The 57671-nt window shown below is 71.5% G+C and carries 49 protein-coding genes (2 of these 49 cut by a window edge); 28 read left to right on the top strand and 21 right to left on the bottom strand.

All coding sequences use genetic code 11. The features are described 5' to 3' along the window. Window positions 1-172, bottom strand: partial view of a hypothetical protein gene (locus tag ACSYGO_RS12740; RefSeq protein WP_460386704.1) — the 5' portion only. It extends 311 nt beyond the left edge of the window; only the first 172 of its 483 coding nucleotides appear in the window; its start codon is at window positions 170-172; its stop codon lies off the left edge, out of view. 121 nt (window positions 173-293) lie between these two features. Between ACSYGO_RS12740 and ACSYGO_RS12735 the strand changes: the two genes are divergently transcribed. The 4 genes from ACSYGO_RS12735 (at window position 294) to ACSYGO_RS12720 (ending at window position 3782) form a co-directional block, all read left to right on the top strand. Then, window positions 294-824, top strand: a complete 531-nt coding sequence (locus tag ACSYGO_RS12735) for a hypothetical protein (RefSeq protein ID WP_426680321.1) — start codon at window positions 294-296, stop codon at window positions 822-824. Further along, window positions 799-2085 (top strand): ABC transporter substrate-binding protein, encoded by a 1287-nt coding sequence (locus tag ACSYGO_RS12730; RefSeq protein WP_460386703.1) that lies wholly within the window; start codon window positions 799-801, stop codon window positions 2083-2085. The genes ACSYGO_RS12735 and ACSYGO_RS12730 overlap by 26 nt, the downstream gene beginning before the upstream one ends. 149 nt (window positions 2086-2234) lie before the next feature. Next, the gene (locus ACSYGO_RS12725) at window positions 2235-3215 is read left to right on the top strand and encodes a helix-turn-helix transcriptional regulator (protein WP_426680319.1); all 981 of its coding nucleotides are present in this window, start codon (window positions 2235-2237) and stop codon (window positions 3213-3215) included. Between the two features lie 351 nt (window positions 3216-3566). Then, window positions 3567-3782, top strand: coding sequence for an I78 family peptidase inhibitor (locus ACSYGO_RS12720; protein ID WP_426680318.1), 216 nt, complete (start codon window positions 3567-3569; stop codon window positions 3780-3782). Window positions 3783-3914: 132 nt separating this feature from the next. Here ACSYGO_RS12720 and ACSYGO_RS12715 read toward each other — a convergent pair whose 3' ends face one another. Together ACSYGO_RS12715 and ACSYGO_RS12710 are read right to left on the bottom strand one after the other, a co-directional pair. Then, entirely contained in the window at window positions 3915-4940 is a 1026-nt protein-coding gene (locus ACSYGO_RS12715) for a phosphatase PAP2 family protein (protein WP_426680317.1), read from the bottom strand. Between the two features lie 239 nt (window positions 4941-5179). After that, complete coding sequence (locus ACSYGO_RS12710; protein WP_460386702.1) at window positions 5180-6349, bottom strand: glycosyltransferase family 39 protein; 1170 nt, start codon at window positions 6347-6349, stop codon at window positions 5180-5182. A 259-nt stretch (window positions 6350-6608) separates the two neighbouring features. Between ACSYGO_RS12710 and ACSYGO_RS12705 the strand changes: the two genes are divergently transcribed. Next, entirely contained in the window at window positions 6609-8216 is a 1608-nt protein-coding gene (locus tag ACSYGO_RS12705; protein ID WP_426680315.1) for an MFS transporter, read from the top strand. A 239-nt stretch (window positions 8217-8455) separates the two neighbouring features. Continuing rightward, window positions 8456-9646: an acyl-CoA dehydrogenase family protein gene (locus ACSYGO_RS12700; protein WP_460386701.1), complete on the top strand. Its 1191-nt coding sequence runs from the start codon at window positions 8456-8458 to the stop codon at window positions 9644-9646. A gap of 44 nt (window positions 9647-9690) precedes the next feature. Here ACSYGO_RS12700 and ACSYGO_RS12695 read toward each other — a convergent pair whose 3' ends face one another. Next, a complete protein-coding gene (locus ACSYGO_RS12695) occupies window positions 9691-10128 on the bottom strand; it encodes a cell division protein SepF (RefSeq protein WP_028805261.1) in 438 nt (145 codons plus the stop codon). 290 nt (window positions 10129-10418) lie between these two features. Between ACSYGO_RS12695 and ACSYGO_RS12690 the strand changes: the two genes are divergently transcribed. After that, the gene (locus tag ACSYGO_RS12690; RefSeq protein WP_460386699.1) at window positions 10419-11729 is read left to right on the top strand and encodes a DUF5685 family protein; all 1311 of its coding nucleotides are present in this window, start codon (window positions 10419-10421) and stop codon (window positions 11727-11729) included. 129 nt (window positions 11730-11858) lie between these two features. Here the strand turns inward: ACSYGO_RS12690 and ACSYGO_RS12685 are convergent, their stop codons facing one another. After that, window positions 11859-12815 carry an ABC transporter substrate-binding protein gene (locus ACSYGO_RS12685; protein ID WP_432175478.1) on the bottom strand — a complete coding sequence of 319 codons (957 nt, stop codon included), beginning with the start codon at window positions 12813-12815 and terminating at the stop codon, window positions 11859-11861. A 442-nt stretch (window positions 12816-13257) separates the two neighbouring features. Between ACSYGO_RS12685 and ACSYGO_RS12680 the strand changes: the two genes are divergently transcribed. From ACSYGO_RS12680 to ACSYGO_RS12630, 11 genes are all read left to right on the top strand, one after another. Continuing rightward, on the top strand, window positions 13258-14109 hold the full coding sequence (locus ACSYGO_RS12680) for an amino acid ABC transporter permease (RefSeq protein ID WP_460386698.1): 852 nt from the start codon (window positions 13258-13260) through the stop codon (window positions 14107-14109). Beyond that, entirely contained in the window at window positions 14106-15860 is a 1755-nt protein-coding gene (locus ACSYGO_RS12675) for an FAD/NAD(P)-binding protein (protein WP_460386697.1), read from the top strand. Before ACSYGO_RS12680 ends, ACSYGO_RS12675 begins: the two co-directional genes overlap by 4 nt. Before the next feature lie 185 nt (window positions 15861-16045). After that, a complete protein-coding gene (locus ACSYGO_RS12670) occupies window positions 16046-16798 on the top strand; it encodes an amino acid ABC transporter ATP-binding protein (protein WP_432188215.1) in 753 nt (250 codons plus the stop codon). A gap of 76 nt (window positions 16799-16874) precedes the next feature. Further along, window positions 16875-17954: an LLM class flavin-dependent oxidoreductase gene (locus ACSYGO_RS12665; protein ID WP_460386696.1), complete on the top strand. Its 1080-nt coding sequence runs from the start codon at window positions 16875-16877 to the stop codon at window positions 17952-17954. After that, window positions 17951-19285: an NtaA/DmoA family FMN-dependent monooxygenase gene (locus tag ACSYGO_RS12660; RefSeq protein ID WP_426680308.1), complete on the top strand. Its 1335-nt coding sequence runs from the start codon at window positions 17951-17953 to the stop codon at window positions 19283-19285. The genes ACSYGO_RS12665 and ACSYGO_RS12660 overlap by 4 nt, the downstream gene beginning before the upstream one ends. Window positions 19286-19289: 4 nt before the next feature. Further along, a complete protein-coding gene (locus tag ACSYGO_RS12655) occupies window positions 19290-20072 on the top strand; it encodes a DUF1684 domain-containing protein (RefSeq protein WP_426680307.1) in 783 nt (260 codons plus the stop codon). A gap of 260 nt (window positions 20073-20332) precedes the next feature. Beyond that, on the top strand, window positions 20333-21232 hold the full coding sequence (locus ACSYGO_RS12650; RefSeq protein ID WP_426680306.1) for a S1 family peptidase: 900 nt from the start codon (window positions 20333-20335) through the stop codon (window positions 21230-21232). A 239-nt stretch (window positions 21233-21471) separates the two neighbouring features. Further along, a complete protein-coding gene (locus tag ACSYGO_RS12645; RefSeq protein WP_460389705.1) occupies window positions 21472-22491 on the top strand; it encodes a slipin family protein in 1020 nt (339 codons plus the stop codon). 289 nt (window positions 22492-22780) lie between these two features. Beyond that, window positions 22781-23863 (top strand): S1 family peptidase, encoded by a 1083-nt coding sequence (locus ACSYGO_RS12640; protein ID WP_460386695.1) that lies wholly within the window; start codon window positions 22781-22783, stop codon window positions 23861-23863. Window positions 23864-24091: 228 nt separating this feature from the next. Then, complete coding sequence (locus tag ACSYGO_RS12635) at window positions 24092-27604, top strand: DNA polymerase III subunit alpha (RefSeq protein WP_426680304.1); 3513 nt, start codon at window positions 24092-24094, stop codon at window positions 27602-27604. Continuing rightward, the gene (locus ACSYGO_RS12630; protein ID WP_426680303.1) at window positions 27601-28575 is read left to right on the top strand and encodes a DNA polymerase Y family protein; all 975 of its coding nucleotides are present in this window, start codon (window positions 27601-27603) and stop codon (window positions 28573-28575) included. Before ACSYGO_RS12635 ends, ACSYGO_RS12630 begins: the two co-directional genes overlap by 4 nt. Window positions 28576-28632: 57 nt before the next feature. Here the strand turns inward: ACSYGO_RS12630 and ACSYGO_RS12625 are convergent, their stop codons facing one another. Then, the gene (locus ACSYGO_RS12625; RefSeq protein WP_095933299.1) at window positions 28633-29007 is read right to left on the bottom strand and encodes a cupin domain-containing protein; all 375 of its coding nucleotides are present in this window, start codon (window positions 29005-29007) and stop codon (window positions 28633-28635) included. 105 nt (window positions 29008-29112) lie between these two features. On the opposite strand from ACSYGO_RS12625, the gene ACSYGO_RS12620 reads away from it, so the two are divergent. Then, window positions 29113-29556, top strand: coding sequence for a MarR family winged helix-turn-helix transcriptional regulator (locus tag ACSYGO_RS12620; RefSeq protein ID WP_432175471.1), 444 nt, complete (start codon window positions 29113-29115; stop codon window positions 29554-29556). 171 nt (window positions 29557-29727) lie between these two features. After that, window positions 29728-30588, top strand: a complete 861-nt coding sequence (locus ACSYGO_RS12615; RefSeq protein WP_426680301.1) for an esterase/lipase family protein — start codon at window positions 29728-29730, stop codon at window positions 30586-30588. A gap of 57 nt (window positions 30589-30645) precedes the next feature. On the opposite strand, the gene ACSYGO_RS12610 is transcribed toward ACSYGO_RS12615, so the two are convergent. Continuing rightward, window positions 30646-31683: a lytic polysaccharide monooxygenase auxiliary activity family 9 protein gene (locus tag ACSYGO_RS12610; RefSeq protein WP_460386694.1), complete on the bottom strand. Its 1038-nt coding sequence runs from the start codon at window positions 31681-31683 to the stop codon at window positions 30646-30648. Between the two features lie 592 nt (window positions 31684-32275). Between ACSYGO_RS12610 and ACSYGO_RS12605 the strand changes: the two genes are divergently transcribed. Further along, window positions 32276-33049 carry a hypothetical protein gene (locus tag ACSYGO_RS12605; protein WP_460386692.1) on the top strand — a complete coding sequence of 258 codons (774 nt, stop codon included), beginning with the start codon at window positions 32276-32278 and terminating at the stop codon, window positions 33047-33049. Window positions 33050-33262: 213 nt separating this feature from the next. On the opposite strand, the gene ACSYGO_RS12600 is transcribed toward ACSYGO_RS12605, so the two are convergent. Beyond that, entirely contained in the window at window positions 33263-33535 is a 273-nt protein-coding gene (locus tag ACSYGO_RS12600) for a hypothetical protein (RefSeq protein WP_460386691.1), read from the bottom strand. A gap of 296 nt (window positions 33536-33831) precedes the next feature. On the opposite strand from ACSYGO_RS12600, the gene ACSYGO_RS12595 reads away from it, so the two are divergent. From ACSYGO_RS12595 to ACSYGO_RS12585, 3 genes are all read left to right on the top strand, one after another. Continuing rightward, window positions 33832-34512 (top strand): DUF4328 domain-containing protein, encoded by a 681-nt coding sequence (locus ACSYGO_RS12595; RefSeq protein ID WP_460386690.1) that lies wholly within the window; start codon window positions 33832-33834, stop codon window positions 34510-34512. A 344-nt stretch (window positions 34513-34856) separates the two neighbouring features. Next, the gene (locus tag ACSYGO_RS12590; protein WP_460386689.1) at window positions 34857-36932 is read left to right on the top strand and encodes a hypothetical protein; all 2076 of its coding nucleotides are present in this window, start codon (window positions 34857-34859) and stop codon (window positions 36930-36932) included. Between the two features lie 145 nt (window positions 36933-37077). Next, window positions 37078-37527 carry a GNAT family N-acetyltransferase gene (locus ACSYGO_RS12585; protein ID WP_426680296.1) on the top strand — a complete coding sequence of 150 codons (450 nt, stop codon included), beginning with the start codon at window positions 37078-37080 and terminating at the stop codon, window positions 37525-37527. Between the two features lie 263 nt (window positions 37528-37790). On the opposite strand, the gene ACSYGO_RS12580 is transcribed toward ACSYGO_RS12585, so the two are convergent. Next, entirely contained in the window at window positions 37791-37925 is a 135-nt protein-coding gene (locus tag ACSYGO_RS12580) for a hypothetical protein (protein ID WP_426680295.1), read from the bottom strand. Between the two features lie 137 nt (window positions 37926-38062). Between ACSYGO_RS12580 and ACSYGO_RS12575 the strand changes: the two genes are divergently transcribed. Continuing rightward, complete coding sequence (locus ACSYGO_RS12575; protein WP_435222186.1) at window positions 38063-38677, top strand: class I SAM-dependent methyltransferase; 615 nt, start codon at window positions 38063-38065, stop codon at window positions 38675-38677. A 116-nt stretch (window positions 38678-38793) separates the two neighbouring features. Here ACSYGO_RS12575 and ACSYGO_RS12570 read toward each other — a convergent pair whose 3' ends face one another. Further along, on the bottom strand, window positions 38794-39294 hold the full coding sequence (locus ACSYGO_RS12570) for a ribonuclease FAU-1 family protein (RefSeq protein ID WP_435222184.1): 501 nt from the start codon (window positions 39292-39294) through the stop codon (window positions 38794-38796). Beyond that, window positions 39272-40204 carry a GNAT family N-acetyltransferase gene (locus ACSYGO_RS12565; RefSeq protein ID WP_460386688.1) on the bottom strand — a complete coding sequence of 311 codons (933 nt, stop codon included), beginning with the start codon at window positions 40202-40204 and terminating at the stop codon, window positions 39272-39274. Before ACSYGO_RS12565 ends, ACSYGO_RS12570 begins: the two co-directional genes overlap by 23 nt. Window positions 40205-40274: 70 nt before the next feature. Here ACSYGO_RS12565 and ACSYGO_RS12560 point away from each other — a divergent pair, with 70 nt between their 5' ends. Next, window positions 40275-40643, top strand: a complete 369-nt coding sequence (locus tag ACSYGO_RS12560; RefSeq protein WP_179332355.1) for a GntR family transcriptional regulator — start codon at window positions 40275-40277, stop codon at window positions 40641-40643. A 471-nt stretch (window positions 40644-41114) separates the two neighbouring features. Here ACSYGO_RS12560 and ACSYGO_RS12555 read toward each other — a convergent pair whose 3' ends face one another. Both ACSYGO_RS12555 and ACSYGO_RS12550 read right to left on the bottom strand, forming a co-directional pair. After that, entirely contained in the window at window positions 41115-41867 is a 753-nt protein-coding gene (locus tag ACSYGO_RS12555; RefSeq protein WP_435222179.1) for a DUF72 domain-containing protein, read from the bottom strand. A gap of 94 nt (window positions 41868-41961) precedes the next feature. Next, window positions 41962-43056 carry a DUF5925 domain-containing protein gene (locus ACSYGO_RS12550; protein WP_426680289.1) on the bottom strand — a complete coding sequence of 365 codons (1095 nt, stop codon included), beginning with the start codon at window positions 43054-43056 and terminating at the stop codon, window positions 41962-41964. Window positions 43057-43223: 167 nt separating this feature from the next. Here ACSYGO_RS12550 and ACSYGO_RS12545 point away from each other — a divergent pair, with 167 nt between their 5' ends. Continuing rightward, complete coding sequence (locus ACSYGO_RS12545; protein ID WP_432188218.1) at window positions 43224-44645, top strand: GH39 family glycosyl hydrolase; 1422 nt, start codon at window positions 43224-43226, stop codon at window positions 44643-44645. Between the two features lie 245 nt (window positions 44646-44890). Here ACSYGO_RS12545 and ACSYGO_RS12540 read toward each other — a convergent pair whose 3' ends face one another. The 5 genes from ACSYGO_RS12540 to ACSYGO_RS12520 all read right to left on the bottom strand — a co-directional run bounded on the left by ACSYGO_RS12540 (window position 44891) and on the right by ACSYGO_RS12520 (window position 52122). Beyond that, a complete protein-coding gene (locus ACSYGO_RS12540; RefSeq protein ID WP_460386687.1) occupies window positions 44891-48745 on the bottom strand; it encodes a lipopolysaccharide biosynthesis protein in 3855 nt (1284 codons plus the stop codon). Beyond that, window positions 48738-49511 carry a polysaccharide deacetylase family protein gene (locus ACSYGO_RS12535; RefSeq protein WP_432175487.1) on the bottom strand — a complete coding sequence of 258 codons (774 nt, stop codon included), beginning with the start codon at window positions 49509-49511 and terminating at the stop codon, window positions 48738-48740. The genes ACSYGO_RS12540 and ACSYGO_RS12535 overlap by 8 nt, the downstream gene beginning before the upstream one ends. 20 nt (window positions 49512-49531) lie before the next feature. Continuing rightward, the gene (locus ACSYGO_RS12530) at window positions 49532-50545 is read right to left on the bottom strand and encodes a glycosyltransferase family 2 protein (protein ID WP_435222175.1); all 1014 of its coding nucleotides are present in this window, start codon (window positions 50543-50545) and stop codon (window positions 49532-49534) included. Then, entirely contained in the window at window positions 50542-51360 is an 819-nt protein-coding gene (locus tag ACSYGO_RS12525) for a glycosyltransferase family 2 protein (RefSeq protein WP_426680286.1), read from the bottom strand. The genes ACSYGO_RS12530 and ACSYGO_RS12525 overlap by 4 nt, the downstream gene beginning before the upstream one ends. Window positions 51361-51777: 417 nt before the next feature. Then, complete coding sequence (locus ACSYGO_RS12520) at window positions 51778-52122, bottom strand: hypothetical protein (protein ID WP_426680285.1); 345 nt, start codon at window positions 52120-52122, stop codon at window positions 51778-51780. 628 nt (window positions 52123-52750) lie between these two features. Between ACSYGO_RS12520 and ACSYGO_RS12515 the strand changes: the two genes are divergently transcribed. Then, window positions 52751-53560 (top strand): SGNH/GDSL hydrolase family protein, encoded by an 810-nt coding sequence (locus tag ACSYGO_RS12515; RefSeq protein WP_426680284.1) that lies wholly within the window; start codon window positions 52751-52753, stop codon window positions 53558-53560. Between the two features lie 3 nt (window positions 53561-53563). On the opposite strand, the gene ACSYGO_RS12510 is transcribed toward ACSYGO_RS12515, so the two are convergent. The 3 genes in view from ACSYGO_RS12510 to ACSYGO_RS12500 are tightly spaced (at most 45 nt apart) and all read right to left on the bottom strand, a layout consistent with a single transcriptional unit that may run on beyond the window. After that, window positions 53564-55213: a serine/threonine-protein kinase gene (locus ACSYGO_RS12510; RefSeq protein WP_432188183.1), complete on the bottom strand. Its 1650-nt coding sequence runs from the start codon at window positions 55211-55213 to the stop codon at window positions 53564-53566. Window positions 55214-55258: 45 nt separating this feature from the next. Further along, window positions 55259-57202, bottom strand: a complete 1944-nt coding sequence (locus tag ACSYGO_RS12505; protein ID WP_460386686.1) for a nickel transporter — start codon at window positions 57200-57202, stop codon at window positions 55259-55261. Further along, window positions 57199-57671: the end of a tetratricopeptide repeat protein gene (locus tag ACSYGO_RS12500; RefSeq protein WP_460386685.1), read on the bottom strand. 1366 nt of this gene lie beyond the right edge of the window; the window shows 473 of its 1839 coding nt (coding positions 1367-1839); its start codon lies off the right edge, out of view; its stop codon occupies window positions 57199-57201. The genes ACSYGO_RS12505 and ACSYGO_RS12500 overlap by 4 nt, the downstream gene beginning before the upstream one ends.

Genomic DNA, 57671 nt, shown 5'->3' with positions numbered 1-57671 from the left:
TCAGCGCCGCGCCGGGCACCGTGCACGAGGCGAGGTACGGCAGTTGGCGCTCCGCGTAGCGCTCGCCCGAGATGCCGTACCAGCCGATGACGCCCAGCACCGCTCCGGCGGCGAGCGCGGCCCACCCGGCCCACAGGACGGGGTGCACGGTCCGCAGTCGAGATGTCCGCATCCGGGCTCCCACACGTCGTGTGTCTGTCCATGTCAGCCAATGGCTTGCACTATGCCTTCTGGAAGCTGACCCTGAAAGCACCGGGCGCACATGGCCCGGACTACACCCGGTGGTGAGCCAGATGGTTCTCGGGAGCGAACTCAGGCGGCCAAGTGGCCGGGCGGCGGCGGCGGTTCTCGTCCTCGCCGCCGCCCTCACGGCATGCGGCGACGACAGCGGCGGTGGAGGCGGCGCCCCGCCCGCGCCCTCCGTGGAGCGGTCCGCCGACCCGTCGCCCAGCGCCACCGCCCCGTCCGACCCGGCGGCGGCCGAGAAGGAGATCGAGCGGAACTGGGAGAAGTTCTTCGATCCCGCCGTCCCCCAGAAGGACAAGCAGAGCGTCCTGGAGAACGGCGACGCCATGACCGAGGTCCTGAAGAGCTTCAACGGCGACAAACGCGGCCAGGAGGTGCAGGCGCACGTCGAGAAGGTCGCGTTCACGTCACCGCGGGACGCGGACGTCACGTACTCGCTGACCCTGAAGGGCGCGACCGCGCTGCCGGGTGCCTCCGGGACGGCCGTCGAACAGGACGGCACTTGGAAGGTCTCCGTCAAGACCCTGTGCGCGCTGGTCCAGTTGAGCGGCAATGAGTCGCCCGGCCCCGGCTGCTGAGGCGCTCGCCCTCGCGCTGGTCCTCCTGCTGGGCACGGCCTGCGGCAGCCGCCTCCCCGAGAGCGACTTCGAGAACCGGTCCACTCCCACCCGGCAGGGAGGCACCGCCCCGATCCGGGTCGGCATCGTCACCAGTGCCACCAGCCCCGTCGGCGGTTCGGCCTTCACCGGCCCGCGCGACGGGGCGAAGGCCTACTTCGACCGCCTCAACGCCCGGGGCGGCATCGACGGGCGCCGCGTCGAGGTGCGGCTGTGCGACGACGGCGGCAGCGGTGTCGGCAACAACGAGTGCGTGCACCGGCTGATCGACGAGGACAAGGTCGTCGCCCTCGTCGCGACCACCGCCCTCGACTACGCCGGCGCCCCGCGCGTGTCGCACGCGCGCGTGCCCGACATCGGCGGCCAGCCCATCGGGCCGGCGTACGACACCTACCCGCACCTGTACGGGATCTACGGGAGTCTCGCGCCCCGGGACGGAACGCCGGGCTGGGGCGGGAAGCTGTACGGGGGCACCGAGGTCTACCGCTATTTCAAGCGCGTGCACGGCGCCCGCACGGCCGCCGTCGTCTCCTACAACCAGTCCGCGTCGGCCGCCTACGCCCGGCTCGTCACCCAGGGCCTGAAGGCCGAGGGCTACAAGGTGGTCACCGAACAGGTCGACTTCGCGCTGCCCAACTTCCGTGCCGCCGCCGCCGATCTGAAGGACCGGGGAGCCGACCTCGTCTTCGACGCCGTCGACACGCACGGCAACGCGCAGCTGTGCAAGGCGATGGACGACGTGGACGCCGAGGTCATCGCCAAGGTCACCAATGTGCAGAACTGGACGTCCACCGTGGCCGAGGACTACAAGGACTCCCCGCGGTGCCGCAACGCCCTGTGGGCCACCGGGTCCAGCCGCGACTACCAGGACACCGCGAACCCCGCCGTACGCGAGTTCCGGGACGCGACCAAGGGGTTCGGGTCGCACTCCCAGTGGCAGCTGGAGGGCTGGGCGGCCGCGCGGTGGTTCGCCGACGCGGCGAAGTCCTGTACGGCGGCCGGGGTCACCCGCGCCTGCGTCGACGCCTTCATGAACCGCGGCGAGCCCTACACCGCGGGCGGGCTGCTGCTCCCGGTCACGTACGAGCGGCTGGCCGAGCCTCCGACGACACGGCGGGCCTGCCTGTCGGTGGCCCGCTGGAAGGACGGCCGGGGCTGGGTCTCCCAGGGCGACATGAACTCCACCTGCTTCCAGGTCCCGCAACTGTCCTACCGGCCCTGAGCCCCCGGGCCGCCGCCAGGACTCCCCGACGCGGACCGGCAGCCGTGGGGGAGTCCCTGCCGACGCGGGACCGAGGGGCAGTCCCTGCCGACGCGGGACCGAGTCCTTGCGGACAGAAGATGTCCGCAAGGACTGACAGACTCGGGCCCATGTTGGACACCTCCGCACGGCTGCTCCGTCTGCTGTCACTGCTCCAGGCCCACCGGGAATGGTCGGGTGCCGATCTCGCGGAGCGTCTCGGCGTCACGCCGAGGACGGTCCGGCGCGATGTGGACCGGCTGCGCGAGCTGGGCTATCCGGTCAACGCCAGCCCCGGCACGGGCGGCGGCTACCAGCTCGGCGCGGGAGCCGAACTCCCGCCGCTGCTGCTGGACGACGACGAGGCCGTGGCCGTCGCGGTCGGCCTGCGCACGGCCGCCGGCCAGGGCATCGAGGGCATCGGGGAGACCTCCGTACGCGCCCTCGCCAAGCTGGAACAGGTGTTGCCGCACCGGCTGCGCCGCAGGATCGGCGCCCTGAACGCGTTCACCGTGCCGATGCTGCGCGGCCCGCGACCCTCGGCGGTCGACCCGGCCGTCCTCACCGAACTGGCCAACGCCTGCCGCGACGGGGAGCGGCTCCGCTTCGAGTACCGCGACCACGGCGGCTCCTCGACCCGCCGCACCGTCGAGCCGCACCGCCTGGTGTGCACCGAACGCCGCTGGTACCTGGTCGCCTGGGACGTCGACCGCGACGACTGGCGCACCTTCCGGGTGGACCGCGTCACGCCCAGACCGCCGCACGGACCGCGGTTCGCGCCCCGCACCCCACCGGCCGAGGACCTCGCCGCCTACGTCTCCAAAGGCGTCTCCACCGGCGCGTACGCCACGCACGCCGTCGTCCGGCTGCTGGTGCCCCTGGAGGAGGCGGCCGAGCGGATCTCGCCGTCCGCCGGCACGCTCGAAGCCGCCGGTCCGGACAGCTGTCTCCTGCGTACCGGGGCGGCCAGTCTCGACGTCATGGTCGTGCACGTGACGATGACGGGATTCGAGTTCGAGGTCCTCGAACCCGCCGGGCTCACCGACGCGCTCACCGCGGCCCGGGACCGGCTGTCCCGGGCTCTGGAACGGAGTTCACCGCCACGGCAGTGATGCGCACCGGGCGCCGTGGGCCGGCCCGCCGCGCGCGGGGTTCCCGTGCCGGAACGGGTATTTCCCATGGGGCGTCAGATTCCACGGCGGGCCCCGGAATCGGAATGAAAAGGCCGCGCCGAGGCATTGGATCCGCACATTCCATCGAGCTGTTCGGGACGGCGTCGGGTCGGCTCCGAATTACGTTCGAAGGAGTGCAGAACGCGTAGGGAACCCCTCGTGCGTGTGACGGAGTTCGGCCGAAACACGTGTCGTGATCCTGTGACAGAAGCGTGACCGGAGGGGTATGGGTGACGCTGGGTGGCGATCCGGACTTCCCCGGCCGGGGCGACGCCGCCTAACGTGGCCGTCATGGCACCCATTCCCCCTCATTCCGCAGAACCCCAGGACAGTCCGGAGAACTATGTAGGACTGGAGGCGAGCAGCGCCGAGCGCCGTGCCGAGGAGCACGGCTGGACCACGGTGCGCTCGCTGCCCCCGGGCGCGATCATCACCATGGAGTACCTCGTGGGGCGGCTGAACTTCGAGGTCACGGACGGCAGGGTCACGCGCTGCTGGAAGGGCTGACGGCACCGCGCCGACGGGACCCCGCGGTCCCGGCAGGACCGACCGACACGCGAAGGCCCCCGGCTGTCAGGAGCCGGGGGCCTTCGCGGTGCGGGGAGAGGTGTGCGTACCGGCCCCGCCGTTCGGTTGTCCTCAGCCGCCCGCCAGGGGGCGTGCCGAGGTGGTGGCCGAGCGCGCCACCCGGTCGGCGTGCGGCGGGCGGCGGCTGCCGACCGGGGTGACCGGGGTGCGCTCCGAGCGGCCCGTGTGCGGGCCGGGAGCCAGGTACACCGGCGCCCGGGGCGCGCGGACCGAGGCGGCCGGCTCCCGCGCGGGGACCTCGCCCTCCGCGGTGGCGGGGTGCGGCACCATGGCGGGCGCGCCGACCGGCGAGGCCGCGGGTGCGGGCACGACACGGCCGCGACGGGCGCGCCAGGAGTCGCGCAGCGAGAAGATCCCGGCCTCGGCGCGGGCGATCAGCGGCTCGCACCAGGGCAGCGCCAGCAGGATCAGCAGACCCGCGGCCCAGCCGAGGAGCACATCGCTCAGCCAGTGCGTGCCGAGGTACACGGTGGTCAGACCGACGCCGAGCGAGGTCACCGCGGACAGCGCGGACAGCCAGCGCCGGGCCCGCGGGGTCGAGGCCAGATAGGCCAGGATGCCCCAGGTCACAACGGCGTTGGCGGTGTGGCCCGAAGGAAATATATCGCCGCCCAGGCCCATCTCGTTCGAGCCGATGGTGATCGCGTAGTGCGGGCCGAGGCGGCCCATGCCCAACTTGGCGGCGCCGACGGTGATGTTGAGGAGCAGCAGCGAGGCACCCAGCGTGAGCAGCGGGCGCAGGGTGTGCTGCCGCCAGGAGCGCCAGCCCAGCCAGGCGGCGACCATCACGGCGGTGGGGCCGCGCTGGCCGAGCACCACGTAGTAGTCCAGGAACGCGTGGATCTCCGGCCATTGCTGGTAGGGCCGGAAGAACATGACCTGCCAGTCGAATCTGACCAGCCATGAAGTGATGGCGACGGCCCACACGATGGCCAGGTAGAAGGCCAGGGTCGCCGCGAACAGCACGACCCTGTGCCGGCTCATCCTCGGCACGTCGATGTGGGCCGGCCGTTCAGGTTCACGGTCGAGCCGGGCGAAGACCCGGTCCAGACGGGTCAGGTTTCGTTCGGTACGCACTCAATCGACGTTACAGCGAGTGAGCTGCGTTCCAGGCCGAATCACTCGCTTTGTGATGACGATGTGATGTGGGATTCCTCTCAGGTCCGTGTTTATTTTCTATGAATGTCTAATCCTCGGAGAGTGGACTCCGTAATTCCATTGATCCGTCCGTGGTTCGGTTTTATGACGCTTATATATTCGTTCACCGAATGCTGGGCTGGAATTCTCCGGCAGCTCACCGGGCGTCCGGGAGTCGATCATGGCGGACCGGAGCCGTTCAGCCAGAAGGCGCCGTAGACCGCGGAGGCCGCCGCCACGCCGCCCAGGACCGCCGCCGACCTGGGCGTACGCAGCCGGGACAGGGCGAGCGCGAGGGGCAGCAGAAGGGGGAAGGCGGGCAGCAGGAGGCGCGGTTTCGAGCCGAAATAGCTCGACGCGCACAGGGCGAGCGCGGTGACGATCCCCGAGTACACCAGGAGCGGCAGCGGCTGCCCCTGGCGCACGCATGTCACGTACAGCCAGACGACCAGCGCGACGCCCACGATCAGTCCGACGCCGGCCAGGGCCGACGGGAAGGACGTGAACTTGTCGGCCACGAAGCGCGCGAAGGCGTAGCCGCCGTCGAAACCGTTGCGCCAGCCCGCCTGCACATCGAGGTAGCCGAGCGGACCCTTGCCCGTGCGACGGCCGACCCAGAGCACGTAGCCGGTGGCGCCGAGCGGCGCGAGAAGCATGCCGACGGCGCGCCGCCACCGGGGTGCGCCGTCCGGGCCGGGCGCGCTTCGGTCCCGTACGAACGACATGACCGCTGTCACCCAGACGGCCGCGACCACCGCCACCCCCACCGGCCGGGTCAGCCCCGCGAGCGCGGCGAGCAGGCCCGCCGTGACCCAGCGGCCGGTCAGCACCGCGTACAGCGACCAGGCGGCGAGCGCCGTGAACAGTGACTCGCTGTACGCCATCGACTGCACGACACCGACCGGGAGCACCGCCCACACCAGCACGGCGCAGACGCCCGCCCGCCGCCCGTACACGTGCTCCGCGACGGCGAAGATCCCCCAGGCCGCGGCGAGCGACGCCGACGTGCTCACGAGCAGACCCGCGTCCGCGGACGACAGCGGCGTCAGGGCCGACCCCAGACGCTCCAGCCAGGGCAGCAGCGGGAAGAAGGCGAGGTTCGAGTGCAGGTCGCCGTTCGGCAGCCGCACCTCGTAGCCGTAGCCGAGGTCGGCGACCCGGGTGTACCAGAGCGCGTCCCAGCGGGCCGTGAGCAGGGTGTGCGCGCTCTTGCCGTTCGCCGCGCTCCACGCGGCGAGGACCACGAGCCCCAGCGCGCGGACGCCCGCGTACCCGAGGAGGGCGGGGGCCGCGCGGCGCAGGGCGCCCGCGCGGGGCGGCTTCGCGACAGGTGTCTCAAGATCGGTCACGGGCTCGATTATCGATGCGGCCCGGAACCGCCCGGCCCGGCGGGGCGTGGTGGTCCCGGGGGAGCGTGGCGTACGCCACACGCAATGCAGGAAGAACGTGAGAGGTCTGCCACGCGACATCGCCGGGAACTCGCGTACTGTGGGCCGCTCACTCGCCTTTGTTGCGTGGGCCGGGGCTCCGCTCCCCCAGGCCACAGCCCCAGGGAGTCCCCACCCTGAGGTTTCCGCCGAACGCGAGGGAACATCTGGGAGGTACGTAATGTCCGGGACGACCACGGCCGCTGCGCGATGCCGTCGGGAGACCGGGGCCGGTGCCAACCGCTGGGTCGTCCTCGTCGTCCTGTGCGTCAGTCTGCTGCTGGTGGCGCTCGACGCCACGGTGCTGCACGTCGCGGTGCCCGCCGTCACCGAGGACCTCAGGCCCGGCGCGATAGAGCTGCTCTGGATCGTCGACATCTATCCGCTGGTCTGCGCCTCGCTCCTCATACTGTTCGGCACGCTCGGTGACCGCGTCGGCCGCCGGCGCGTCCTCCTGCTCGGATACGCCCTCTTCGGCGTCGCCTCGGCCGTCGCGGCCTGCGCCGACAACGCGCAGGTCCTGATCTTCGCGCGAGCCCTGCTCGGCGTCGGCGGCGCGATGATCATGCCCGCCACCCTCTCGATCCTGCGCCAGGTCTTCCCCGACCGGCGGGAGCGGGCCCTGGCGATCGGCATCTGGAGCGCGGTCGCCGCCGTCGGCGCGGCAGTGGGGCCGCTGCTCGGCGGCTTCCTCCTCGAACACTTCTGGTGGGGGTCCGTCTTCCTGGTCAACATCCCGTTGATGCTGGTCAGCCTGCCGATCGGGCGGATGCTGCTGCCCGAGTCGAAGGGCGACCGCAACGGTCCCTGGGACATCGTCGGTGCCCTGATGGCCGCCGCCGGACTCTTCGGGCTCGTCCTCGGCGTGAAGCGGCTCGGCGGCGGGGAGGCCCCGTTCGGCCCGCTCACGCTGGGCCCCCTCCTCCTGGGCGGCGCGCTGCTGACCGGCTTCGTCCGGCGCCAGCGGCGGCGTGCGCACCCGCTGGTCGATCTGCGGATGTTCGCGCGGCCCGCGTTCAGCACCTCGGTGGGATGCATCGTCCTCGCCATGCTCGCCCTGGTCGGTCTGGAGCTGATCGCGGCGCAGTACCTCCAGCTCGTGCTCGGCCTCTCGCCGCTGGAGACGGGGCTGCGGCTGCTGCCGCTCACCGTCGCGGCGATGGCCGCCGGGCTCGCCGGGGCGAAGATGCTGCGCCGGTTCGGCCCGCGCACGATGGTCAGCCTCGGCTTCTGCCTGACCGCGGCCGCCGTCGTCACGCTGACCGCGATGGGCGGGAACGACAACACGGGGCTGCTGCTCTTCGGCTTCGTGCTGCTCGGTTTCGGCCTGGAGACCACGCTCTTCGGGGCGTACGAGTCGATGCTGAGCGAGGCGCCGCCCGCGCAGGCCGGTGGAGCCGCCGCCATCGGCGAGACCTCGTACCAGCTGGGTGCGGGCATCGGGATCGCGCTCCTGGGGAGTGTGATGAACGCCGCGTACAAGCCGGGGCTCTCGTCGGTTCCCGGGGTTTCGGCCGCCGACTCGACCGCGGCGGGGCACTCCCTCGGGGAGGCGTACGAGGTCGCCGGCCGGCTCGGCGGGGCGCCCGGTGCGGCCCTGCGGCATGCCGCGCGGGACTCCTTCGTGCACGGACTGCATGTGACCCTGCTGGTCAGCGCGGGCCTGCTGATGCTGGGCGCGGTGATGGCGCTGCGGCTGCCGCGGGTCATGGAGTGCCCGGCGCCGGCGGCGGGTCCGGCGGAGATCCCGGCACCCCGCGAGGTCGCCGAGTCCCGCGTGACCGCGTAGCTCTCCCCGCCCGTGCGCCCACCGGCTCCGCCCGCCGGCCCGCGCGGGTCTTCCGGCAGGGCGCGTGCCAGTGGCGGGTGGCCGTGTGTTCGTGGCCGTGAGTGTGTGGCCATGCGTTCGCGGCCGTGTGTTCGTGGTCGTGTGGGGGAGGGACCCTGGACGTGCGGGAGACTGCGTCGTAACGTCGGCCGCGACGTCGTAACTAACACCGCTAGTTTTAGCGTGCCGGAGGCTGCCCCATGTCCGCGTCCTCGAAGCTCCCGCCCTTCGACCCCGCCGACCCGCTCGGCATCGACGACCTGCTGGACCCGGAGGACCTCGCCGTCCGCGACACCGTGCGGACCTGGGCGGCCGACCGGGTGCTGCCGCACGTCGCCGAGTGGTACGAGAAGGGCGAACTGCCCGGCATCCGGGAGCTGGCGCGGGAGCTCGGCGCCATCGGGGCACTCGGCATGTCGCTCCAGGGGTACGGGTGTGCCGGGGCGTCCGCGGTGCAGTACGGCCTGGCCTGCCTGGAACTGGAGGCCGCCGACTCCGGCATCCGTTCCCTCGTCTCCGTGCAGGGCTCCCTCGCCATGTACGCCATCCATCGGTTCGGCAGCGAGGAGCAGAAGCAGACCTGGCTGCCGCGGATGGCGTCCGGCGAGATCATCGGGTGCTTCGGGCTCACCGAGCCCGACCACGGCTCCGACCCCGCCTCCATGCGCACCCACGCCAAGTGTGACGGCGGAGACTGGGTCCTCAACGGGCGGAAGATGTGGATCACCAACGGGTCCGTCGCCGGGGTCGCCGTGGTCTGGGCCCGGACGGACGACGGAATCCGCGGCTTCGTCGTCCCCACCGACGTGCCGGGCTTCTCCGCGCCCGAGATCAAGCACAAGTGGTCGCTGCGGGCGAGCGTCACCAGCGAGCTGGTCCTCGACGACGTACGGCTGCCCGCCGACGCCGTGCTGCCGGACGTCGTCGGGCTGAAGGGACCGCTCAGCTGTCTCTCGCACGCCCGGTACGGGATCGTGTGGGGAGCCATGGGCGCGGCGCGGGCCAGTTTCGAGGCCGCCGTGGAGTACGCGAAGACGCGCGAGCAGTTCGGCCGGCCCATCGGTGGCTTCCAGCTGACCCAGGCGAAGCTCGCCGACATGGCGGTCGAGCTGCACAAGGGAATTCTGCTCGCCCACCACCTCGGGCGGCGCATGGACGCGGGACGGCTCCGTCCCGAACAGGTCAGTTTCGGCAAACTCAACAACGTGCGGGAGGCGATCGAGATCTGCCGCACCGCGCGGACGATCCTCGGCGCCAACGGAATCTCGCTCGAATACCCGGTGATGCGGCACGCCACGAATCTGGAGTCGGTGCTCACCTACGAGGGCACCGTCGAGATGCATCAACTCGTGCTGGGCAAGGCGCTCACCGGACTCGACGCCTTCCGGTAGAGCCCTGGGGACCCCGTGGGGCAGGGCCGGTGAGCGGCCCTGCCTCAGCTCTGGTTGAAGAAACCGTCCGTCTGACGGCCCGCGGCCTCGCCGCTGACGATCTCCGTGTTGGCGGGGGTCAGCAGGAAGACCCGGGTGGCGACCCGCTCGATCGTGCCGCGCAGGCCGAAGGTCAGGCCGGCCGCGAAGTCCACCACGCGCTTGGCGTCGGCGGGCTCCATGGACGTGAGGTTGATGATCACCGGGACGCCGTCCCGGAAGAGCTCGCCGATGCCGCGCGCGTCCCGGAAGCTGTCCGGGGTGACCGTGCCGATCCGGCGGCCCTTCTCCTCCGCCGTCTCGGACGCGACCTTCACCCGCGGGTCGGTGACCCAGGCCTCGCCGGACTCCTGTCCCTCGGCGTAGTCGTCGTCGTAGTAACGCTCGTCATCGTTGTCGTCGACGAGGCCAAGCCAGGCACTCGCCTTGCGCACCGATCCCATGGACGCCTCCTCTCACAGCGGTCTTTCGTGCTTTCCGCATCCCCATGGTCGTCCATGATGCGGATGTCGCGCCAAGTGGATAGACGCCGCGCGGGGGTTTCGTGACGGTACTGGTGCACAGCGAATCCGTCGAGAGCCCCGGTATCCCAAGGGTCTTGCTGTGTACGGCTGCTGACTGAGAGTGAAATATGATTTCCCGCGGCGTTCGGGTGACGGTCGGTGCGTACGGGTGAACGGAGTGGTCGTTAGGATGCCGCCGCTCAACGTCGTACGTGTCACGGGGGAGTGTCGTGTTCGGAATCGTGAGGCCCTGCAGCCACCGTCTCGGTGAAGGGCTCAAGGCCCAGTGGATGGCCCACCTGTGCGGGCTGTGCCTCGCGCTGCGCGGTGACCACGGGCAGTTCGCGCGGATCGTCACGAACTATGACGGTCTGCTGATATCCGTTCTGACGGAGGCTCAGGCGGAGCGGGCGACGGGATGGCGCCGGACCGCCGGGCCCTGCCCGCTGCGCGGCATGCGCACCGCCTCCGTCGCTCAGGGCGAGGGAGCGCGCCTGGCCGCCGCCGTCTCGCTGGTGCTCGCCTCGGCGAAGGTCCGCGACCACGTGGCCGACGGGGACGGGCTGTTGGCGCGCAGGCCCGTGGCGCTCGCCGCCCGCCGGGTCGCCGCGAGCTGGGGCAGGGCCGGCGCGCGCACCGGTTCCGACGTCGGCTTCGACACCGCCGTGCTCGTCGACGCCGTGGACCGCCAGATCGGCATCGAGGCGCTGGCCGGCCCCGGGACGCCGCTGCTCACCGTCACCGAACCGACCGAGACCGCCACGGCCGCGGCCTTCGCGCACACCGCCGTACTCGCCGGCCGGCCCGGCAACGCGGAGCCGCTCGCGGAGGCGGGACGGCTCTTCGGACGGCTGGCGCATCTGCTGGACGCCGTCGAGGACAGGGAAACTGACGCCGCGTCGGGAGCGTGGAACCCGCTCACGGCCACCGGGACGTCGCTCACCGAGGCGCGGCGGCTCGCCGACGACGCCCTGCACGGGATCCGGCTCGCGCTGCGCGAGGTCGAGTTCACCGACGGCAAGCTGGCGCACCTGCTGCTGGCGCACGAGCTGGGCCGGTCGGTGGACCGCGCGTTCGGCTCGTCCGCGTGCGGGCACGCGGCGGACGGCGCGCACGGGAGCGCGGGCGCGCACGGGCCTGGAGGTGCCCTGGCGCCACCGACCGGGCGGGCCGTCGGCGCGCACCCGGCCGAGGGTGCGTTCGGACCGCCCCAGCAGGGTGGTCCGTACGGCCCGCAGAACCCCCACGCCCCGCACGGTCCCTACGATCCGCAGAACCCGTACGCCGGTGGCGGCAACCCCTTCGGCGGCGGACCCTCCTTCCAGCCGCCCGGTCCCGGCAAGCGCGGCTTCTGGGCCGGGTGCGCCGCCGCGATCGGCCTGTGCTGCACCTGCAAGGTCTGCTGCGCCGACGAGTACGAGGGCCCTTGGTCGCGCAAGAAGCGCGAGGGCTGCCTCAGCGACTGCGACTGCAACTGCTGCGAGGCATGCCAGTGCTGCGAGTGCTGTGAATGCTGCTCGTGCTGCGACTGCGGGCTGTGAGGGTCCGGGGGCAGGAGTGAGCCGCGTGCTCGTCAGGGGCCGGGGGCGTGCCCCGGCCCCTGACGCCGGGTTGTACATGCTCCCCGGCCCCCGGAGCGGCCAAGTGCTGCCCTACGGCGGTGAGTCGGCTCAGTCCTTCAGCTCCGGCGGCGAGATCCGCGACGTCTCGATGGCCGAGCCGGTCGTCCCCCACTTGTCGAGGATCTTCGCGTAGGTCCCGTCGGCGATGAGCTTGTTCACCGCGGCCCGGAAGGCGGGCGCCAGCTTCGTGCCCTTCTTGAAGGCGAAGCCGACGTCGAGGCGGTGGAACTCGTTGAGGAACTTCACGCCCTGCTGGTGGGCGACGGCGTAGCGCAGGCCGTTGATGGTGCTCATCACGATGTCGCTGCGGCCCTGTTGCAGCGACGACCAGATGGCGCCCTGCTCGCTGTAGGTCTGCACCTTGTACGGCTTCTTGCCGGCCTCGGCGCAGGCCTTCTTGTTCTCCTCCAGCGTCGCTTCGAAGGTCGTCCCCGCGGCGGTCGCGACGTTCAGGCCGCACAGCTGCGTCAGTTCGGTGATCTTCGAGAGCTTGCTGTCGGCGCGGGTGGCGAAGCCCTGGCCGTCGTTGATGTAGGTGACGAAGTCGATGGTCCTGCGGCGTTCGTCGGTGACGCCGAAGTTGCTGGCGCCGAAGTCGTACTTGCCGCTGTCCAGAGCCGGCAGGATCGCCTCGAAACTCGCCGGCTCCTGCTTCAGCTCGATGCCGAGCGTCTTCGCGACCGCGTTCGCGAAGTCGACGTCCTGGCCGGTCAGGGTCTTCCCGTCGGTCAGGTAGGTGGTGCCGGGCGGGGCGCCGGAGATGCTGACCCCGACGGTGAGCGAGGTGGTGCCGGCCGGGAGCAGCCGGGCCGCGGCCTCGTCCTTGCGGACGGCCGAGACGACGTCCGTGGTGGGGATCTTGTCGGCCTTGGCCGCGGCCTGGGCGGTACCCGCCCCGCCGGTGCCGTCCGAGCCGGAGCCGCAGGCGGTGAGCAGCAGTGTCGCGGAGGCGAGAAGGGTAAACGTCGCAAAATACCGATTTCGGGTACGCGTGAACGTACTCATCGTGTGCGGTCTCCTGAAGGCAGGCGGCGAGAAGCGAGAAGGCGTGACGCGAGGCGGCGCGAGGCCGGGAGGGGAGGGGGTGCGCGTGTGAAGGCGGGGAAGGCCGGGAGAACGGCGAAAGGCGAGGCGCGACAGCTGCCCGACGGGGCGTGCGCGCAGGGGGTCAGCTCAACAGGACGAGGACCACACTCGACCGAAGTCGATGTGGGAGCGCGTGACCAGCCACTGCTGCGGATGCATGGGCCAAGTGGAACAGGCATCCGTTTCCGCGTCAACTGGCCTGAGACGTACGGCTCACAGTGTGGACACGCTTGACAGTGAACGGAAACGGCACCGTACTCTCGATCGACGGCCCTGCTGAGGGGCTCGGCCGTCGGCGCCCCGAGGCGCTCCGTGTGAAGGCATCCACCGTGTTCGATCCGACGTATCACGGAGCCTTCGCATGTCCTCCGACACACTCACCAAGGCCGCCGCGGCCGCACCACAGGAAGCGGCGCCCCTGCGCATCGTCCCGCAACGCCGTCTCGGACTGTGGACCACCGCGGTCGCGGTCCTGGCCCTGCTCGGGCTCGCCCTCAACTCCCTTGCGCACAACGACGCCTTCCAGTGGGACGTCGTCGGCGAGTACTTCACCTCGGCCTCCGTACTGCGCGGCCTCTGGCTCACCCTCTGGCTGACCGCGGTCGTCATGGCGCTCGGCTTCACCCTCGGCACCCTGCTCGCCGCGTTCCGCCTCTCCGCCAACCCCGTGCTGCGTGCGGTCAGTTGGGGGTACGTCTGGCTCTTCCGGTCGATGCCGATCCTGGTGCAGCTGCTGTTCTGGTTCAACATCGGGGCGCTGTATCCGCAGATCCTCGGCGTGAAGACGGTGAACCTGCTGGGCCCGGTCACCGTCGCCGTCCTCGGACTGACCCTGCACGAGGCCGCGTACGCCGCCGAGGTGGTGCGCGGCGGCATCCTCTCCGTCGACCGCGGCCAGATCGAGGCGGCACAGGCGCTGGGCCTGAGCCGGTGGCGCCGCTGGCGCAGGATCGTGCTGCCGCAGGCGATGCGCTCCATCGTGCCGCCGGCCGGGAACATGCTGATCGGCACCCTCAAGGGCACGTCCATCGTCAGCGTCATCGCCGTACAGGACCTGCTCTACTCGGTGCAGCTCGTGTACCACCGCACCTACCAGGTCATGCCGCTGCTCATGGTGGCCACGCTCTGGTACGTCGTCGTCACCTCCGTGCTCAGCGTCGGCCAGTACTACGTCGAGAAGCACTATGCGCGTGGCTCGGAGCGCACGCGATGAGGCCCTCGCTGGTGATCGTCGGAGCCGGGCCGCGGGGGACCGGTCTGCTGGAGCGCATCGCCGCCAACGCCACGGAGCTGTACGGGGATCAGGACCTGGACATCCATCTCGTCGACCCCTATCCGCCCGGCGCCGGACGCATCTGGCGCGAAGCGCAGTCACCGCTGCTGTGGATGAACTCGCAGGCCCAGGACGTCACGATGTTCACCGACACGACGGTGGACATGGCGGGCCCGGTCCTCGAAGGCCCCACCCTGCACGAATGGGCCGGCCTGGACGGACGCACCTTCGCGGACAGGCCGCGGCAGGGCGCCTACATGCGCTGGGTGTACGAGCGTGCCGTGGCCGCACTGCCGCCGGGCATCCGGGTGCGCCACCACGCGCGGCGCGCCCTGCGGGTCGGCGGTCCCGCCGAGGGCCGCCAGCAGGTGTGGCTGGAGGGCCGGCCCCGGCCGCTCCTCGCCGACCTCGTCGTCCTGACCCTCGGCCACCTCGACGCCGAACTCGACGACGAGCAGCGGGCGTTGTCGGCCCATGCCCGTGAGCACGGCCTGGTCCATCTGCCGCCCGACTTCACCGCCGACAGCGACCTGTCCGTCCTCGCCCCCGGTGAACCCGTCCTCGTGCGCGGCTTCGGACTGGCCTTCGTCGACCTGTTGGTGCTGCTCACGGAGGGACGCGGCGGACGCCACGACGGAGAGACGTACCACCCGTCCGGCCGCGAGCCCATCCTGTACGTCGGGTCCCGGCGCGGCGTCCCCTACCACTCCAAGATCGGCTACGACTGGGAGGGCGAACGGCCCCCGCTGCCACGGTTCTTCGGGCCGGCCGAGGTCGACGCGCTCCTCGCGCGGCCCGACGGATTCGACTTCCGCGAGGACGTCTGGCCCCTCGTCGAGAAGGAACTGGGCTTCGCCCACTACCACCGGCTGTTCGCCGCACATCCCGAACGCACCCGCGCCGCGTGGACGGACTTCGAGGAGACGTACGCGGCCGCCGACGCCGCCGGGATCCGGGCCCTGGTGGCCGCCGCGGTGCCCGACCCCGCCGACCGGCTGGACCTGACCGTCCTCGACCATCCGCTGGAGGGAGTGCGGTACGCCTCGCCCGAGGAGCTGCAGAGCGGCCTGCGCGGGTACATCGAACGGGACCTGAGCCGACGTCACGACGCAACGTACAGCCCTGACTTGGCGGTCTTTCTCGGGCTGCTCTCGGTCTACGGCCAGCTGGTCCGGCTCGGTGACATCGGCTCGTGGTGGCACGGCTTCTTCAGCTATCTGGCGTCGGGCCCGCCCGGCCCGCGGCTGCGGCAGATGCTGGCCCTGTCCCGCGCCGGAATCCTCAGATTCGTGGGCGCCGGCATGACCGTCACCGCCGAGCACGGCGTCTTCCGGGCGAGCGGCGCCGGCGTGCCCGGCGCGACCGTCGAGGCCCGCGCACTCGTCGAGGCCCGCCTGCCCCACCCCACCGTCGCACGCAGCCGGGACCCCCTGCTGCGCGAGCTGCACGCCGACGGGGCCGCCACCACCCCCGAGGGACTGCTCGCCGTCGACCCCGCGGACGGCCGGATCCTGGACGCCTCCGGTACCCCGCACCCCCGGCGCTTCGCGCTCGGCCCGCACACCGACGCCCGGGGTTCCGGCGCCTTCACCCGGCCGCGCACCGGCGGCCCTGCCTTCCGGCAGAACGACGCGACGGCGCGGGCCGCGCTGGACTTCCTGCGCGCACTGCCCCGCCGCGCCGCCGCCTGACGCCGTACCCGTCTCCGTCTCCGTCCTCTGTCCTCCGTCCTCTGTCCTCCGTCCTCCGTCCTCCGTCCTCCGTCCTCTGTCCTCCGTGAAGGGAACCACCACCGATGAACGCGCCCGACGAGGCCACCGGCGAGAGGGCCGTCTCCGCCGCGGAGCCCGGCACGAACCAGGCCGGGGCCGCCGCCATGGTCGACATCAAGTCCGTCCGCAAGAGCTTCGGGTCGCTGGAGGTGCTCAAGGGCATCGACCTCCAGGTGCGTGCCGGGGAGGTCACCGTCGTCATCGGGCCCTCCGGCTCCGGCAAGTCGACGCTGTTGCGCACCATCAACCACCTGGAGAAGGTCGACCAGGGACGGATCAGCGTCGACGGCTCGCTCGTCGGCTACCGCCGCTCCGGCGACAAGCTGTACGAGCTGCCCGAACGCGAGATCCTCGGACAGCGCACCCGGATCGGCTTCGTCTTCCAGAACTTCAATCTCTTTCCGCACCTCACGGTGCTGGAGAACATCGTGGAGGCGCCGGTCCACGCCCTGAAGCGGGCGCGGGAAGACGCCGTCGCCGCGGCGCGCAGGCTGCTCGACCGGGTCGGGCTCGCCGACAAGGCGGACGCCTATCCGAAGCAGCTCTCCGGCGGCCAGCAGCAGCGCGTCGCCATCGCCCGTGCCCTCGCCCTCGAACCGAAGTTGCTCCTCTTCGACGAGCCGACCTCCGCCCTCGACCCCGAACTGGTCGGCGAAGTCCTCGACGTCATCAAGGACTTGGCCCGCCGGGGCACCACGATGATCGTCGTCACGCACGAGATCGGGTTCGCCCGCGAGGTCGCCGACACCGTGGTCTTCATGGACGACGGCCGCATCGTCGAACAGGGCGCCCCCGGCGACGTACTGGAGCGCCCCGCGCACGAACGCACCCGGGCGTTCCTCGCCAAGGTCCTGTGAACGGGCCCCGTGAGCACGGGCCCCGAGCGGTCCTGGCCCCATGGATCCCCCCACCCCCACCGAAAGGTTCCGCGTCATGACCGCACAGCCCGGCCGGGCGCTTCTGCATCTGGCCGCCGCCCTCGACCGGCAGGGGGTTCACGACGCCGCCGTTCTCGAGGAGTCGGTGCGGCTCGCGGAGATTGGCGCGCTCGACTTCGTCACGCTCGGCGACTCCTTCGCGCGGCCCGGACTCGACGCGCTCGCCGTCCTCGCCCGGCTCGCGCCCGCCACCCGGCGGATCGGTCTGGTGCCGACCGTGACCACCACCCACACCGTGCCCTTCCACGTCCAGGCCGCCGTCGCGACCCTCGACCGGGTCAGCCGGGGCCGCGCCGGATGGCACATCGACGTCTCGACCACCGAGGGCGAGGCCCGGCTGTTCGGCCGGCGCCACGCCGCGCCCGCCGACGCCCTGTGGCGGGAAGCGGGGGAGGCCGCCGATCTGGCCGCCAAGCTCTGGGACAGCTGGGAGGACGACGCGGTGATCCGCGACGAGGCCACCGGCCGCTTCGTCGACCGGGACAAGCTGCACCATGTCGACTTCGAGGGCAGCGCCTTCGCCGTCCGGGGCCCTTCGACCGCTCCGCGCCCCCCGCAGGGCCACCCCGTGCGGGTGGTCGACGCCACCGAGCGGCACGCCCGGGGGACGGCCGCCCGGTACGCGGACGTGGCGCTCGTCCGGTTCGCGGGCCCGGCGCAGGCGCGTGCCGTGCGCGACGAACTGCGGACGGCCGCGGCCGAGTCCGGACGCGACCCCGACGGCCTGCGCGTGCTCGCCGGCCTCTCGGTCGACCTCGGCGCCGGCGAGCGCGCCGCCGAGCCGGGCCACGGCGGCGGCGGACCACGGCAGACCGCGCAGGGCGCGCTGTACCGCGGCGGCCCCGTCGACCTCGCCGAACTGATCGCGGCCTGGCACCGGGCCGACGCCGTCGACGGTTTCCACCTCACGCCCGTCGAGCCGCACCGTGACCTGGAACGGCTCGTCAACGGAACGGTTCCGCTGCTCCAGCACCGCGGACTGTTCCGCACCTTCTATCCGGGCAGCACGCTCCGGGAACACCTGGGGCTGGCGCGGCCCGCCAACCAGTACGCCGTGACAGGGGGAGCGTCATGACCGTACGCAAGCAGATCCATCTCGCCGTGCACGTCCCCGGCACCGACGACACCGTCCGGTCCGACCCGCGCTCCGGATCTCCGGCCGAGTTCGCCTCCTTCGTCCACCTGGCGCGCACCGCCGAACGCGGACTCTTCGACTTCCTCCTCGTGGCGGAGGGGCTGCGGCTGCCCGAGCACAAGGGACGCATCCACGATCTCGACGTCGTGGGACGGCCGGAGCCCCTGACCCTGCTGAGCGCGCTCGCCGCGGTCACCGAGCGGCTCGGACTCGCCGCCGGAGCCTGTACGGCCTTCCACGAGCCGTACGAACTCGCCCGCCGGCTCGCCACGCTCGACCACCTCAGCGGGGGCCGGGCGGCCTGGAACGCGGTGACGTCGCCGGACGCCCGGACGGCCGAGAACTTCCGGCGCCTCGGCCACCCGGACCCGGCAGGCCCTCCGGAAGCTTTCGACTCCGCCGGGACGGTGCGCGACCCCCTCGCCCGTGCCACCGAATTCGTACAGGTCGCACGGGAATTGTGGGACTCCTGGACGCCCGACGGGACGCCCCGCCCGTTCGCGCACCAGGGCCGGCACTTCGACATCGCGGGCGAGTTCACCGTGCCGCGCGCGCCGCAGGGGCACCCCGTGGTCATCGGTTCCGCGGACTCGCCGCAGGAGCGTGAGTTCGCCGCGTCCGCCGCCGACGTCGTGCTCACGCGGCACGGAACGCTGGAGGAGAGCCGCGCGCTCCACGCCGATGTGAAGGGGCGCCTCGCCGCGTACGGCAGGGCGCCTCAGGACCTCAGGATCATGCCCGGGGTCAGCGTCGTCCTCGGTGACACGGCCGCCGAGGCACAGGAACGGGCCGCCACGGCCAGACGACAGCGGATCTCCCCGCGGCACGCGATCGTCGCCCTGGAACGGATCTGGGGCGTGGACCTCTCCGCGTACGACCCCGACGGCCCCCTTCCCGACATCGCCCCGGACCCCGGATCGACCCTCGTGCGGGACCGGGCACGGGCCGCCGAACTCCTCGCGGTCGCCGAGAAGTGGCGGACCCTGTCACGGGAGAAGGGCCTGTCCATCCGGCAGACCGTCATCGAGGCGTCCGCCCGGCAGTCCTTCGTCGGCACCCCGCAGGCCGTCGCCGACGAGCTCGGCGAGCTGGTCCGGACGGACGCCGCCGACGGGTTCGTCCTCTTACCGCATCCGACTCCCGGTGGACTCGACGAGTTCGTCGACCGGGTGGTGCCGCTGCTCCAGGAGCGCGGCACGTTCCGCACGGAATACACGGGCACCACGTTGCGCTCACACCTCGGGTTGCCGGAGCCCGTATGGAAGGGTTGATCACATGACGACGGACGCATCCGAGGACTGGAAGCACTGGCACGAACACCGCACCAGGACGGTGGCCGAACCCTACGGACCGCTCGCCCTCACGGGCACGCACTGGATCGAGGACTATCCGGAGGGTCGACTTCCGGACATCCCCGGACAATGGACGGCCAAGGACGACGGCGTCGTGCTGGAGGCGGTGGACGAGGACGGACTCACCCTCGACGGACAGCCCTTCACCGGTGAGGTCGTGCTCGACGCCGACCACGGGCCGGCCGCCGGGGCGCGAGTGGGACACGGTGAGCGCCGGTTCGTCGTCCTCGTGCGCGAGGGAGTCTGGGGCGTGCGCGACTACGACCCCGCCGCGGCCACGCGCCAGGCCTTCGAGGGCATCGAGGCGACCCCTTACGACCCGCGCTGGTCGGTGCCGGGGCACTTCACGCCGTACGGCGAGGACCGCACCGTGCGCGTCGAGAACGCGGACGGCGTCGCGCGCGGCCTCGGGCTCGGCGGAGTCCTCGCCTTCACCCTGGACGACCAGGATCTGACGCTCCAGGTGTCGGTGGAGAGCGACGGTTCGCTGTGGGCCGTCTTCGCCGACACGACCAGCGGGGACAGCAGTTACCGCTTCCGGTTCCTGCGCCCGGCGGCGCCCGACGACGAGGGGCGTACGACGGTGGACTTCAACCGTGCCGTGCTTCCGCCGTGCGCGTTCGCCGATCACTTCATCTGCCCGTTCCCGCCGCCCGGCAATACGCTGGACACGGCCGTCGAGGCGGGTGAGCGCCGGCTGCGCTGACCGCCGGAAATCCGAAGGCGGCCGGGGGGCCGCGCACGTGCCGGGGCCGGGCGCCGACAGCACGGGGACATACGCAAGTTGAACGCTGCACGGCCGAAAGGTGCCCTTGCGCCGGTCGGCCGTGCGGCCGAATACTCCCCCCAGCGCTTGTCAGGAGCACGGCTTGTCCGGAATCCGGATGAGCGGGCCCCCGGCTGCGCCTCACGGGCCCTCAACCCCACGAGACGAGGACCCCCGACTTCCCTTCGGAGGAACGAAACGTGAGGATCAAGCGCACCACCCCCCGCAGCGGCATAGCGAGACGGACCCGGCTGATCGCCGTGACCACCGGACTCGTGGCCGCGGCCGCGTTCGCGGTCCCCAACGCGAACGCATCCGACGCCCAGACCTTCAGCACCACTCAGCTGAGCAGTGTCAACAAGTCGGTACTCAAGTCCGATGTCGCGGGCACCGCATGGGCGGTCGACGCCAAGACGAACCGGGTGGTCGTCACCGTCGACAGCACGGTCTCCAAGGCCGAGATCGCCAAGATCAAGCAGGACGCGGGCGGCAACGCCGACGCGATCACCATCAAGCACACCCCGGGCAAGTTCAAGAGGCTGATCACCGGCGGCGACGCCATCTACGGCGGCTCCTACCGCTGTTCGCTCGGCTTCAACGTGCACAGCGGGAGCACCTACTACTTCCTGACCGCCGGCCACTGCGGTGAGGTCGCCTCCACCTGGTACTCCAACTCGGGCCACACCACGACGCTGGGCACGAACGTCAGCTACAGCTTCCCGACCAACGACTTCGCGCTGGTCCGCTACACCAACTCCTCGATCGCGCACCCGAGTGCGGTCGGCAGCCAGACCATCACCCGCGCCGCGACGCCCAGCGTCGGCACGACCGTCTACCGTCGTGGCTCGACCACCGGTACGCACAGCGGCCGGGTCACCGCGCTGAACGCCACGGTCAACTACGGTGGCGGCGACGTGGTCTACCAGATGATCCAGACCACCGTCTGCGCCGAGGGCGGCGACAGCGGCGGCCCGCTGTACTCCGGCTCCACGGCCTACGGCCTCACCTCCGGCGGCAGCGGCAACTGCACCTCCGGCGGCACGACCTTCTTCCAGCCGGTCGTCGAGGCGCTGAACTACTACGGCGTGAGCGTCGGCTGACCGACAGATCACCGACCGTCGGATCACCGGCCCTCGGACCACCGACCGACTGACCCATCGACCGGACCGGCAACCCCCCACGTCACCCGGCCGGACCAGCAGCCAGCAGCAGGCGAGCTCTCGCACCCAACCGGCGTGCGGGGGCTCGCCCTTGTTCAGGTGACGGAGTTACCTTCGAAGTGCGTGCCGTACGCGCTGTACGCACCTGATGCGCCCACTTCGGACCCTGGGGGGCCGTGATGGTCGAGGAGCTGGTGGCGGCGGGAGTCGCCGTCGCGTCCGCGGGGCTGGTCTATGCGCTGGCCGGTGCCCGAGTGGTCAAACAGTACGAACGGGGCGTGGTGCTGCGGCTCGGCCGCCTGCGCTCGGACGTGCGCGGCCCGGGATTCACCATGATCGTTCCGTTCGTGGACCGGATCCGCAAGGTCAACATGCAGATCGTGACGATGCCCGTGCCGGCGCAGGAGGGCATCACACGGGACAACGTGACCGTGCGGGTGGACGCGGTCGTCTACTTCAAGGTGGTCGACGCGGCCGATGCCGTCATCCAGGTCGAGGACTACCGGTTCGCGGTCTCGCAGATGGCGCAGACCTCGCTGCGGTCCATCATCGGCAAGAGCGACCTGGACGACCTGCTGTCCAACCGCGAGAAGCTCAACCAGGGGCTGGAGCTGATGATCGACAGCCCGGCCATGGGCTGGGGTGTGCAGATCGACCGCGTGGAGATCAAGGACGTGTCGCTGCCGGAGACGATGAAGCGGTCCATGGCCCGGCAGGCCGAGGCCGACCGCGAGCGCCGCGCCAGGGTCATCAACGCGGACGCGGAGCTCCAGGCATCGAAGAAGCTGGCGGAGGCGGCCGGGGTGATGTCCGAGCAACCTGCCGCGCTCCAGTTGCGGCTGCTGCAGACGGTGGTGGCCGTCGCGGCCGAGAAGAACTCGACGCTCGTGCTCCCGTTCCCGGTGGAGCTCCTCAGGTTCCTGGAGAAGGCGCAGCAGTCGGTCGGGGCGCAGCAGCCCGCCGTGACGCAACAGCCGGTCGAGGCAGGGCGGTCGGCAGGGTTCCAGGACGCACCGCAGTCGGCCGGAGCGCAGCAGTCGGTCGAGGCGCTGCGGCCGTCCGTCCCGGCCCCGGCATCGTCGTCGGCACCTTCACCGGCCGAGGTCCAGGAGTCCGGTCGACCGGTGCGGGAGCAACTTCCCTCCCCCGAAGTTCGCTTGAGCGAAGAGCCCGAGGGATCGAAAACAGGACAGGACTAGTCCTCACCGTCCGCACAACGGTCACCTGCACGCAGTGTTTGCACCGGAAACCCACGTGGCACTACCACGCTCAGTCAAGGCGCAGGGGGCGTACGCCCATTGGCGTACGCGCGTCCTGAAGTCGACCTTGTGTGCCCCCTGTGTGCCTGGGAATAGTGGGCCGGGAACAACCGGCACGGACGCGGTTCGACGCGGCTTTTTGTCGTGCGCCGGGCCCGTGCGCGTACGCCTTCCGGTCTCGGAGGTCCCCCTCGACCTTCGCGGCCAACCCCCCACAGGAGGACGTCAGTTGAAGCACCGACGCATACCCAGGCGGCGTGCCGTCATGACGGGTGCGGGCATCGCCGCGCTCGTCGCCGCGGGAGTCACCTTCCAGACTGCGAACGCGAGCGAGGCGCCGAAGACCGGCACGCCGCACACCCTCTCGGTCACGGCGGCCGGAAAGCTCGCCTCGACCCTCGGCAAGGACCTCGGCGCCGACGCGGCGGGAACGTACTACGACGCGAAGTCCCGGCACCTCGTCGTCAACGTGCTCGACGAGACGGCGGCCGAGGCCGTCACGAAGGCCGGCGCCAAGGCCAGAGTCGTCGAGAACTCCCTCGCCGAGCTGAAGAGCGCCCGCGCGACGCTCAGCAGCGACGCGACCATCCCCGGTACGTCGTGGGCGACCGACCCGGAGACCAACAAGGTCGTCGTCACCGCGGACCGCACGGTCTCCGCGGCCGAGTGGACCAAGCTCTCGAAGGTCGTGAAGGGGCTCGGCGCCAAGGCCGAACTCCAGCGCACCAAGGGAGAGTTCAAGCCCTTCATCGCCGGCGGTGACGCCATCACCGGCTCCGGCGGGCGCTGCTCGCTCGGCTTCAACGTGGTCAAGGACGGGCAGCCGTACTTCATCACCGCCGGGCACTGCACCGAGGCGATCTCGACCTGGTCGGACTCCAGCGGCAACGAGATCGGCAAGAACGAGCAGTCCAGCTTCCCGGACAACGACTTCGGTCTGGTCAAGTACACCGGGAACGTCGACCACCCGAGCGAGGTCGATCTCTACAACGGCTCCACGCAGGCCATCGCCAAGGCCGGCGACGCCACCGTGGGCATGAAGGTGACCCGCAGCGGCTCCACCACCCAGGTGCACGACGGCACGGTCAAGGGTCTGGACGCCACCGTGAACTACGGCAACGGCGACGTCGTCAACGGACTCATCCAGACCGACGTCTGCGCCGAGCCCGGTGACAGCGGCGGCTCGCTCTTCTCCGGCGACACCGCGATCGGACTCACCTCCGGCGGCAGCGGTGACTGCACCTCGGGCGGCGAGACCTTCTTCCAGCCGGTCACCGAGGCGCTCTCGGCCTTCGGCGCCCAGATCGGCTGACGGCTCACCGTCCCGGCAGAGTCCCGTCCCCGCGCAGGCTGCGGGGGCGGGACTCCGCCGTGTGTACCGGAGAGGTCCCCGCGGCCCAGGCCGGCCGGCGTTTGCGCAGGTGGGAAGGGCTCGGACGGATGTCGCACAGTAGTTCGAAAATTGGTCTATGGTGGGGGTGAGGTAATTGGGAACGAATGTTCGAGAGCCGGTGCGGGCTCACGGGTGCGGGAGGTGCGTGTGCCGGGATTCACGCATCTGCACACCGCGTCCGGGTTCTCCCTGCGGTACGGGGCCTCGCACCCGGAGCGGCTGGCCGAGCGTGCCGCCGAGCGGGGCATGGACGCCCTCGCCCTCACCGACCGGGACACCCTCGCGGGCTCGGTCCGGTTCGCCAAGGCGTGCGCCAGGGCGGGCGTCCGTCCGCTGTTCGGCACCGAGCTCGCGGTGGGGGAGCCCGAGCGCGGCGGGAAGCGGCGCGCCCCGGTCCGCGGCGGCGCCTTCGTCGACGAGTCGGCACCTCGGGCGACCTTCCTCGCCCGGGACGGCGCGGCGGGCTGGGCCGACCTCTGCAGAATCGTTACGGCCGCGCATGCGGGAGACCCGGGCGACCGGCCCCGGCTGTCCTGGCCGGACAATCACGCCGAAGGCCTGACCGTACTCCTCGGCCCCGCCTCCGACGTCGGCCGCGCGCTGGCCGCCGGACGCCCCGACCGGGCCGCGAAGCTGCTCGTGCCCTGGCGGGAGGTCTACGGCGACGCCCTGCGGCTGGAAGCGGTGTGGCACGGCCGCGAGGGGACCGGGCCGGGATCCCTGCGGCTGGCCGCCCGCACGGTCGGCTTCGCCGCCGAACAGCGGGTGCGCCCGGTGCTCAGCAACGCCGTCCGGTACGCCGACCCCGGCATGGGCCCGGTCGCCGACGTCCTGGACGCCGCCCGGCTGCTCGTCCCGGTCGACCCGCGCCGCGGGCTGGACTCGGGCGAGGCCTGGCTCAAGGACGAGGCGGCCATGCTGGGCGCGGCCGAACGGATCGTCGAGGCCGCGGGCTACCGCCGCGACACCGCGTACCACCTGCTCGAACAGACCCGGGCCACCGCCGCCGCCTGTCTCGTCGACCCGGAGGACGACCTGGGCATCGGCACCGTCCATTTCCCCGAAGCGCACCTCGTCGGCGCGGGCCGCCGCACCGCCCAGCGGGCCCTGGCCTCCCGTGCGGCGGCGGGCATGGTGCTGCGCGGCTACGACCGTGACCGGGCCTACTGGGAGCGGATGCACCAGGAACTGGACATCATCGCCCACCACGACTTCGCCTCCTACTTCCTGACGGTCGCCCAGGTCGTGGACGACGTACGGGACATGGGCATCAGGGTCGCCGCGCGCGGCTCCGGCGCGGGCTCCCTCGTCAACCACCTCCTCGGCATCGCGCACGCCGACCCCGTCGAGCACGGGCTGCTGATGGAACGCTTCCTGTCCAAGCGGCGCGCGGTACTGCCCGACATCGACATCGACGTCGAGTCCGCGCGCCGGCTGGAGGTCTACCGCGCGATCATCGCCCGGTTCGGCACCGAGCGGGTCGCCACGGTCTCGATGCCCGAGACCTACCGGGTCCGGCACGCCGTCCGCGACGTGGGCGCCGCCCTCTCCCTGGACCCGGCCGACATCGACCGGATCGCCAAGTCCTTCCCGCACATCCGTGCCCGCGACGCCCGCGCGGCGATGGAGGAACTGCCCGAACTGCGGGAGCTGGCACAGGAATGCCGGCGGGACGGGGAGAAGTACGGGAGGCTGTGGGAGCTGGTCGAGGCGCTCGACGCCCTCCCGCGCGGCATCGCCATGCACCCGTGCGGCGTGCTCCTCTCCGACGCCTCCCTGCTCGCCCGGACGCCGGTCGTGCCGACCAGCGGCGAGGGCCTGCCCATGTCGCAGTTCGACAAGGAGGACGTGGAGGACCTCGGGCTGCTCAAGCTCGACGTGCTGGGCGTGCGGATGCAGTCCGCGATGGCGCACGCGGTGGCCGAGGTGGAGCGGGCGACGGGCGACCGGCCGGACCTCGACTCGGTGCCGCCGGGCGACCCGGCGACGTACCGGCTGATCCAGTCGACCGAGACGCTGGGCTGCTTCCAGATCGAGTCCCCGGGCCAGCGCGACCTGGTCGGACGGCTGCAGCCCGCGACCTTCCACGACCTCGTGGTCGACATCTCGCTCTTCCGGCCGGGGCCGGTCGCCGCCGACATGGTCCGGCCGTTCATCGAGGCGCGGCACGGCCGGGCGCCGATCCGCTATCCGCACCCCGACCTGGAGCGGCCGTTGAAGGAGACGTACGGGGTCGTCGTCTTCCACGAGCAGATCATCGACATCGTCGACATCATGACCGGCTGCGGACGCGACGAGGCGGACCGGGTGCGGCGTGGGCTCTCCGACCCCGAGTCGCAGGGGCGGATCCGGTTCTGGTTCGCGCAGCACGCGGCGGCGAAGGGGTACGACGCCGACACCGTCGCGCGCACCTGGGAGATCGTCGAGGCCTTCGGGTCGTACGGCTTCTGCAAGGCGCACGCGGTCGCCTTCGCCGTGCCGACGTACCAGTCGGCCTGGCTGAAGGCCCATCACCCGGCCGCCTTCTACGCGGGGTTGCTCACCCATGACCCCGGGATGTACCCGAAGCGGCTGCTGCTGGCGGACGCGCGGCGGCGAGGGGTGCCGATCCTGCCGTTGGACGTGAACCGGTCCGCGGTCGCCCATCGTATCGAACTGGTGTCTGATTCGCAGGGGTCCGAGAGCTGGGGCCTCCGGCTGGCGCTCTCCGACGTGCACGGCATCAGCGAGGCCGAGGCCGCGCGGATCGCGGACGGGCAGCCGTACGGCTCGCTGCTCGACTTCTGGGAGCGGGCCCGACCGAGCCGCCCGCTCGCCCAGCGGCTGGCCCAGGTCGGCGCGCTGGACGCCTTCGGCGCCAACCGCCGTGATCTGCAACTGCACCTGACCGAACTGCACCGGGGCGCGCGGGGCGGGCGGGCGGATCAGCTCCCTCCCGCACTCCTCGGCATGGGGGAGGCACCCTCGGCCGGAGGGCGGACGACGGCACCGGCCGGGCTGCCCGATCTCTCCTCGGCGGAGCGGCTCAGCGCCGAGCTCGGTGTGCTCTCCATGGACGCCTCCCGCAACCTCATGGACGACCACCGCGGATTCCTGGAGGAGCTGGGCGTGGTCACGGCGCGCCGGCTGCGGGAGGCGCGGCACGGTGAGACCGTCCTGGTGGCCGGGGCCAAGGCGGCCACCCAGACCCCGCCGATCCGGTCCGGCAAGCGGGTCATCTTCACCACCCTGGACGACGGCACCGGCCTGGTCGACCTCGCCTTCTTCGACGACTCGCACGACACCTGCGCCCACACCGTCTTCCACTCCTGGCTGCTGCTGGTGCGCGGAGTGGTGCAGCGCCGCGGCCCGCGCAGCCTCAGCGTGGTGGGCGCGGCGGCCTGGAACCTCGCCGAACTGGTCGAACTGCGCGCCCGGGGCGGCCTCGACGTGGTCGCCTCGCATCTCGCCGAGCCCGTACCGCGCGAGCCGGAGCCGGAGCCGGGGGAGCGCGGGGAGGCTGCCGGGGCCGGGAAGTCCGGCGGCGGTCCGGCGAAGGGCCGCACGATCCGCATGTCCACGGGGTACGAGATGCACCCCTGGGCCGATCTGCGTCCCGCGGGCGAAGGGCCCGCGGGTGGAAAGAAGTTGTGGCACCAGAGTCCGGGGAGTGCGGGATGACCATCCTCTGCGTACGTTTCCAGCTGCCTCCGATGTACGAGGCGGCCCTGCCTCGACTCCTGGGGCTCCTGGAGGACTTCACCCCCGTCGTCGAGGCGCTGCCGCCCGACGGGGCGCTGCTGGATCTGCGGGGCGCCGAGCGGTACTTCGGGCGCGGCGCGGTGGAGCTGGCCTCGCTGATCCGGTTGCGGGCGCTCGCCCTGCACGGGATCGACTGCGTGATCGGTGCCGGGCCCGGTCCGATGCTCGCACGGATGGCCCTGCGGGACGCCGCGCCGGGCGTGACCCCCGTGGTGCCCGAGGAGCCGGACGCCGTCGCCGGGTTCCTCGCCGAGCGGCCCGTCGCCGCGCTGCCGGGAGTCGGCGGCGCCACCGCCCGCACCCTGTGCGAGTACGGCCTCGACACCATCGGCAAGGTCGCCGCCGCACCCCTGTCGACCCTGCAACGCCTCACCGGCGCCAGGGCCGGCCGCGAACTGCGCGAGAAGGCGTCCGGCGTCGACCGCGGCCGGGTCGTGCCGAACGCCGCCTCACGCTCCCTCGCCACCGAACACCCCTTCCGGAGGGACGAGTTGGACCCCTCCCGGCATCGCCGCGCGCTGCTCTGCGCGGCCGAGGACCTGGGTGCCCGGCTGCGCGCCCTGGAGAAGGTCTGCCGCACGCTGACCCTCACCGTCCGGTACGCCGACCGCTCCACGACCACACGCAGCCGCACCCTCGAGGAACCGACCGCCCGTTCGTCGGCGCTCACCGACACGGCGTACCGCATGTACGAGGCGCTCGGCCTCCAGCGGGCCCGGGTCCGGGGGATCGCCCTGCGCGCCGAGGGGCTCACCCCGGCCGAACAGGCCTCGTACCAGCTCACCTTCGACCCGGTGGACGAGAAGGTCCGCCGTATCGAGGAGGTCGCGGACAGGGCGCGGGCGAGGTTCGGACCGCATGTGATCGGGCCCGGGACGCTGGCCGCGTGACGTCCCGGGTCCGGCCGGGGGTTGCCAGGGGGTTTCGTTCGGATCAGCCGAAACCCCCTAGTTGGCCCACGGAGGCGTGAGGACCGAGCCGTCGGCCAGTTCCGCCCGGAGGCCGATCGACGTGGTCACCCAGGAGACGGCGGTCTCCCGGGTCGGGTTCTCGACGCCGAGGGTGGCCCCCGGATTGATGATCACGGTGTCGCCCGCGGTCACCCGCTCGGTGCGGCCGTCGAGCGTGATCAGCAGTTCGCCGGAGAGGAGATGGAAGATCTCCTCGTGGCTGACGGTGTGCTCCGGGGCCTTGAGCCCCGCGGGGATCTCTCCCCGCCAGGCGCACAACTCCTTGCTCCCGCTGCGGGGAGTGGCGTACGAGACGAATCGGGCGCCGTGGATCTCGTGGACGACGGCCTCGGACGAACGGACGACGGGCATGGGCGACTCCTGGATCGAGGGAAGATGGTCAAGCAGCTTGACCATCTCGACGGTCTCCATGGTCAAGCTGCTTGACCAATTCGTCAAGGGTGTTTCAATGCACCCGTGCAGAACTCCGAAGCCATGGCACTCGCGGTCGCCCTGCTCGCCGCCGCAGGTGACCTGACGCAGCGCATCAACGACGGTGTCGTGGAGCGCGGGTTCGAGGGGCGGCCCGCCTACGGCTTCGCCTTCGCCCGCCTCGCCGCCGGCGGTGCGACGGTCACCGACCTCGCCGCCCATCTCGGGGTCACCAAGCAGGCCGCCAGTCAGCTGGTCGACGAACTCGTCCGCAAGGGGTACGTCGAGCGGCACCCGCACCCCGCCGACGCGCGCGCCCGGCTGATCGTGCTGACCGAGCGGGGCCGGGCCTGTACGCGCGCCGCGGAGGAGGCCGCCGCCGACGTCGTGCGCGCGTGGGGTGACCTGCTGGGCGAGGGTGAAATGCGCGCGTTGCACGACCGTTTGGCGCGCATCGCGCCCTATGGTCCCATCAGGCCCGCCTGGTGACGGTTCATCGGGTGTAGCCGCCACCTTTAATTACCGCTGGAAGTTTTTACTCGCGCGTAACTTCACACCGGAGCTACTCGCCCGTAACTTGACGAGTGAACAGCATCCTCGTGATCCGGATCACAGGGCGTACGCCGTCGCAACTCCCTTGAGCCGCAAGGAGATCACCCGATGCTGCCCTGGAAACGAGTGCTCAGACCCCTCGCCGCGCTGCTGCTGACCGCCGCGGTCGCCGTCGTCCCCGCCGCCACCGCCCAGGCGGAATCCGCCCCCAGCCACGGCTGGAACGACTACTCCTGCAAGCCGTCCGCCGCCCACCCCCGCCCCGTCGTCCTCGTCCACGGAACCTTCGGGAACTCCGTCGACAACTGGCTGGCCCTCGCTCCCTACCTCGAGGTCCGCGGCTACTGCGTCTTCTCCCTCGACTACGGGCAGTTGCCCGGAGTGCCCTTCTTCAACGGCCTCGGCCCCATCGACAAGTCGGCAGGACAGCTCCAGGTCTTCGTCGACAAGGTGCTCGCCGCGACCGGCGCCGCCAAGGCCGATCTCGTCGGCCACTCGCAGGGCGGCATGATGCCCCGCTACTACCTCAAGTTCCTCGGCGGGGCCGCCAAGGTGAACGCCCTCGTCGGCATCGCGCCCGACAACCACGGCACCACACTCAGCGGCCTCACCAACCTGCTGCCGTACTTCCCGGGCGCCGAGGACCTGCTGAAGGCGACCACTCCCGGACTTGCGGACCAGATCGCCGGCTCCGACTTCCTGACCAAGCTCAACGCCGGCGGCGACACCGTCGCGGGCGTCCACTACACGGTCATCGCCACCAAGTACGACGAGGTGGCGACGCCGTACCGCTCGCAGTTCCTCAGCGGGCCCGACGTGAACAACGTCCTGCTGCAGGACCTGTGCGGGCTCGACCTCTCCGAGCACGTGGCGATCGGTCTCTTCGACCGCATCGCCTTCCACGAGGTGGCGAACGCCCTCGACCCGGCGCACGCCAAGGCCACCACCTGCGCCTCCGCGTTCAGCTAGCACGCCGACGGGGGCTGTCCGGCCTGAGCCGCCGGACAGCCCCCGGATTCCCCGTGCCTAGCGAACGCGGCGGCCCCCCGTGACCGCGCGGCGCCGGACCGAGGCGAACAGGGCCGCGGCGCCGAGCGCCAGGGCGGCGGCTCCGCCGATCGCGATGTAGGGCGTGCCCGCGTCGCCGCCCGTCTCGGCGAGGTTCCCGGAGGAGCCGGCCGCTTCCGGCCGGTTCGAGCCGTCCGTGCCCGCTCCGGAGGGCTCGGCCGAGGTGTCCGCGCCGGCCGCGTCCGTGGCCGCCTTCGGCTCCGCGGACGTACGGGCGTCGTTGTCGCCGTGGCCGTGGTGCTCGACCGTCGACTTGTCGGTGCCGTCCTCGATCTGCTCCTCGGAGGGCGCCGAGGCGGTCGGCGCCGGAGCGGTGCCGCCCGACGAGCCGCTGCCGCCGTTGTCGCCGCTGCCGCTCTTGCCGCCGAAGGTGACGTCGGAGCAGGAGTAGAAGGCCTCCGGGCTGTCCGAGCGCTGCCACACCGCGTACAGCAGCTGCTTGCCGGAACGCTCCGGGAGCGTGCCGGAGAAGGTGTAGAAGCCGCCCGAGGCGACCGGGTCGGTGGCCGTCGCGACCGGGTGCGCCAGATCCAGGTCGTCCCAGGCGAGCGGCTTCGACGGGTCGTAGCCGGCCTTGGTCACGTACACCTTGAACGTGCCCTTGTGCGGCGCGGTCACGCGGTACTTGAAGGTGTACGCGCCGCTGCTCACGGAGGTCGCCGGCCAGTCGGCGCGGGCCAGGTCGAGCCCCTTGAACTCGTCGTTGTTCGCGCTGCACAGCTTCCCGTCGGGTATCAGCTGCTGGTGCCGCCCGTTCGCGTCGCCGATCCGGATGCCGTTCCAGTCGTACAGCGCCTGCGTCCCGCCCGCGGCGACGGCCGCCTTGCAGGCGTCCGACTTCGGGCTCTCGGGGCCCTCCGCGTAGCACTGGGACACCCGGCTGACCGGGTCGCCCATCGAGCCGTGCGCGGACGCGGGGGCGGCGGCCAGCGCCGAGAGCGTGAGCGGGGCGATGCCGACGGTGACGACGGCGGCGGCCTTGCGGCGTGCAGACATGAGGGAACTCCTCGGAAACGGTCCTCGGTGCGTGGGGTGGATCCCGTGGGGGCGATCAGCAAACTAGCCCCAAGAAACCGGGAAATCGCCTGCTGGAGCGGGGTGGAGGAGATCCTTATGGCGCTGTTAAGGCGGGGCTAACGGGGGGCTGAGGAAGGGGGGTGTGGCAGCCGGTCTGCCTGCGCCGGACTCGCTGCACCGTCCGTGGTCGTCCATATCTGTCTGCGGTGAGATGCCTGGATCGGCTCCCGGATTGGCTCCCCACGGGGCGACCAACCGGTGTGTGACCACTGCCCTCTGAGTTCGCTCCAACCCGTCCTTGGCTGATGGTCCGCTGACGTCCACGGTTGTTCGTGGTTGTGCGTCGAGGTTGTCCCGCAGTTGGACACTCACCGCTACTGCTGTCCGTGTGAGGCCCTCAAGGTTGTCCCGTAAATGATCTTCGACCGGTGTCGACCGCCTCGTGCGAGGCGAAGATCGCCTGATGCCCGATCGTGATCCAGGGGTGTACAACCCCGTGTGGATCCCGACTGTCTGAAAGGCGCCGGAAGATGAGTCGCCGGCGCCTTTCGGTGCAGAGATCGGGGATCAGGTGGGGAAGAACGTCTGGAGAGCTGTCGTGGCCGGTGGCGCGGCGGTGGTGTTCACGGGCGTGGTCGCGGTGCCGGCCGGGGCGGCCGAGGGCGGGGTCTCGTTCACCCGTGTCCAGGTGAATGGCGGCAAGCCCATTGTGATCGGGGTGTCGAACGAGGTCGCGGCGCCCACCTCCTTCCGGATGGCGACCACCCACGAGTGGAAGTATCCGGCGGTGTTCCTGTACCGCGGCAATGCGGATCCGACGGGTGATCGGCTGTGGCACGCCATCGAGACGAGCGACTGCATCAAGGTGAGCACCGGCGTGTGCGACTTCAAGGAGACGATGTACTTCGACCCGAGCGTGTGGGATATGCACAACAGCGAGGCCGGAGCCTGGAAGGTCGCGGCCGAGGTGTCCTTCCAGGGCGGCGGCGGTGACACTGACGATGAGGGCCTCACTGTCTACGTCAAGCGCAACTCCCGCCTGACGGTGAATGCCTCGCCCGAGCCGGTGGCCAAGGGCAGGACCATCACCGTGACCGGAAAGGTCACGCGGGCCAACTGGGAGACCAGGAAGTACGCCTCCTACGGAGGCCGCCTGGTGAGCCTGCAGTTCAAGCCCACCGGAGCCACCTCCTACACCACGGTGAAGAAGGTGTACGCGAACGGCTCGGGTGATCTCAGGACGACCGTGAAGGCATCCCAGACCGGTACCTGGCGCTGGGCGTACTACGGCAATACCACCACCGGGCCGTCGACTTCGGCCGGCGACAACGTCGTAGTGAAGTGAGTTCCCTGGACTGCCTCGCGATCTACTCGGCACAGCTCCAGGACAACCTTTAGGGTCGGCGTCGCGCGGTCGGCGGCGAGGTATCCAGCTCTGAAGTGCAACGCCCCTGACCAGGTAGATCGGTCAGGGGCCGTTCTCATGCCCGCTGTCCGCCACCGACTGTGACTCCCCGCTGTGTCCCGACCGAACGGGCAGGGGAGGGGCACGGACTATTCATTCATCATCCTGATCTTCGAGGCCGAGGTGGTCCGGCGTTTCGAGGAGTGCCGTCTGTCTCTGGGCATCGGGCTCCCGGTCGGCCACCTCTCGGATCACCTGGGCAAGTCTGTGCCGGTCATCGGCGGAGAGCCGGCTGAGCTTGTGTGCGACGTCTTCGAACCACGGCACGCAGACGTCCGGGTCAACGTCATCGTCATCAGTCATGTCGATGGAGACCATGAGGTTCGCCAGAGCATCGGCCAGCGTGATCAGCAAGGGGTCCGTCATGGTGTCCTCCAGCCGGTCGAGAGAGCTGCGCCGGACACTACGTGAGGTCGGCGGAACTGCCTTGGGCCGGAGCTGCCTTGGAGCGAGTGATCACGGCCCCCAAGGAGAAGCCGCACGTGAACGTGTGGCGCTCCGTGCGTCGACATAGCGACACGGCGACACGAAGACGCGGCGTGGCGGCCCGGTCCGCCTGTGCCCGACTGGCTGCACCGTCCGTGGTCCATCCGCTCCCCGAGGGTTAAGATCCGCTGCCGACCTGCGAGGAGTCCGGACGGGCGGCCTCCAGGAGGTGGGAAGTGGTCGGAACGGTCAGGGTGCCGCGCGCGCAGGCCTGGTTCGCCGGCGTCGCGCTCGCCGCGTTCGCGCTGGTGACCGTCGCGGCCGGGCTGGCGGCATGGCACAAGTACCGACTGCTGGCGGGGCCGATGACGCCCGGGCCGTACGTCGACAACCCGCTGGTCGAGGTCGACACGTATTTCAGGAACCTGACGGGCTGGCGAACGGGGCTGCTCCTCGTGGCCCTGCTGCAGTTCAGCATCTGGCTCGCCACCATGCGCGACGTCGCGGATGTGCTCTGGCGTCAGGGGCAGCGTCGGCACCGGGCGTGGCTGGTCTTCGGCTGGGTGATACCGGTTGCGCAGCTCTTCGTGCCCAAGATGTTCGTCAACGATCTGTGGGCCGCCGGCCAGCCGGAATCGCCGCGTAGACGCGGACATCCCCTGCTCACGGTGTGGTGGCTGTCCGTCCTGGTGGCGGCGAATTCGTATGCGTTCGACGACGTCTCCAAGGACTTGAAGAAGGCTGTCACCACGGACCAGGCTCGTCATGCCCTGCGGCAGATCATCATTGGCGACGGTCTGTACATCTGCGCGGCCGTGCTGTCGATCATCGTCCTCTGGCAGCTCGTTCGCCGGTTGGAGCGCGCCGCTTCGACCGCGCCCGCCGAGGTCGGGGAGACAGACCGAACAGCGTCCTGAAGGCTCCTGGGCGTATGCATGCCCGCGCGGTCGGTGGAGCGGCTCTGGGCGGTGGCTGCCAGGGGGGCGCGATGTCGCCTTCCGTGTTCTGGCACACACCGGAAGTGGCGGATCCCGTGTGAGCTGGTGGGTTGAGGACCGGCGGGACGGCGCTGGAGGTGACGTCGGACACCGCCAGGTAAATTTCAGCCCAGCAGCAGGTAGATTCCCGCCACCCAGCAGATAAAGTCCGACCACCTTTTTGAAGAGAGAACATCCGCCCACAGCTCCGTCCGGCCGCGGTCGTCCGATCGTGCCGGTCGGCGAGCGCGCGCGAGGATGTTGAGTTGCCTGGAGCCCCCCAAGTGTCAGCATCGCCCCTGCCCGCCCGGTTGCGCACCGCAGCGGCACGTTTCTTCCTGCCCACGGTGCTCGCGGTGTCGTTCGCCGTTCAGGCGGTGGGCGCCTTCCTGCCCTCCGTCCCCCTCCTCGTGGCCTCCGCCGCTGTCGGACTCGCGGCGGACATCGCCCTGCACCGGTGGCAGCGGAGCATGGCCGCCGCCCTCGGCAAGCTGCACGCGACCGTCTTCGTGCGCCAAGTGGTCCGGGACCTTCTGATGGTGGCCGGCCTGATACGCATCGAGGATCAGGACTACGAGAAGAAGTACCTGGCTCTCGTCTGCGGCCTGCTGCTCTTCTACGCCCTGCACTCCGCCTGCCAGGCGCTCGCGATCCTCGTGCGCCGCACCCGCACCCTGCCCGTGGTGACCCGGAACATCGACGCCTCGGCGCTGCGGCTGAGCGCCGCTCCGCCCGCGCTGCTGATGAGCCGCCCCGGGCAGCGGCTCCTCCTGTTCGGCCTGCCCTCGGCGGCCGGCCTCGTGATCACCGCGGCGGGCGGCTCCGCCTGGTGGGCCGCCGCGGGAATCGCCCTGTCCGTCGCCTGCGCGACGGTGGGCGTCGGCGTGCTGGTGGTGCGGCTGAGCCCGGGACGCAGGCCGGCGACGAGCGAGCAGGCGCTGGAGTGGTTCGAGGCATGGCTCGCCGAGTACCGGCCGACCGTGGGCATGTACTTCTCCGGCGGGACGAGCTCGGCCTACCAGGCGAACATGTGGCTGGAGCCGCTGGCCCGGCTGGAGGGCCGCCCGCTGATCGTGCTGCGTGAGCGCTTCATGGTGAAGCACATCGCGTCCACCGACATCCCGATCGTGTGCCTGCCGAAGGTCGCCGACCTGATGAGGCTGGAGCACTCCTCGCTGGAGACGCTGATCCACCCGTCGAACTCGGGGAAGACCTCGCAGGTGCTGCGGATCCCCACCATCAAGCACGCGTTCGTCAATCACGGCGAGAGCGACAAGCTGTCCAGCTGCAACCCGTACGCGAAGGCCTACGACGAGGTGTGGGTGGCCGGTCCCGCGGCGCGCGAACGGTACGCCCTGGCGGCCGTGGGGGTCGACGACCGGGACGTCGTGGAGATCGGACGTCCGCAGCTGGACGCGATCGAGCCGTACTCCGGTGCGCCCGCGGGCCCGTACACCACCGTCCTCTACGCCCCCACGTGGGAGGGCTGGGACGGCAACCCGGGCAACACCTCGGTCGTCGAGGCCGGCGAGAACATCGTCCGCGCCCTCCTCGCCGATCCCCGGGTCCGTCTCCTGTACAAGCCGCACCCGCTGACCGGATCGGTCGATCCCCGGGCGGGAGCCGCGAACACCCGCATCCTGGAGATGATCCGCGCCGCGAACGCCGTGCGTGCCACGGAGCACGCCGACGAGCGGCCCGCACCCACCGCGGCGGCGGAACTGGCCCGGCGGACCGCCGAACTCGACGGGCTGACCACGTCCTCGTTCCGGGCGAGCGCGGACGACGCGGAACGGATGCTCGTCCAGACGGTGCCCGCACCCGGCCGGGCCGCGGCCGTGGCCGCCGCGACCGCAGCCTGGGAGGCCGCGTACTGGGCCTCGTTCCCGGCGTGGGAGCACCAGATCGTCGTCGGGGCGCGGCCGACCGTCTACGCCTGCTTCAACGTGGCCGACCTGCTGATCAGCGACGTCTCCAGCGTCATATCCGACTATCTGGCGAGCGAGAAGCCCTACGCGGTCGCCAACACCAGCGGGCTCTTCGAGCAGGACTTCCGCGACGCCTTCCCGACGGTCCGGGCCGGTGCCGTCCTCACCCCGGACGCCTCGGGCATACCGGCTCTGCTGGAGTCCGTGCGCGATCCGGAGAAGGACACCTACGCCGAGGCCCGTGGCGAGCTCAAGCAGCACCTGCTGGGCCCCTCCGACCCGCCGTCCGTCGTCCGCTTCGACGAGGCCGCCCGTGCGCTGTGCGCGGCGGCCGACGGACACCGGGCGGGCATGGCACTGCGCGCGCTCCCGGTCATCCCGGCACAGCGGGAGGCGGCGACGACACCGGACGCCGAGCACGCCAGGGGCTGAGTACCACCCGGTACCGCGGATCTCGCGGACGGCGCCGGCAGGGGAGTCGGCCGGCGCCGGCAGAGTACGGACGCCGGCGCCGGCGGGGACGTGGGCGGCGCCGGGGGTGTACTGGCGCGACGATCAAGTGGGTAGCGTTCGCGGCATGACAGAAGAGGAGATCCGGCCGGCCGTCGCCACCGACGTGCCGGCCGTGAAGGCCGTGATCGACACGGCGTTCCATCCGTACATCGAGCGCATCGGGCTGGTTCCGGCGCCCATGGAGGCGGATCACGAGGCGAACGTGGCCGCGGGCCACGTGTTCGTCACGGGGGAGCCGCTGACGGGGCTCGTCGTGGTCGAGGCGCGCGCGGACCATCTGTACCTCGACATCATCGCCGTCCGCCCCGACGCGCACGGCACGGGCGTGGGGCGCAGGCTTCTGCACTTCGTGGAGGCACACGCGCGCGAGCTCCGGCTCCCCGAGATCCGGCTGCTGACGAACGCGAAGATGTGGGAGAACCAGAAGATCTACCCGAAGTACGGGTACGAGGTCGTGGAGCGCCGCGTGGACGGCCCGTACGACCGCATCCACTACCGCAAGCGGCTGGACTGAGCGGGCGGGCGAAGGCGAGCCACTGCGGCGCGGACGGACCGAGCAGCCGGGCATCGGGCGGCTCACCGCGGCACCGACGGGCCGACGGGCCGACGGGGCGACGGCAGTTCCTGTCACCGAGCGAGGCCGGACCGGCGGCCGGAGTGCGGCGCGGGGCGCATCGGGAGTGACGGCCGGTGTCCGGCGCGGCGCGCGGCCGGAGTGACGGCCCGGCCCGTTGACACGGGCGGCCGGCACGATCCCTGGGTTGTCGGGCCGCCGGATCAGCCGTCCGGCCACCACGTTCGTGCGATGTCCTTCCGGACTTCGGGGCGCCCGGCGGGGCGCTCGTCGATCTCCTCCCGCACGCGGCGGGAGTCCGACTTCCTCTGGGGCTTCTGCACGGTCACACGGCGCATCGCTGCCTCCTTGTGCCTACCGATTTCCGCGGTCGTACGGAGGTAGACCCTTTCCGGGAGAGTTACTCATCGGCCGGGATCTGTCTGTGGCGCCTGTCACGAATCGACTGTCAGTGGTGGCTGTCACCCTGGGGCCCATGACGCATCACACTGACACGAATCCGGGAGCGGGCGTCGACTGGGACGCGGAGTCCGTCACCTTCGACGACGAGCCCGACCACGGCCTGCGCGACCCGGTCGTACGCGAGGCGTGGGCGGCCAGGATGGCGGCGTGGCTGCCGCGTCCCGCGTCCGACGTCCTCGACGTCGGCTGCGGCACCGGCAGCCTGTCACTGCTCGCGTCCGAGCGCGGGCACCGGGTCACCGGGATCGACGCCTCGCCCCGCATGGTCGAGCTCGCCCGCGCCAAACTGGCCGGTCGTGACGCGGTGTTCCTCCTCGGTGACGCGGCGGCACCGCCCGTCGGCGAGGAGCGGTTCGACGTGCTGATCTGCCGCCATGTGCTGTGGGCGCTGCCGGAGCCCGGGCGCGTCCTGCGGCACTGGCACGGGCTGCTGCGCCCGGGCGGGCGGCTCGTGCTCGTCGAGGGCCGGTGGGGGACCCTGAGCCCGGTCGGCCTGCCCGCCGAGCGACTGGCCGCCCTGGTGGAGCCCCTGGTGGCGGGCCTGACCGTGGAGCCGCTGTCGGGCGACGCGCGACTGTGGGGTCGCGAGGTCGACGACGAGCGGTACGCGGTGGTCGCCACCGTGTGACCCGGGTCGAGCCCCGCCCGGCGGGTGCCGGGCCGGTGCCGGGAGGCGTCGTTCGGGTCAGGTCGGATCGGGCCGTGCCAGGCGTCACGGACCCGAGCCGACCCGAACGGCACCCCCTACGCCAGCAGGGACTCGAAGTCACCTTCGCGCGCCAGGAGCTCGAGCTCGTCCAGGGCGTGCTCCGCGGCGGTGGCGGCCCCCGGATCGGTGGTCGCCAGACCGCTGGCCGCGAACTCGTCCTCGTCCAGGCGCAGTACGGTCCTGCCGTCGGCCGAGCGCCACAGGTCGAGGTCGAGGTCCTCGACGATCAGTTCGTCGCCGGAGACCGTCGCCGGGCGCGTGATGTCGCAGTACCAGCCCTTGAGCACGCCCTCGGCGTCGCGGACCTCCTTCACCGAGTACCAGCGGTCCCGCCAGTAGTGCTCGGTGAAGACATCGCCCCGCTCGAACCGCACGAAGCCGAAGTCGCGGGCGTCGTCGCCCGCCCAGGGAGCGCGCACGGTCACCCGGTTGCCGTCGTCCCGCAGCAGCTCGGCCGGGTAACTGATCTTCGTACGCCCGTACTTGACGAGCACGACCCTCAACGATCGCCGCTCATCGGACGAGTTCGCGGGCATACGTCACCTCCGTCGCGCAGATCTTGTAGCCCAGCCATTGGTTGATCGCGAGCATCGGGCCGTTCCCCGAGTCGTTGCCCGTGAAGGCCTGTGTGAAGCCGGCGGCGCGGGCGCGGTGCAGGGAGTGGTTCTTCGCGAGCTTGGCCAGGCCGCGGCCACGGAAGGCGCGGGCGGTGCCCGTCATCACCGTGCCGTAGCGCGTGCCGCCGTCGGTGCGGGCCGCACTGAACGCGGCGGGCCGGCCGTCGACCACGGCCACCGACGTCAGCTCATGGCTGAGGAGCGGGTGGTGCCAGGTCTCCTTCAGCCATGCTTCATAGTCCGTGAACTCGCGGTCGAGATCACTCGGTTCGTCCAGCAGCGTCTCCGCGTCCAGCTCGAACAGAACGCGTGGGTCGTCCGCGAAGTCGGCGGCGGTGCGCAGTTCGACGCCCGCGGGCGTCTCCTGGAGCGGCGGCAGGGGGGTGTTCGCCAGATCGAAGCGGAGGAAGTGCGCGGAGCGGCCGGCGCGGTAGCCGCGCTTCTCGGCGAACGCGCGGTCCGCGGGCCTGTCGAGCACCCATGTGTGCAGCTTCTTCGCACCCAGGGCGCCGAGCCGCTCCTCGGCGGTGCTCACCAGCAGCGCGCCCGCGCCGCGTCCGGTCCGCTCCGGGTGCACGTACACGGTGAGGGAGCCCTGACCCGGCTCGGGGCTGTCGTACACCATGCCCACCTGCGCGGTGCCGATCAGTTCGCCGTCCTCCTCGGCCAGCAACAGCCGGTAGTGGGAGTCCGGATGAGCGTGCTCCACGTCATGGGCGATGGACTCGGGCGTGAAGAGCATGAAGGGGAGCGCCAGGTGACGGATGCGGGCGAAGCCCTCGGCGTCCGCAGGGTCTCCGAGGAGCAGCTCACGGACGATCACTGTCATGGGGCCGCACGCTACGCGTGCGTCACGGCGGATGCCTCTCATTTTCGGGCGCGTACGGGACAATCGCTGCGTGACTTTGAAGATCCACATTCATGAGGGGGCCGCTCCTTACGAACAGGTGCGCGCCCAGATCTCCGAGCAGGCCCGTTCCGGTGCGCTGCCGGTCGGCTACAAACTGCCCACGGTGCGGGGGCTCGCCGAGTCGCTCGGCCTGGCCGCCAACACCGTCGCCAAGGCGTACCGGGCCCTGGAGGCGGACGGGGTGATCGAGACGCGGGGCCGCAACGGCACGTTCGTGGCCGCCGCGGGCGACGCCGCCTCGCGCGAGGCCGCCACCGCGGCCCAGGGGTACGCCGAACGCGTGCGCCGTCTCGGGCTGAGCGAGGCGGCGGCCCTCGACGCCGCACGGGACGCCCTGCGGGCGGCGTACGGCGCCTGAGGGCTGTCCCGTGATCCCCGGCGGGCGCACGACGACCGCTACGGCACCTCGCCGCGTTGGAGGGTCGCCCGGATACGTCCGGTACGGGGACGGCCCTCCGCCTTGCGATGCACCGCATCCGACGCCGCGTGCCGATCCACCGGGGATCAGCCGATCCACCGGGGATCACGGGACAGCCCTCAGGTGAGCCGGACGGCACCTCCTGGCGCCGACCTCGCCGGCGGCTGCGGTCCCGGACGCAAGCACAAGCGCAAGGGCCGTGGGCCCTGCCCCGTGACGCCCTCGCGCCGGGTCCACGGGGACCGCGGCCGGGGCCGACGGACGACACGCGGCCGGGTCCGGAGGGCGGCACGTGGCCGGGTCCGGAGGGCGGCACGTGGCCGGGTCCGGAGGGCGGCGCGCGGCCGGGTCCGGAGGGCGGCACGTGGCCGGGTCCGGAGGGCCGCGGCCCCGGTCCGCCGACGGGCGGCGCTACGGAGTCCGCGTGACGGTCAGACCCGCCGCGCGTGCCACGCGGGCGAAGGCGACCGCGTCGTGGACCGCCGCCCCGTTCGGATCGTTGTTGAAGTACGCGTACACCTCGTGCCCCTCGGGCCAGGCGTCCGCGATGCGCCCCGCCCACGAGGCCAGGGACCGCCGGCCGTAGCGCGGCCACTGCCGGGCGCGTCCCTCGTGGAAGCGGACATAGCCCCACGCGGCGGTCCGCCACAGCGGGGTCACCGGCCGGGCCAGCACGTCGGCCCAGCACAGCGCCGCGCCCCGCGCCTCCAGGACCTCGCGCACCCGGGGCGTCCACCACGAGTCGTGACGCGGTTCCACGGCGATCCGCGTGCCCGACGGGAAGCGGGCGAGGCAGTCGTCGAGGAGCCCGGGGTCGGCGTGCAGCGTGGGCGGCAGCTGGAGCAGGACCGGTCCGAGACGGTCGCCGAGTCCTGCGGCGTGCTCCATCAGCCGGTGCACCGGCTCCTCCGGGTCGCGCAGCCGCTTGATGTGGGTCAGATAGCGGCTCGCCTTGACGGCCACGACGAAGCCGTCAGGAGTGCGCTCGCGCCAGCTCTCGAACGTCTCGCGCGACGGCAGCCGGTAGAACGCGTTGTTGATCTCGACCGTCGCGAAGCGCGCCGCGTACTCCTCCAGCCAGAGCCGCAGGGGCAGTCCGTCCGGGTAGAGGACGCCGCGCCAGTCCTTGTACTGCCACCCCGACGTGCCGACGTACAGGGTCATGCCTCCATGAAAGCACCGGACCGTCCGCCCCACCCGGGCGCGGTACGCACCACCCGGGTGCGGCCTCCAGGTACGCACCGCACCCGGCGTCGGCCTACAGGTACAGCCCCGCGTCCGCGCCGTCGCGCTGGTCCGGCACCGACGTCGGGCTGGTGCCCCGGCGCAGCGCGTACAGCTCCGCGAGGGTCGCGCCGTCGCGCGGGACGCCCTCCTCCGTGCCGAGCCAGCCGACGGCCTCGGAGCGGGTCAGCGGCCCTACCTCGATACGGGCGAGGCAGCGGCCGGGACGGACCACGGCGGGGTGCAGACGTTCCAGGTCCTCGTTCGTCGTGACGCCCACGAGGACGTTGCGGCCCTGGCCGAGCAGCCCGTCCGTGAGGTTGAGCAGACGGGACAGCGCCTGGCCCGCCGTGTGCTTCGCCTCGCCGCGGATCAGTTCGTCGCAGTCCTCCAGCAGGAGCAGCCGCCAGCGGCCCTTGCCCGTGGAGTCCTCCTCGCCGATCGCGATGTCCATCAGATAGCCGACGTCGGAGAAGAGCCGCTCGGGGTCGAGGACGCAGTCGACCTGGCACCAGTCACGCCACGAGCGGGCCAGTGTGCGCAGCGCCGAGGTCTTGCCGGTGCCGGGCGGGCCGTGCAGGAGCAGCAGCCGGCCGGCGATGTCCTCGGGGGTCGTCTTCATCAGGCGGTCCATCGCGTCGGCCACCGGCTCGGTGTAGTTGGCGCGGACCTCCTCCCACGTACCGGCCGAGATCTGACGCGTCGTGCGGTACGGGCCGCGACGCGGCGACACGTACCAGAACCCCATCGTCACGTTCTCCGGCTGCGGCTCGGGTTCGTCCGTGGCGCCGTCCGTCGCCTGGCCGAGCACCTTCTCGGCCAGCTCCGCGCTGGTGGCGGTCACGGTCACGTCGGCGCCGCGGTTCCAGCGGGAGACCAGGAGGGTCCAGCCGTCGCCCTCGGCGAGGGTCGCGCTGCGGTCGTCGTCACGCGCGGAGCGCAGTACGCGGGCGCCCGGCGGGAGCAGGGTCGCCCCGGACCGTACGCGGTCGATGTTCGCCGCGTGCGAGTGCGGCTGCTCGCCCGTCGCGAAGCGGCCGAGGAACAGCGCGTCGACGACGTCCGACGGTGAGTCGCTGTCGTCGACGTTGAGCCGGATCGGCAGAGCGTCGTGCGGGTTGGCAGACATGCCGCCATGATCCGTCACGCGGGCTTCGCATGCACCCGGTTTCCGTAGTGCGCCGCGCGTGTCACCCGAGGTCCGGTGCTTCCGGTGTGTCCCTTCCATCCTGTTACAGGGCTGTGCACTCACGGGATCTGTCCGACGGCGGAGGCCCGCGGTTACTGTTGCCCATGATGGGACGTCATGGGTGGAATTCGGGGGCACGGCGGTGGCGGCTCACCGCGCTGCTCGGCGTCGGTGTGGCCGCTCTGGCCCTGGTGGTGACCCTGCTCAACACGCTTCCGGGGGACGGCGGGAGCACGGCCGGCACCACCCGCGACGGGGACAAGGTGCACGGCACGCCCGTCACGCCGCCCGGATCGCCGCGGCCGGACGTGGGCTGGGGCTTCACGCACACCCAGTTCAGTGCCGACGAGGGCAGCGACGCGGCCGTCGAGCGGGCCGAGGGGCTGCTGGAGAAGCAGTCGGTGCCGCAGAACCAGCACATCATGGGCTGGGGCGCGGACAATCCCGAGCCGTCCAAGGGGCGTTACGACTTCTCCGCGATGGACCGGCGCATCGACTTCGTCCGCAAGACGGGCGGCACCCCGGTCGTCACCCTGTGCTGCGCACCGGACTGGATGAAGGGCGGCAAGGCGGGCGCCGGCAACACCGACTGGAGCCAGTCCTCCCTGGAGACGGCCCCGGAGCGGTCCCACTACAAGGACTTCGCCGCGCTCGCCGCGACCGTCGCCAAGCGCTATCCGGACGTACGCCACTTCATCGTCTGGAACGAGTTCAAGGGCTTCTGGAACAACGGCGAGGGCCGCTGGGACTACGAGGGCTACACCGAGCTCTACAACCTCGTCTACAAGGCGCTGAAGAAGGTCGACAAGGACATCATGGTCGGCGGGCCCTACCTGGTCATGGACAGTCTCGACCCGCGGCAGGAGGACGGCGCGTCCACGACGGTGAAGGGCACCTGGGGAGCCATGGACCAGCGGGTCCTCGACGCCTTCGACTACTGGAACAAGAACAAGGCGGGAGCGGATTTCGTCGTCGTCGACGGTTCCAGCTACACCAATGACGACGAGATGCTGCCCGACGAGTTCGCGGCCACCGACAAACTCACCGCGGTGGGGGAGTGGGTACGGGCGCGCACCCACGACCTGCCGCTGTGGTGGGCCGAGTACTACGTCGAACCGGCCGACGGCAAGGACGAGCGCAACGGCTGGTCCGAGACCCACCGGGTGGCGGTCCAGGCCGCCGGCATGATCGCGATGGTCAAGGGCGGCGCGTCGTCCGGCTTCTACTGGAACCCGGAGGACGAGAAGGGCACCGACTGTCCGGGCTGCCTGTGGACACCGACGGACACCGCCGCCGGCGGCGGGAAGCTCCCCATGTACGACCTGGTGACCCGCTTCGGCAAGGAGTTCGCACCGGGCACGGCGTACAGGTCCGTGTCCGTCGCCGCGGACGACGTGCCCAACGTCCGTGTCCTCGCCACCGCCAGGACCGTGCTCGTGGTCAACACGCTCGACCGCTCGATCAGCGCGAAGGTCGACGGCAAACGGTTCGAGATGGGCGCGTACGAGGTGAAGTGGCTGACGCGCTGAGCCCCCGGGTAAGCGGTGCGGGCGCCGACGTGCCGAGCCCCCGGTACGTGGTGCGCTGAGCCGCCGGTACGTGGTGCGCTGAGCCGCCGGTACGTGGTGCAAGCGTTGCCGTGCTGAACCGGTACGAGGTGCGGGCGCCGACGTGCTGAGCCCCGTACGCGGTGCAGGCGCCGCCGCGCTGACCCGCACGGGCGAGGGGGCTCGCGCGGAGAACCGCGCGAGCCCCCTCGTCCTCGGTACGGGCGCTACTTCATGGTCAGGAACCGCTGCACCATCGAGGCCAGCAGCACCGCGAGCAGCGGCAGCGAGAACCAGAAACTGCTCTGCAGCCACCGCAGTTGCCGCACGCTCGGCCGTGCCGCGACACGGACGACCTCCCGGGCGGCCAGCAGCACGATGAGCGCGACCGCCGCCAGGCCGCCCACGACCGACCACGGCGTCCAGGTGATCTGCGGCCCGATCGGTCCGGGATCGGCCTTCTCGACCTTGCCCGAGGGCTGTTTGCGCAGCGCGTACATGGTGACGTCGTCGTTGGCCAGGACCTTCTTCAGCTCCTGGCGGTCGTCGAGGTTGGTGATCAGCCGCGACTCCCATGTCGCCGAATAGCCCACGTCCAGTTCGAGGTAGACCACCTGACTGCGGTTGATCATCAGGTACGAGTTCGGGCCCGCGTCCTTGAGGGCCTTCACGAGCCCGGAGACCAGCACCGGGTCGGCGGGCGCCAGCGTGGGCACGTACTGCACCTTCTCCATGTCCTTCGCGCCCCACGGCATCGCCGGCGTCACGTTGTCGACCGTGTCGTTGCTCAGCCACAGCAGCCGTACCGTCGGATCGTCGTGCTCGTACACGTAGTTCATGGCCGCGACCTCGCCCGACCTGATCCGCTCGAAGGGCTCGTTGCCCCAACGGGCCACCAGGAAGCCGCCCATGAGCAGCAGTCCCGCCATCAGGGCGGCGACCGGTGCGAGGCTCACTCGGTCCCGCTCGCGCTCCTTAGCGGTGACGCCCGTACGGGGGAAGAACGCGAGTCCGGCCAGCAGGGCCGCGCCCGGCAGCGCGAACATGAAGACCCGCAGGGCCATCTCGCCGCCGTACGACTGCATGCCGAAGCCGAGGAACGGCACGAAGGTGAGGACGAGCAGGGACCGCTCGCGGTATTTGTGGTCGCGCCGCCGCCACCAGCCCCAGCAGGCGAAGGCCATCACGCCGCCCGCGAGCAGGACGCGGGTGTACAGGACGAGCTTGTGCGAGGAACTGCCGCCCTGGATGCGCCCGGAGACCGACGTCGACACATTGCTGCCCACGCCGCCGACGCCGCCGAACAGATCGTCGAAGTGCCCCGACCAATAGGGCTCGGCCATGAAGCTCAGCCAGACCGCGACCAGCACGGCGAACAGGATGGGCAGGCCGCGCAGTTCGCAGCGGCCGATGAGCACGAGGACCGCGAGGACGCCCAGCATCACGAACGGGGTCAGCTGGTGCGCGGGCACGGTCGCCGCGAACAGCCCCGTCAGGACCATGAGGAGCACGGCCTGCTGGCGGCGGTTCGTCGGCTCGACCTCCGCCTCGCCGGGACGCGCCTTCGTCCACAGCACCCGGGGGGCCCGGAACCACACGAGCAGGATGGCCACGAAGACGAGGTAGAGCAGATAGGTGAAGCCCTGCGGTGAGAAGTAGTCCTGGCCGACCCAGCCGCTGAGCGCGAAGATCCAGATGCCGGTCCACTTGGCGCGCCAGCCGGCCCGCAGGGAGCGCACCAGCAGGAACATCGGGGCCAGGTAGAGCAGTTGGACGGTCATCGGCCACCAGCGGATGACCTCGGTGAGGTCGCTGACCCCGCACGCCTTCGCGACGAACGCGGCCACCGCGAAGAAGCCCGGCCAGCTCCAGCGGGCGTCCAGGTCGGGCACCGCGGACCCGGTCCGGTCGATGTAGTCGAGGAAGCCGAGGTGCTGCCACGCCGTCGCGAACCGCGGCTCGGTCTCGATCACCGCGGGCAGCGCGTGCAGCGACACCACGGTGGCGAGCAGCGTGACGCACAGCAGTCCGCGGTGCTCGCGGGCGGTCCACAGCAGCGACGCGAAGACGACGATCAGCAGGGCGGCCCCGACCAGGGTCGGGAGCGGCAGTACGGAGATGAGGCCCAGGCCGCCCATCTCGTCGAGGGAGCGGTCGTCCAGGGCGAGCGCCGGGACCCAGTACAGCAGCAGCGCCGAGATCAGCAGGCAGCCGAGGACCACACCTGGCCGGGACGGGTGCCGCAGCCGTTCGCGCAGCGACGGCAGGGCGTCGTCCGGCGGCTGGGGCGGGTCCGCGTCCGGCCGCGCCGCGGCGGCGGAGACGTTCGGCACCGGCTTGCGTGCCGGCGCGACGACGCCGTCCGTGCCGTCCGTCTCGAACGGCGCGTCGACCTCGGGTGCCTCCGCAGGACCCAGCGACGCCTCGGAACCCGGCTCGCGCGCCTCGACGGGCAGCCCGACCGAGGGGCCGGGCTGCACCCGCAGCGCCCAGGTCGGGCGGTGCTCCGGCCGGGCCTTGGGCGTCCCGGTGGGCGGGGTGCCCGGGCCCGGCCGTACGTCCGGCCTGCGCTCCTGGTGGTCGAAGTCGACGTGGACGCCCAGGGCGAGGGTGTCCGAGTCCAGCGCCCACGCGGGTCCGTGCCGCCCCTCGCGGGGCTTGGCGGCGGGAGCCTCGCCGGCCCCCAGGTCGGCGAGGTCGCCGTCCGGCGCCGCGTCCGCGGGCAGTTCGGCGGGCGGCGCGGTGCGCACGATCCGGTACAGCCTGGGGGAGGCGATCATGACGATCACCGCGAGGCTGGAGATCTCCGCGACGCCGGCGCCGGTCAGACCCATCCGGGGCAGCAGGAGCACGGTCAGGCCGAGGACCAGGACGCACAACAGGCCCTGCAGCCAGGCCAGGCCCGCGGTGCGGCTCTGCGCGCGCAGGACCGCGAAGTACGTCTCCATCACGACCCGCAGCACCGCGCCGACGGCGAACCAGCGCAGCAGCGGGGTCGCCGCGTGTGCGTACCCCTCACCGAAGACGTGCAGGATGAACGGAGCGCCGAGGAACAGCAGCCCGCACACCGGCAGCATGATCCGGGCCATGCGCTTGAGGGCGGCCCGGGTGTTGGCGGCCAGCCGTGCCGGGTCGTGCGAGCCCTCGACGGTCAGCGAGGCGCCCATGTTGATCGCCAGCAGGTTGACCGTGCCGCCGATCGTGGTGGTGATGTAGAAGTAGGCGTTGTCGGTGGAGCTGACCTGCGACGCGATGATCACCGGGACGAGGTAGACCACGGCGAGCGAGAACAGGGAGCCCGTGTAGTCCCCGGCCAGGAACCGGCCGATCTCCTTGAGGGAGGGCGGTTTCGCGTGGTCCTCGGTCGCCTTCACGTGGCGGGGCACCAGCCGCCGGAACACCAGCAGTCCGAGCGGTACCACCGACAGGGCGATCGCGGCGACCCAGGAGACGAAGACGCCCGTCGTGGGGATCGCGGCGGCGAGACCGACGAGCAGCAGCAGCTTGGCCGCGGAGAACACGGTGTTGCCCACCGGCACCCACAGAGCGCTGCGCAGCCCGGTCAGCACACCGTCCTGGAGCGTGAGCAGGGACCAGGCGACGACCGCGAGGACGAACCCGAGGCCGTTGAGCGGTCCGTGCAGGAAGCGGTACGACGGGCCCCACAGGTTGAGCGTGAGCAGGAAGATCCCGGCGGCCAGCGCCACGATCACCGAACTGCCCGCGTACGTACGCAGGATCAGGCGCCCGGTGCTGCGCCCGGCGATCGGGATGAAGCGGGCGAGCGCGCCCGTCAGCGTCACCGCGGTGAGGCCGGCGAGGAGCTTCATCGCGGCGATGGCGGCGGAGCCCTGGCCGACCGCCGACTCGGAGTAGTAGCGGGCCGCGATCAGCCAGTAGCCGAGCCCGAGCACGGCGGAGATGCCGGTGTTGAGCATCAGCGCGTAGGCGTTGCGGAACAGCTGGTTTCCGCCGCCGGCGCCCTTGCCCTTAAGGCCGGGCAGGCGGAACCGGCGCGCCGGCGGCTGCTCGGGTGCCTCGGCGGGCGTGGAGGCCTGGGCTGTGGTCGTCGTGTCAGACACGGGAACGGATGGCCTTCCGGCGGACCTGTCGTGCTCTTCGGACCATGGCGTACCCCTTGGTGAGGGCGCGGTCCCGGGCGAAGTTGCGGGTGATCGCACGGCCTTCGACCAGCTGCTCGAACTCCTCGATGCCGGTCGTGCGGCGCACGGTGACGCGTTGCAGCGCGTACGGGCCCTGGCGGCGGCGCGCGAGGGCATTGCCGACGGCGAGCGACTGGGCGAACCCCGCCTCCCGCACCGTACGGCGCACCCGGCGGCTGGAATAGCCGTACGGGTAGGCGAACGAGACCGGGCGCGCGCCCAGTTCGTCGGCGATGATCTCCTTGCAGCGCAGCAGCTCGGACCAGAGCGCCTCGTCGGCGATCTGGTCCAGCTCCGGGTGGGTGTGGCTGTGCCCGCCGATCTCCACCTGCTCCCCGGCGAGTTCGCGCACCTGGTCCCAGTCCAGCATGGCGTCGAGGCCGCCCCCGGTGTCGTACGGGCCCCTCAGCCAGCCGGTGGAGACGAACAGGGTGGAGGCGAAGCCGTGCTTGGCGAGCACGGGCAGCGCGTGCCGGTGCACGCCCTCGTAGCCGTCGTCGAAGGTGATCAGCACGGGACGGGCAGGCAGTGCGGCGCCCGACCGCCAGGCGGCGGCCAGCCGCGCCGTGTCGACCGGGGTGAAGCCCCGGTCGCCGAGCAGCGCCATCTGCTCGGTGAACGCCTCGGGCGCGACGGACAGGGCGCGGGTCGCGTCGTTGGGGGAGTGGGCGATCGAGTGGTACATCAGGATCGGCACCGGTTCGTTCACGCCGCCACCTCCTCGTCCCCGCGGCCGCCGTCGGCCGTGCCCACCGGGACCACCGAGAACACGGCTCCGCCCCTGCGCGCCCGGACGCTCCCGAGTACGTACCCTCCGGCCGCGGTGAGAACCCCGGCGACGATCGCGCCCGCGCGGCCCGCTCCGCCCGGCCGGGCCAGTGCCGCGTCGCGCAGCCCGCGCAGGATGCCGGCCGGCAGCACCTTGGTCGTGTAGCGGCGCTCCGACTCGAGTCCCTTGTCGGCGCCGACACTTCGCGCGACGAGCGCCTTGGACAGGCCCTCGGCGTACGCACGCGTGCGGAAGTACCGGAAGTGCTCGCGCACCTCGGGCACCCGGTGGTGGATGACCGCCCGGTCGTCGATCAGCAGGACCGCGTCGGGCCGGGCGCGGGTGAGCCGGATGCACAGCTCGGTTTCCTCGCAGCCCAGCGGGCGTCTGTCGCCGTCCCGGCCGATGCCGGTGGCGAATCCGCCCGCCGCGTCGAACGCCGTTCGACGGAACGAGGCGTTGCCGCCCAGGACATTGCGGACGCGTACCAGGCCCGGCGGCAGCCCCTTGTAGGTGCAGCCGACCACCCAGTCGAACTCCTCGGGGAACCAGGCCGGCCGGCGGCCCGAGGCCCAGATCGGCATCGTGCGACCGCCGACGGCCATGACCCGCGGGTCCGCGTACCCCTCGGCGAAGTGCCGCAGCCAGTCCCGCTCGGCCACGGCGTCGTCGTCGAGGAAGGCGATGATCTCGCCGCGTGAGGCGGCGATCCCGGTGTTGCGGCCCGCGGACAGACCGCGGGGGCCCGCGTTGGCGAGCACCCGAACCGCATCGGTCTCCTTGTACTCCCTGGTCAGCCGCTCCAGCAGCGTGGCGTTGTGGTCCACGACGAGGAGCGTCTCCAGGGCGGGCAGCGACTGCGCCCGCACCGAGGAGACCGCCGCGAGGATGTCCTCCCAGCGGTCCTCGGTGTAGACGCAGATCACCACGGAGATGTCCGGCTCGCTCAAGACATCTCTCCCTGGCCCGAGTCGAGCTGGGCGGCGTGCGGCCTGCGGCGCAGCGCGCGCCGGTTGGAGCGCTCCTTGAGGATCACCTTGAGCACCCGGAGTCCGTCCCGCACGGCGCGCAGATTGCTCGTGCCGTGGATGCGGAGGTACTCGTGGCTGGGAATCTCCTGCACCTTGAGACCGGCCTTGACCACCCGGATGTTCATCAGGGTCTCGACCTCGAAGCCCGTGCAGTCCAGCTCGATCTTGTCGAGGCAGTGCCGCCAGAACGCGTTGTAGCCGTAGCAGAGGTCGGTGTATCGGGCGCCGAACTTGGCGTTGACGGTCGCGCACAGGACTCTGTTGCCGAGCTTGCGGATCGGTGTCATGTCGGAGGTGCCGCCGCCGTTGGCGAAGCGCGAACCCTTGGCGAAGTCGGCTCCGGACACCAGCGCGGACACGTACGACACGATCTCCTGACCGTCCGCCGAGCCGTCCGCGTCGACCATCACGATGATGTCGCCGGTGCACGCCTCGAATCCGGTGATCAGGGCGTCGCCCTTGCCCTTTCCGCGCTGCTCGACGACCTTGACGTCGGGCCACAGGTCACGGGCCACTTCGACGGTGTTGTCGGTGGAATTGCCGTCGACAAGAACGACTTCGTGTATCCAGTCGGGAAGCGTCTTGAAGACGTACGGGAGATTCTCTGCCTCATTCATGGCGGGAATGACGACACTCACCGGAGGCGCGATGGCCAGGTGAGAAGAGATCGGCCGGTACTTGTGTGACGTTGACGGATCTTGGCCCGAAAAGGCGGGCCGCAGGACTGAGCTCATGAGTCTGGTCCCTCTCGTCCGGTGGACCGCCCGCCCCTGGGCGGTCCGGTTCTTTGTCCGGTTCGAAAGGGGGGTTCTCACTTGAGCATGACGAAATGGATCTCCGTGCATGCCGCGTGAGCTTGCAAAGCTGGCCGGCCCCGGAATCGGGAACCGGTCGCGCGGCACGACTCGGCACACGTCTGGCCACCGAGTACGGCACCCCCCAACCGCGCCCCGCGCCGGGAACCATCGCGGTCCTTGAGCCCTCCCCTAGAGCCGCTGATGATGGACCGATGCGGGTGAGATGTACGACGGTATTGACGATTGAGTCTGTATGGCAAGACCTGGAACGAGGCCTCACGTTTTTGTTGGTTTGGCCGTTACCTAACGACTCGAACGGATTTTCCTCATCCGTTTGCGTATTTCGTGATCAATTCAGGTGGCGCCTCCGTTCGCCGTCCGACGGCGCAGCCGACGCGCGAGGACCAGCAGCAGGATGAGGGAACTGAGCGCGGTCACCGCCGCGATTCCGCCGCGGACCGACCAGCGGTGCACGGCCAGCATTCCCTGGGCCACCAGCATGTTGAGGGCGACCGCGCCGGCCAGTGAGGCCACTGCGCGCCCGAGCGGTTCCAGTCCGCGCAGTGCGGCCGCGATGGCCACGGACGGCGCCGCGAGCAGGAAGAACAGCGTGAACGGGCCGCGCAGCGGTGAGTCCACGTCGGCGAGCGCGAGGACCGCGCCGACGCCGCCGATCACGGTGGCCGCGCCCGCGAGCAATGGCAGCAGGTCCCTCCCCGGATGCTGCCGTGGCCCCTCTGTTTCACCTGATGAAGGTGGCTTGATGCGTATGGTCTGCATTGGCGACTTTGCCCCCTGAAGCGCCGGATGCCGGGCTTCAATGTCGCGCAGCGGGCGGGGGGTCGTCAAGATGCGGAAGGCGCCCATGGCGGTTCTTGGGTTCCTTTGAACATGCGTTACCCGAAGGCGCTGTCTCGCGGTGGGCAACGGCCTTGCAGATCAACGGAGTTGCCAAGCGGAATCGGCTCGCTCCGCCTCGTTCGGGACGATCTTCGGAAGCCGGGTCCGGGATCCGGTTCGTTTCTCCTGTCGGCGATCGAGCTCTGGCTCTTGCCGCTGATCGAGTCCTTGTGCCGGTGGCCCGGTCCTCCGCCGGCGACTCGGCTCCTGGGCCCCGCGGTCTTCCGGGTGGCGGTCCTGTCCGCCCGGACGTGCGCCGACGCGATCTGACGCACAGTCACAAAGGTGTCGTCAGGGCAACGAACAGGCCGGTGAACAAGTTCGGGCAACAACGGTAAGAGCCGAAAATTCTTGGCATGGACACTTCCAGTCAACACGCGTAGCTGCTACCAAAGTTGTGGCAGAGATCCTGCTAAAGGGAGGTTCCATGAGACGTTCCCGAATTACGGCATACGTGACCTCGCTCCTCCTCGCCGCCGGTTTCGCCCTCACCGGGGCTGCGACGGCGCAGGCGTCCTCGACCGCCGCGGCCACCGGATACGTGGCGCTCGGCGACAGCTACTCCTCCGGTGTCGGCGCGGGCAGTTACATCGGCTCCAGCGGCGACTGCAAGCGCAGCACGAAGGCCTACCCCTACCTCTGGGCAGCCGCCCATTCACCCTCGTCGTTCGACTTCACCGCCTGCTCCGGCGCCCGAACGGGTGATGTCACGGCGAATCAGCTGGGCCCGCTCAGCTCCTCCACGGGCCTGGTCACCATCAGCATCGGCGGCAACGACGCCGGCTTCTCCGACGTCATGACGACGTGTGTGCTCCAGTCGGAGAGCTCCTGCCTCTCGCGGATCGCCACCGCGAAGGCGTACGTCGACTCGACGCTCCCCGGCAACCTCGACACCGTCTACTCGGCGATCAGCGCGAAGGCCCCGGCCGCCCATGTGGTCGTCCTGGGCTACCCCCGCTTCTACAAGCTCAACGGCAGCTGCATCACAGGCCTTTCGGAGACCGAACGGGCCGCGATCAACGGCGCGGCCGACTACCTGGACAGCGCGATCGCCAAGCGTGCCGCCGACCACGGCTTCACCTTCGGCGACGTCAGGGGCACCTTCACCGGGCACGAGATCTGCTCCGGCGCCGCCTGGCTGCACAGCCTGAACTGGCTGAACATCGGCGAGTCGTACCACCCGACCGCGTCCGGTCACTCCGGCGGCTACCTGCCGGTCCTCACCTCAACGGCCTGACCCTCAGGGCGACACGGAGGCGGAGGCCCCGTCCGTCGGGGTCTCCGTCGCACAGGTGATGGTGAACGCGACCGAATTCGACGTCACCCGGACCGGTGCCCGCACCTCCACGCCGATCTCGTTGCGGAACGTCCCGCTCGTGTCGTACGTCGTCGCGACGACCGTCTTCTGCCGGGTCCTGCCGCCCCCCGCCGGGAACGACAGCGTCTTCCAGCCGGGGTCCGTCACCTCGCCCGACTCCGTCACCCAGCGGTACTCGACGTCCACCGGGACACGGCCCACCGTGAACGTCGCCGTGAACGAGGGCGCCCCGTCCCCCGGCGGCGGGCAGGCGCCCGCATAGTCGGTGTGCTGACCTGTGACCGTCACCTGCACGGACTGCGCGGGCGGAGTGGTCGTCGCGTGGCCGCCGCCGGGAGCGCTCGTCGAGGGACTCGGCCCGGTCGAGGCGGTGCTGCCGCTCTCGCTGTGCGTCCCACTCGCGCCGGAACTCCCGCCGCCGTTGCCCGGAGCGGCGCTGCTGCTGCCGCCACTGCCCTGGTCGCCGTCCCCGCCGTCCCGGTTCAGCAGCGCGTACGTCAGCCCTCCGAGGGCCAGCGCCAGCGCGACCAGGCCCGCGACCAGGACCACGGCCGCGCGGCGGTTGCGGTCCGGTTCCCGCGTCGCGGCGGTCGTGGGCGCGGTGCTCGACAGCGGAACGCCGGGGCTCCCGGGCCCGGGTGGACCTTGGGGAGCGGGGCCGAACGTGCCGAGTGTCGTCGCGTCGGAGCCCGTCGGCCCGGGAGGCGTGACGGGCAGCGTGTTGCGGCGCGTGGGCGGCGCCGCGCCGCCCGCCGCGACGACGCGCAGGTCGTGCTCGGCCTGGTCCGCGTTCATCCGCTCGGCCGGGTCCTTGGCCAGCAGGCCCTCGATGACGGGGCCGAGCGAACCCGCTCGCCGCGGCGCCGGCAACGGCTCGTCGACGATCGCCCGCAGTGTGCTCAGCGGAGTGTTCTGCCGGAACGGCGAATTGCCCTCGACCGCCGCGTAGAGCAGGACGCCGAGCGACCACAGGTCGGACTCCGGGCCCGGTGTGCGGCCCAGCGCCCGCTCCGGAGCGAGGAATTCGGGGGAGCCGATGACCTCACCGGTCATCGTCAGCGCCGAACTGCCCTCGACCGTGGCGATCCCGAAGTCCGTGAGGACGATCCGCCCGTCGTTCGCGATCAGGACGTTGCCCGGCTTGACGTCGCGGTGCAGGACCCCCGCCTCGTGCGCGGCGCGCAGCGCGGCGAGCACCTCGGCGCCGATGTGTGCGGCGCGTGCCGGGGCCAACGGGCCCTCCGCGTCCAGCAGATCGGAGAGGGCGAGGCCGCGGACCAGCTCCATGACGATCCACGGTCGGCCGTCCTCGGTGGCCACGTCGTACACCGTCACCACATTGCGGTGCGAGATGCGTGCGGCGGCCCAGGCCTCCCGCTCCAGCCGGGCGTACATCCGCTCGACCTCGGAGTCCGGAAGTCCGGCCGGGGCACGGACCTCCTTCACCGCCACCTCGCGCTGCAGCACCTCGTCGCGGGCGCGCCACACCGTTCCCATGCCGCCCTCGCCCAAGGGCGACAGCAGACGGTAGCGCCCCGCGATCACACGTTCACTGCCCGGGTCTTCGGACACGTGCGCCCCCTCTTCGCATCCGCGCGATTTCTCCACAAAAGTAGCTCAGCCGAGTACGGATGCGGCCCCCCTGAACACCAATCCAGCCCCAAGCGCTACGACGACGAACGCCGATCCCAGGGGCGCGGCCCTGCGCACCAGGGCCGCGGTGCGGCCCGCGGCCCAGCGTGGACGCCGGGCGAGGACCCGGCTCATCCCGCCGCCGAGCCTGACGACGGCGAAGCCGGCAGCCGTGAGCGTCAGCGCGAGCCCGGCGCCGTAGGCGAGGACCAGGAGGAACCCGAACCACGCCTTGCCCAGCGCGGCGGCACCGACCAGCACCACGACCGCGGACGGGCTGGGCACGAGGCCGCCGGCGAAGCCGAGCAGGATCGTGCCGCGCAGGGTCGGCGCGATCTCGTGCGTGTGGGTGAAGCCGCCGTGGGTGTGTTCGAGGGTGCGGGAGCGGGGGGCGCCGGGGGAGTGGGGGTGCCCGTGCGCGCGGTCGTGCTTGTGGTGGTGCTTGTGGTCGTGCTTGTGCTTGTGGTCGTGACTGTGCTGGTGCTCGGGGGCGCTGTCGACGGTGCGTTCGCGTGTGCCGGACGCGTCCGAGGCGCCGGCCGTGCTCGGCGCGGCGGCGGTGCCGGTGGCGGTGGGCACGGCGGAGTGCGCGAGCACCAGGGGCCGTTGGCGGTGCCGGATGCGCTCGGGGGCACGGGTCCCACCGGATGCGTGGCTGTGGTCGTGGTCGTCGTCGTGATGGTGGTCGTGGTCGTGGTCGTGGTCGTGGTCGCGCCCGTGCCCGTGCGGTCGGTCGTGGTCCAGGCCGTGGCCCGGAGAGTGTTCGTGGGTGTGTCCGTGTCCGTGCCCATGTCCGTGGGGGTGCTCGTGCGCGCCCGCGTGCGTGTGCCCGTCGCTGTGGTCGTGGTCGTGGCCGTGGGAGTGACCGTGCCGGTGGTCGTGTGCGGGGCCGTGCGACCGGTTCCGCCAGGCGCGTCGTACGAGGGTGGCTCCGGCCGCCGTGACCAGCACCCCGCTCGCCACGCCCAGCCACGCGATCACGGTCGGCGCCGCGGCGGAACCGGCCGTGACCAGCAGGCCGAGCGCGACCACGCCCATCGTGTGGGTGACCGTCACCGAGGCGGCGAGCGGCAGGACGTCCTTGAGCCGGGCCCGGCCCCCGCGGGCCGCAGCCGTCGCGGCCATCAGCGTCTTGCCGTGGCCGGGCGCGAGCGCGTGCATCGCGCCCAGCGCTACGGAGATGACGAGGGCCAGCGCGGCGAAACCGAAGGTGAGGTCGTGGCGGGCCACCAGTCCGTCGAGCGCCTCCGTCCACCGGTCGGCGCCGCGCGGCAGCACCGACGCGGCGGGCGCGTTCCGCCGTTCCTCGGTGAGCGCCGGCCCGCCGGGGCGGATCCGCAGGGTGGCGGTGGCGGTGTCGGCGGGCGAGGAGAGCAGCGCTTTCGGGTAGTCCGTCAGCTCGTCGGACACCGACTTGCTCGGTACGTCCGACGCGGTGAGCGTCATCCGGTCGCCGCGCGCGGTGATCTCGCGCCAGCCGGGCCCCCGGTCGCTCCCCGCGCTGCGGAAGCGCAGCGACACGGTGTCCGCCTCGGGCAGCGGCGCCGTCAGCCGGCACTCCACGCGCAGGGTGTCGAGCCCGGCCTGTCCGGGCCGCACGCGTGCGTGACTCCCGCCGACCGCGAGGGGCACGTCGCGCCCGCCGACCGAGAGTTCGCTGCCGTGCGCGGCCGACGCGCACCGCTCGCGCGCCCAGCCGGTCATCCCCAGCTCGTCGATCCGTGGCCGGGCCTGCGTGGCCGGGATCTCGGCCAGGTCCTCGACGTGGTCGATCCGCAACTGCCCCTGGGCGGCGACGAGTCCGTCGTACCGGTTGACGGTGAAGTTCCCGAGCGGGTGGGCGCTCGCCGGGCCGGCCGGGACGACCGCGAGCGCGCAGGCCGCGGTGAAGGCGGCGGCGCAGGAGGCGAGCAGTCGGCGGGTCCTCACTTCATGGCCTCCAGTGCCGTACGGGCCTCGCGGGCACCGAGCGGGGAGAAGCCCGGGTTCAGGTCGAGGGCGGCCCTCAGCGACGCGCCCGCCTCCTTCTTGTGGCCGGTGGCGCGCTCGATCATGCCGCGGTGGTAGAGGAAGGACGCGTTGCGGTAGCCGGTCGCGGTGGCCTTGCGGGCGTAGGGCAGGGCCTGCGCGTCGCGTCCGTTGACGTGCAGCGCCCAGGCCATCGCGTCCGCGGTGTGCACGGTGTGGCGGCGGGCCCACTCGGCGCGCGCCGCCTTGAGCGCGGCGGCGTGGTCCCCGTGGTCGGCGGCGGCCAGGGCCGTGTCGAGGTCGGCGTTGACGCCGTTGGCGCGGGCCAGCGAGACCCATGCCTGCACCAGGGTGTACTGGTCGTGGGCCTTCCGCGCGTCTCCCGCCGCACCCCGGGCCTCGTACAACTCGCCCAGTTCCACCAGGGGTT

This window comes from Streptomyces krungchingensis, from assembly GCF_054729265.1.
The sequence above is the reverse complement of the archived record's forward strand: the minus strand, read 5'-3'. Positions and strand labels throughout refer to the sequence as shown.

Coding starts and splice junctions, on each gene's coding strand:
- ACSYGO_RS12735 (WP_426680321.1), top strand. CDS start 294: ATGGTTCTCGGGAGCGAACTCAGGCGGCCAAGTGGCCGGGCGGCGGCG.
- ACSYGO_RS12730 (WP_460386703.1), top strand. CDS start 799: ATGAGTCGCCCGGCCCCGGCTGCTGAGGCGCTCGCCCTCGCGCTGGTC.
- ACSYGO_RS12725 (WP_426680319.1), top strand. CDS start 2,235: ATGTTGGACACCTCCGCACGGCTGCTCCGTCTGCTGTCACTGCTCCAG.
- ACSYGO_RS12720 (WP_426680318.1), top strand. CDS start 3,567: ATGGCACCCATTCCCCCTCATTCCGCAGAACCCCAGGACAGTCCGGAG.
- ACSYGO_RS12705 (WP_426680315.1), top strand. CDS start 6,609: ATGTCCGGGACGACCACGGCCGCTGCGCGATGCCGTCGGGAGACCGGG.
- ACSYGO_RS12700 (WP_460386701.1), top strand. CDS start 8,456: ATGTCCGCGTCCTCGAAGCTCCCGCCCTTCGACCCCGCCGACCCGCTC.
- ACSYGO_RS12695 (WP_028805261.1), bottom strand. CDS start 10,128: ATGGGATCGGTGCGCAAGGCGAGTGCCTGGCTTGGCCTCGTCGACGAC.
- ACSYGO_RS12685 (WP_432175478.1), bottom strand. CDS start 12,815: ATGAGTACGTTCACGCGTACCCGAAATCGGTATTTTGCGACGTTTACC.
- ACSYGO_RS12680 (WP_460386698.1), top strand. CDS start 13,258: ATGTCCTCCGACACACTCACCAAGGCCGCCGCGGCCGCACCACAGGAA.
- ACSYGO_RS12675 (WP_460386697.1), top strand. CDS start 14,106: ATGAGGCCCTCGCTGGTGATCGTCGGAGCCGGGCCGCGGGGGACCGGT.
- ACSYGO_RS12670 (WP_432188215.1), top strand. CDS start 16,046: ATGGTCGACATCAAGTCCGTCCGCAAGAGCTTCGGGTCGCTGGAGGTG.
- ACSYGO_RS12665 (WP_460386696.1), top strand. CDS start 16,875: ATGACCGCACAGCCCGGCCGGGCGCTTCTGCATCTGGCCGCCGCCCTC.
- ACSYGO_RS12660 (WP_426680308.1), top strand. CDS start 17,951: ATGACCGTACGCAAGCAGATCCATCTCGCCGTGCACGTCCCCGGCACC.
- ACSYGO_RS12655 (WP_426680307.1), top strand. CDS start 19,290: ATGACGACGGACGCATCCGAGGACTGGAAGCACTGGCACGAACACCGC.
- ACSYGO_RS12645 (WP_460389705.1), top strand. CDS start 21,472: ATGGTCGAGGAGCTGGTGGCGGCGGGAGTCGCCGTCGCGTCCGCGGGG.
- ACSYGO_RS12630 (WP_426680303.1), top strand. CDS start 27,601: ATGACCATCCTCTGCGTACGTTTCCAGCTGCCTCCGATGTACGAGGCG.
- ACSYGO_RS12625 (WP_095933299.1), bottom strand. CDS start 29,007: ATGCCCGTCGTCCGTTCGTCCGAGGCCGTCGTCCACGAGATCCACGGC.
- ACSYGO_RS12615 (WP_426680301.1), top strand. CDS start 29,728: ATGCTGCCCTGGAAACGAGTGCTCAGACCCCTCGCCGCGCTGCTGCTG.
- ACSYGO_RS12610 (WP_460386694.1), bottom strand. CDS start 31,683: ATGTCTGCACGCCGCAAGGCCGCCGCCGTCGTCACCGTCGGCATCGCC.
- ACSYGO_RS12600 (WP_460386691.1), bottom strand. CDS start 33,535: ATGACGGACCCCTTGCTGATCACGCTGGCCGATGCTCTGGCGAACCTC.
- ACSYGO_RS12585 (WP_426680296.1), top strand. CDS start 37,078: ATGACAGAAGAGGAGATCCGGCCGGCCGTCGCCACCGACGTGCCGGCC.
- ACSYGO_RS12580 (WP_426680295.1), bottom strand. CDS start 37,925: ATGCGCCGTGTGACCGTGCAGAAGCCCCAGAGGAAGTCGGACTCCCGC.
- ACSYGO_RS12575 (WP_435222186.1), top strand. CDS start 38,063: ATGACGCATCACACTGACACGAATCCGGGAGCGGGCGTCGACTGGGAC.
- ACSYGO_RS12570 (WP_435222184.1), bottom strand. CDS start 39,294: ATGCCCGCGAACTCGTCCGATGAGCGGCGATCGTTGAGGGTCGTGCTC.
- ACSYGO_RS12565 (WP_460386688.1), bottom strand. CDS start 40,204: ATGACAGTGATCGTCCGTGAGCTGCTCCTCGGAGACCCTGCGGACGCC.
- ACSYGO_RS12555 (WP_435222179.1), bottom strand. CDS start 41,867: ATGACCCTGTACGTCGGCACGTCGGGGTGGCAGTACAAGGACTGGCGC.
- ACSYGO_RS12550 (WP_426680289.1), bottom strand. CDS start 43,056: ATGTCTGCCAACCCGCACGACGCTCTGCCGATCCGGCTCAACGTCGAC.
- ACSYGO_RS12545 (WP_432188218.1), top strand. CDS start 43,224: ATGGGACGTCATGGGTGGAATTCGGGGGCACGGCGGTGGCGGCTCACC.
- ACSYGO_RS12535 (WP_432175487.1), bottom strand. CDS start 49,511: ATGTACCACTCGATCGCCCACTCCCCCAACGACGCGACCCGCGCCCTG.
- ACSYGO_RS12525 (WP_426680286.1), bottom strand. CDS start 51,360: ATGAGCTCAGTCCTGCGGCCCGCCTTTTCGGGCCAAGATCCGTCAACG.
- ACSYGO_RS12515 (WP_426680284.1), top strand. CDS start 52,751: ATGAGACGTTCCCGAATTACGGCATACGTGACCTCGCTCCTCCTCGCC.